Consider the following 57,671-nt stretch of genomic DNA (forward strand, 5'->3'; position numbering starts at 1 on the left):
GCTGATTGCTGATTGCTGATTGCTGATTGCTGATTGCTGATTGCTGATTGCTGATTGCTGATTGCTGATTGCTGATTGCTGATTAGGATAAATGCATAATGTCAAAGCTAACAAGTTTAGATAGAAACGGGAAGCACAGAGCTGGATACTAACGAACAGGCGAATAGCTTGCTACTAACAAGAAGTTAACTACGAGAGGCTTATATCACGCTTATATTTAGTATTTTATTTTCAAAAGTCGTAAACGAAAAAAGAGCCGTGGTAAACCACGGCTCTTCAAAATTCTGTGTGATTAGCTAGTGCTAATCAAGCTGGTAACTTAAACTACAGTTACGTTCTCAGCTTGTGGGCCTTTTTGACCTTGAGTAACAGTAAACTGAACTTTTTGACCTTCGTCAAGAGTTTTGAAACCGTCAGAGTTGATAGCGCGGAAGTGTACGAATACGTCTGGACCAGACTCTTGCTCGATAAATCCGAAACCTTTATCAGAGTTGAACCACTTAACAACGCCAGTAACTTGAGACATAATATTGAATCCTGTAAATATAAATTAAAGCCTTAACGGCAGTAGAGCTGGAAAATGCCGGTTTACTTAATGTTAACAGGACGAACATGTCGTATTGAACACATAAAAATAAGCCTAACCTTCAAGCTGCAACCACTATAAACCATTCTCATCATATGTCAACACTCATTCGCATCGTTATTTAAGGTGTTTTTACTTATATTTCTATAGCTTGCTAAATGTATCAAAAAATCACATCCAACAAATTAGAATCCCACCCCCAATAACCGTTTAAAAAACAGGCAACAAGCTACACCCTTTGATTTACAAGGCTCTAAAGACTTCAACCTTAAAGTCTAGCTCACAACTTAAGCCTGATTTAGCTAACGCTAATTTTTGCTCTTCTGTTAACTTCCAGTTATAAGGTGTCATTTTTAAAAAGTGACCAATATCGGCAGCATCCTCGAGCGTTAGTACTTGCTCTATTCTCTCTTGATGGATTAACTCGAAGCCTTCTATCTGAGAAGATTCCTCGGTGTGCTCTTTCGGATTATCGTATATAAGCTCTTTAAGTGCGAAATGGTGTCTAGGCCCAGCACAAACAGTAATTAAGATACCTCCAGATTTAATCACTCGTTTAAGCTCTACATCCAATGATGGAGCGTAAATACGTAGCATAAAGTCAAAGCTATCATCAGGAAATGGCATATCAAATGCACTTGCCACACTAAATGAAATATTGGGGTAACGCTTAGCGGCATACTTAAGCGCTGATTTACTGATATCGACACCATAAAGGCTGAAATCACTCGGCAAGCTTTCTACCAAACGATTGGAGTAGTAGCCTTCGCCGCAACCTATATCTAAACCGAAACGTGCATCTTCTAAGTATTCATTAGCGAGCAGGTTCACTTTATCGCTCAGAACTTGATAATACCCCTTGTTCAGAAATTCACGTCTGGCAAACATCATCTCTTTATTGTCACCAGGGTCATTGGACTTTTTCTTTTGCACTGGTAGCAGATTTACATAACCTTCTTTGGCGCAGTCAAACCTATGGTTTGCGGCGCAATACCAAGTTTTATCATCTTTAGATAAAGCCTGTTCACATAACGGGCAGCGGTAAATCATTTATCAATCTCCAAAAAAGGGGGGCCTCAATGCTGAGGCCAGCGAAATCTATAAGGTTTTGTCTGAACAAGTTGTTAATAAAGATGCAAGATAAAGCGTCATCACTAAGTAGAGCCCAATTCAATGGCTAATGGCCAAAACAAGTTAGTATAAAGTACCGAAGATCACCCGGCGTCAAGAAGCAGTCTCTATCTAGCCCCCCCTAAAGCACGCACAAAATGAGTGTTAAGCAGAGCGACTTGGCATGGCCCCGATTGTAGTTGCCCACTATCAGCCCACGAATGAGAGCCAAAGCATGTCCTTAGTATCTCAGGAATGCATCGAAGCAATCCGACGTGTTCAAGTAAACCGATCGAAAATGAGTAGTTTGTACTAATACTCACATTAGGATCCACATTAAAACTTTCATTAGGGCTCAATGGGTATGACAGAGTCAAAAGAGCTTTAAACTTGCCCCCCTAAAAACGGAGCGCTATTCTACTGCGCTTATCTTTTTCGATCCAGTCAGCAAATAGGCTTAAACTCAAGCTAATAAGGTACATTAGACTCCGCAAACGAAGACATTTAAAGTGTGGCAGTGCTATGATAACCACAATTATTGTTTGTGATAGCCACTAAATTTATGTCTGCAAATAACCAACCTACCCTCTTCTGGCACGATTACGAGACTTTTGGTGCTAACCCAGCGAAAGACCGGCCTTCTCAGTTTGCTGGCGTGCGCACAGATATGGATCTTAATATTATCGGTGAGCCTGAAACCTTTTATTGTAAGGTCGCTAACGATTATCTACCGTCACCAGAAGCAATACTCATCACGGGTATTACTCCTCAGCTAGCAAACCTTAAAGGTATGCCTGAAGCTGAGTTTATGGACAAAATTAACGGCTTATTTAGTCAGCCTAAGACCTGTGTTGTGGGTTATAACTCATTACGGTTTGATGATGAAGTATCGCGCTACGGTTTTTATCGTAATTTTATCGACCCTTATGCTCGCGAATGGCAAAACGGCAATAGTCGTTGGGATATTATCGATCTTGTTCGTGCCTGCTACGCTTTTAGACCTGAAGGCATAAATTGGCCGGAAAAAGAAGATGGCTCACCAAGTTTTAAACTTGAGCAGCTTACCGTCGCCAATGGTTTAAGCCATGAAAAAGCCCATGATGCGATGTCAGATGTTTATGCGACTATCGATATGGCTAAATTGATTAAATCTGTGCAACCTAAGCTATTTGACTATTACTTTAGCCTGAGACAAAAACAAGCAGTATCAAAGTTAATTGACGTGCTTGAAATGAAGCCACTTGTGCATGTTAGCTCTAAAATCAGTGCACTGAATGGTTGTACCACCATCATTGCACCTGTGGCCTATCACTCTACTAATAAAAATGCGGTAATTTGCGTTAATTTGGCGATGGATATCTCGCCGTTACTTGAATTAAGCGTCGATGAAATTCGTGAGCGCATGTATACCCGTCGCAGTGACTTAGCACCCGATGAGTTACCGATTGGGTTAAAGCAAATCCATATCAACAAGAGTCCCTTTATTGCTGCTGCCAATACGTTAACTGACGAGAATGCTGCCAGACTCGATTTTGATAAAGCATTTGCTCGTCAGCAATACAAAAAATTGAAGCTACACCCTGAGCTGAGAGAAAAGCTGGTTGCAGTATTTGATGTTGAGCACGAAGACAGAGCCGTAGACACCGACCAAGCTTTATATAGCGGTGGTTTTTTCAGCTCTGCTGACAAAGCCAAGATTGAAATCATCCGCAACACACAAGCAAGCAACCTTGCGGCGATAGAGCTTGATTTTGACGACGAACGCCTAGGCGAAATGTTGTTTAGATACCGAGCACGTAACTACCCTGAAACCTTAAGTGACTCAGAGCAGTACCGCTGGCGCGAATTCTGCCAAACTAGACTCAATGATCCTGATTACATCATTCGTCTAGAAAACTTACTCGAAGAAACCGAGCAAGATGAATCCAAACAAAAATTATTAGCAGCTTTGTGTCATTATCTTAGAAGCTTATAAATTTTATAGCCAATAAATGCGACCTTCATCTCATTCTGTATGTAACAAGCTTACTAGAATGATATTTCATTAGCGTTAACAAAAAGGAAATAGCGTATGCAAGACCGCTTCTTAAAAAGCATAGCTAAGTTACCTGAGTCATTAGCAACGGCAATTGTGCCGTTACTCGATAAAGATTTTGCTGGCCATATCGATGCACAGCAACTAAGCGAGCTCCAAGCTAAAAGCAACATGGAGCTTAACGAATTACTATTAGCGTTGCTGCCTATTGCTGCGGCTTTAGCTAGACCACCGATTAGTGAGTTTTACGTTGGTGCTATCGCCAAAGGCAAAAGCGGCGATATCTATATGGGCGCGAATATTGAGCTCCCCAGTGAAGCGCTTTTTCACTCTGTTCATGCCGAACAAAGCGCGATTAGTCATGCTTGGTTAAGCGGTGAGACCATTATTGAAGACATCATAGTCAACGCATCACCTTGTGGACATTGTCGTCAATTTATCAATGAGTTGGTTGAAGGTAGCAAGGTAAAGATCCATCTACCCGCTCAGAAAGTTGAGCCGTTAACGCACTACTTACCTTATGCGTTCGGGCCAAGTGACTTAAACGTTACCGAGCCCTTGCTAACTAAGCAGCAGCATACCCTGACGTTAGATTCCACTGATCCTATGATTATTGAAGGTCTCGATCATGCTGGCCTAAGTTATGCGCCGTACACCCAAAATTATGCCGCGGTGGTATTAGAAACTAAAGATGGTGCGACCTATTGTGGCCGTTATGCTGAGAACGCTGCATTTAATCCGTCAATGCAGCCAATGCAGATGGCCTTGTCAACTATGGCACGTCATAACCGCGATTTCAGCGAGATCAATCGCGCCGTATTGATTGAGTCTTCTAAAGGTACAATTTCATTGGTAGGTGCAGCAATGGACGCCCTACATAATGTTGCCGCTGTTGAACTTGAACATATCGTTGTAGAACCAGAGTAACTTCATTAGCCTCTGCGACTAAAAAGGACCATTCTCATGGTCCTTTTTTATGGGTAACTTTTAATTGCTATTTGCTACGTTAAAGCCATTAGCCGCGGTTCTTCTCTAGCTTGGCCATTAAGCTCGATGTATCCCAACGCTTGCCACCGATCCCCTGCAGTTCAGAATAAAACTGATCAACTAAAGCGGTGAGTGGCAGATGAGAGCCATTTCGGCGCGCCTCTTCTAGCGCTATGCCTAAGTCTTTTCGCATCCAATCCACTGCAAAGCCGAAATCATAATCCCCCTTCCACATAGTCTGGTAGCGGTTTTCCATCTGCCAAGACTGCGCCGCCCCATGGCTTATCACCTCGACCACTTTCTCGCCATCCAGGCCTGCGCTACGGGCAAAATGTAATCCTTCAGCAAGGCCTTGCACAACACCGGCAATACAGATCTGATTGACCATTTTAGTTAATTGACCCGCTCCCACATCTCCAAGCAGCTCAGCACAACGAGCGTAGGCGTCAATAACTGGCTTAGCCGTATCAAATGTGACTTGTTCGCCTCCAGCCATTACAGTCAACACACCATTCTCAGCCCCCGCTTGTCCACCTGACACTGGAGCATCCATAAAACCAATATTGTGTGCTTTGGCTGCGACAGCAATTTCACGTGCGACATCGGCTGAAGCTGTAGTGTGATCCACCAAGATACTGCCAGCGATCATCCCGGCTAATGCCCCGTTGTCACCTAAGGTGACTTGGCGTAGGTCATCATCATTACCCACACAAACAAAAACAATCTCTTGTCCTTGCGCTGCAGCTCTTGGGCTAGTTTGATACTCGCCAGCAAACTCTTTTGCCCATGCCTGCGCTTTAGCCTCTGTACGGTTGTAAACTGTAACTTGGTGACCGTGTTTTGCTAAGTGCCCCGCCATGGGGTAACCCATAACACCTAAACCAATGAATCCGACTTTAGCCATTTTACGTCCTATTGTAGAGGGAGGTTTATAATATTTTTACCCATTCTAATAGCTAATAATAAAATAAAACAGCGTTAAACAGACAATAAAAAAGCCAGCCCTTAGGCTAGCTTTAGTCAACTAAATAAGCAGATAGTGCGTGGCTCACTGCAGTGAAGGTTGCAGATCCACATGCGCTTGCATTTCAGCTCCAATCTTCTTACGCATATCCATGAGTCGAATGGCTGATTCTCGAAGCTCAATATCAGCAGCAAGTACTGGCTGCCAATCAGGGACTGCGGTTGGTTGTCCGTCATCATCAACTGCAACCATAACTAACACACAATGGGTTGTTAAGTGGCGCTCGGGAAACTTAGGATCGCCAGCTTTAACATCAACCCCTAAGTGCATGGAGGTTCTGCCAGTGTAAATCACCTTCGCGGTTACTTCGACGATATTACCCACGTGAATCGGTTTAACAAATCGAATACCACCTGCATAAGCCGTAATGCAGTATTTACCACTCCAGCCTGCCGCACAAGCATAGCCAGCAAGGTCAATCCACTTCATTACCGCGCCGCCGTGAACTTTACCGCCAAAGTTAACATCAGCAGGCTCCGCTAGGAACCTTAATGTTAACTGTCTTTCTAAACCCGCCATATAGGACCTCAATACATTTACTGACTATTGAGTATCTTACGCCAAATTCAGCCTAGCAGCACTGTTTACCCAAACTGACCGACGAAAAAGCAACCCGCTAACACTGTAGGTAAAGCCAAGCGATAAACCCATAACTGTGTTTTCTCACTAAAATACTTACCACCATTGGACAGGGTATAAATACCAATACCAGCTAAAAATAGCCCCATCACTTCAATGCCTGCAAGTACACTGTTTGCGTTACTTACATCAATAGCCGTTACCAGCAAGGCAAACCACACCACGGTGAAAGCCGCAACCGCTAGGTTAAATGTCTTTACACCCAACTGCAATTTAGGGAAGCGGGCTACTGATTCACCACGAATAAGCTCATTAATATTGGCGGTAATAATGCCTAGCAGTGGCATGATAGGAATAACTATTGGATTAAGCACTTTCGTGTCCCTTAGATAAATTATGCAAGGCTCATAGTCTGAGCAGCTATTTGCAGTATCTTCCTAATGGCACTGAAATTCTAGCGTCTTCCCTGCACATTAACCAAGGTTAATCTGGCCAACATGATGGTTTAATATTTACCTTTAATAATGTGAAACAACGCAAATTTTTGAACCCCTAAAGCTAAAATGAAAGAAAAAATAAGAGTATTTTGGCTGTTAATACCAATCAGTATAAAGATTTGGTCGCTCAGCGAGAGTATAGCGGCACTGAGACAAGGTCATTAAATGCTCCTCGATAACTGCTCCTGCGTTACTCTACCTCCTATATCCATATAGTCGTGCATTAATGACATTCACCACATCTGACCTCCAGGGATGGAGGAAATGTCTTATGTATGTCGGGAACATATAAGACCATGTGGTTTGCAACGAGTGAAGCGCATAGTCATTCTAAGTTTAAGCTCCCTCTTGTTCCATAAGAGTCACAGTATCAGAGCCGCTAAAACTCACCATTCTGGAGCGTTTTGGCTACCTACTTCTGCCTTGAACAACTTCATAAGGGAGCAACCATTCTTTCAGTTATTCGCCTTGAATTAGTTTGCCAAAAAACGTTCTGAGTAGATCAACTTCTTATACAGATTGGTATAACTCTGCATTAATTATTAAATCATTACCGGATCCCATTAATAACTCCACATATAAAAAAAGCGCCATAAGGCGCTTTTTTTATATTAAATCAGCCGACTATACTTTTTTGAAAAGTAATGAACCGTTTGTGCCACCAAAACCAAATGAGTTACATAGTCCATATTCAAACTTATAATCTCTCGCGGTATGAGCAACGAAATCTAAATCACAACCTTCATCAGGGTTATCAAGGTTGAGTGTTGGAGGAACAACCTGATCTTTCAACGCCAATATGGTGATAATGGCTTCAACAGAACCCGCAGCGCCAAGCAGATGGCCAGTCATGGATTTGGTCGAGCTCACCAACAGATCATAAGCGTGAGCACCAAATACCGACTTAACCGCTGCGGCTTCTGCTTTATCGCCAGCAGGTGTTGAGGTGCCGTGTGCGTTAATGTAACCAATCGACTCATTTGCAATTTTGGCATCGTTAATTGCATTAACCATTGCCGCAGCTGCGCCTGCACCATCACTTGGTGGCGATGTCATATGGAAAGCATCGCCACTCATACCAAAACCTACAAGTTCGGCATAAATCGTTGCTCCACGGGCTTTAGCGTGCTCGTACTCTTCAACAACCATGACTCCAGCACCATCACCAATAACAAAACCATCGCGGTCTTTATCCCAAGGGCGGCTTGCCGCTTCAGGATTGTCATTACGGGTAGAAAGTGCCTTAGCTGAGCCAAAACCTGCAACCGCTAATGGACAAGTTACGTCTTCAGCGCCGCCAGCAACCATTACATCAGCATCGCCATAAGCAATAGTACGCGCAGCAAAACCGATGTTGTGCACACCTGTAGTACAAGCCGTAGTCACAGCAAAGTTCGGGCCCGTCATGCCGTATTTAATCGAAAGATGGCCAGCAATCATGTTGATGATCGTGCTTGGAACGAAGAAAGGTGAAACTTTTCGTGGGCCGCCCTTTAGCAGCGCTGCATGGTTTTGCTCAATAAGCGGCATGCCGCCCATACCCGCACCAATAGCCGTACCGACTCGTGATGGATCAAGTTTATCCATCTCAAGACCTGAGTCTTCGACAGCTTGAATGCCTGCAGCCATACCATACTGAATAAACAAGTCCATCTTACGCGCGTCTTTACGAGACATGTACTGTTCGACATCAAAGTCTTTTACAGAACCGCTAATTCGAGTCGTGAACTCACTAGCATCAAATTTAGTTATCGGCGCGATACCACTCTTTCCAGAAACCAATGCTTTCCAAGAAGAATCTACTGTATTTCCCACTGGGCTGACTAAGCCTAAGCCCGTTATGACTACTCGACGTTTAGACACGCGGTCACCTTTTTACTTTAAAAATGAATAATGATGATAGCTGCAAAGAGATTGAACTACCAATGCCTATACCCTTGTCTTGAAAACACGGTTTCAACGGGTATGTGCCAGTTCTGGTTGGGATAATACTTATTTTAGGTCAACAAGTATTGAGAAAGCGAAGATTAAAACGTTATGTCAACCAGCGGCTTTTACAAACAAAAACAGGCGGCAAAAATGCCGCCTGTTTTCAAGAATTCTAGATTACTGATTCTTAGAAACGTAATCGATCGCTGCTTGAACAGTAGTGATCTTTTCAGCTTCTTCATCTGGGATCTCGGTGTCAAACTCTTCTTCCAGAGCCATAACCAACTCAACAGTGTCTAGAGAATCCGCACCCAAATCGTCAACGAAAGATGCTGCTGATTTAACGTCTTCTTCTTTTACACCTAGTTGCTCGATGATGATTTTCTTTACACGTTCTTCGATGTTGCTCATTAGTTTTCTTTCCTATTCAAATTACGCACTTGCGCAAGATTGCGAGTAGTTTATTGAATTTGGCAGACATTGCAAGCTTAACTTTCGTGGTCTAACCACAATCAGGCCCACAGTTGATGCAGATCACCCCATGAGGCGATAGCTGTCTGCCGTTCCCTTTAAACCATGTACATACCGCCATTCACATGGAGAGTTTCCCCTGTGATGTAAGCAGCAGAGTCTGACGCTAAAAAGAGGACTGCGTTAGCAATTTCCTGCGCCTGACCAAGTCTTTCCATTGGCACCTGAGACATAATAGCTTGTTGCTGGTCTTCCGTCAGCTCATCTGTCATATCTGTCTGGATAAATCCAGGTGCAATAGCATTAACTGTAATTTGACGAGATGCAACCTCTCTTGCAAGAGATTTTGTAAATCCAATCAAACCAGCTTTAGCAGCAGAGTAGTTAGTCTGCCCTGCATTGCCCATGGTACCTACCACAGAGCCAATATTGATGATGCGTCCGTGACGCTTTTTCATCATAGGTCTCATGACCGCTTTTGAAGTGCGGAAGATTGATGTGAGGTTAGTATCAATGATATCTTGCCATTCGTCATCTTTCATTCGCATTAACAAATTGTCACGCGTGATACCGGCATTGTTAACAAGAATGTCAACATCGCCTGCTTTTTCTTTAATCGTTTCAAACAAACTTTTTACAGAGTCAGCATCTGTTACGTTTAAAACAAGACCATGGCCTTTATCGCCTAAATAAGCTTGAATCGCTTCTGCGCCACGCTCGCTGGTTGCGGTACCGATAACCACCGCACCTGCTGAAACTAATGTTTCTGCTACTGCACGGCCAATTCCTCGGCTAGCGCCAGTGACTAGGGCAACTTTACCCGTCAGGTCAAAACTTATACTCATCAGATTTCCTTATTCGGTCAACGCCGTTAGTGATGCAACATCGTTTACAGCTTGTGCTGAAAGCGAACGATTAATACGTTTTGTTAGGCCTGTTAGTACTTTACCAGGTCCCATTTCAAACAAATTAGTCACACCCTTTGATGCCATTAGCTCTACAGTTTCAGACCAACGAACGGGACAATAAAGTTGACGAACTAAGGCATCTTTAATCTCTGCCGCTGACGTTGGACTGGCAACATCAACATTGTTGATCACTTTCACTGAAGGTTCGCTGAACTCAATCGATTCTAATGCAGCGGCTAATTGTTCTGCTGCTGGTTTCATTAATTGGCAATGCGAAGGCACGCTTACAGGGAGTGCAACAGCCATTTTTGCGCCGTTAGCTTTGCATAGTGCAGCAGCGCGCTCAACAGCGGCTTTCTCACCTGCAATGACCACTTGACCTGGACTGTTGTAATTAACAGGACTCACGATATCGCCTTGTGCTGCTTCTTCACACGCTTTAGCAATAGCGTCATTATCTAAACCAATAATGGCGAACATTGCACCGGTACCAGCTGGTACCGCTTGCTGCATTAGCTGACCACGAAGTTCTACTAGCTTAATTGCCGCTTCAAAATCAATCACTCCAGCACATACTAATGCTGAGTACTCGCCTAAACTGTGGCCAGCCATCACTGAAGGCATAGCCTTCCCTGATGCTAAATAAGCACGGTAAATAGCGACACTGGCAGCTAATAAAGCAGGCTGTGTTTTGTCCGTTTCATTTAATGTTTCAGCGGGACCTTGTTGTACAAGCGCCCATAAATCATAGCCAAGCGTGCTGCTTGCTTGAGCAAAGGTTTCTGTAATGATGGCATTGTCTTGTGCTAGCTCAGCTAACATACCCAATGCTTGAGAACCTTGCCCAGGGAATACAAAAGCAGTATTTTCCATATTTATCACCTTTTTAAATCAACATCTGCACATTCTAAGACGATTATTAAAAACGAACTAAAGCACTTCCCCAGGCAAATCCTGCGCCGAAGGCTTCTAGTAGTAACATTTGACCACGTTGAATACGTCCGTCTCTCACCGCTTCATCTAGCGCGATAGGCACCGAAGCTGCTGACGTATTACCGTGTTTAGCCAGTGTTAAAACGACTTTATCTAAACTCATATCAAGTTTTTTTGCCGTCGCTTTAATAATCCTAAAGTTCGCTTGATGCGGAACTAACCAATCAATTTCTGATTTATCAATATTGTTATGACGCAATGTTTCAGTCACAACATGAGATAGCTGAGTCACAGCAACTTTGAATACATCGTTGCCCTTCATGGTCATATAACCCACCGCTTCAGACGTTTCACCTTTGCGTGGCGGGATTGAGCATTTCAGTAAATCACCATGACGACCGTCGGCGAAAATATGAGTAGAGATAATTCCCGGCTCTGTTGACGCCCCAACCACTGCAGCGCCGGCACCATCACCAAATAAAATAATGGTCGAACGGTCTTCAGGCTCGCAAAGACGTGAAAGCACATCAGCGCCAATCACTAAGACATTTTTCGCGGCGCCCGATTTCACATACTGATCGGCAATAGATAAAGCGTAAACAAACCCTGAACAGGCCGCCGCTATATCAAATGCAGGAATAGTATGAATCCCTAACATCGCTTGTATTTCACATGCTGCTGCTGGGAATGCATTACTAGCACTCGTTGTACCGCACACAATCATGTCAATTTCACTTGCATCAATACCCGCCATTTCAATGGCTTTTAATGCAGCTCTATATCCCATGGTGGCAACGGTTTCGTCCGCTGCGGCGATTCTACGTTCTGAAATACCAGTGCGCTCTACGATCCATTGATCTGTCGTCTCAACCATCTTTTCAAGATCGAGATTACTACGCACCTGCACCGGTAGATAACTACCAGTACCAAGAATTTTTGTATACATAAGGAATTTATCAGCTATTAATGTCTAAAAGAATCGACTCCAGACGATCTTCAATCATCTGCGGGAGTCGACGTTGCGCTTCGGTTACTGCCAAAGTAATTGCTTGTAAAAAAGCAGCTTCATCTGCGCACCCATGACTTTTTACTACAATTCCGCGCAATCCTATCAGACTTGCGCCATTATAGTGGTCGGGGTTCATCTGATTTAACAAAGAACGTATACGTGGAGCGATGATTTTAGCCAAAAGTCGGACAAAAAAACCTTGTCCTAGCGCTTTTTTAAGCTGATGGACCAGTAAACGAGCAATACCCTCTGAGGTTTTCAAAGTGATATTACCTACAAAACCATCACAAACGATCACGTCTACATTACCAGAGTAAATCTCATCGCCCTCAATAAAACCGGTATAGTTTATTTGAGGAATTTGTTGCAGCAACTGACCAGCCTGTTGGACTTGATCATTACCTTTAATTTCTTCGATACCCACATTGAGTAACGCGACTTTAGGTGAGACGGTTTTATCAACTGTTTCACTAAGCACCGAGCCCATCACCGCAAATTGAAATAAGGTTTCAGAATCGCACGATACATTTGCACCTAAGTCTAGTAAATAAACGGGAGTATTATTTACCGCAGGTAGACAGCTAACAAGTGCTGGGCGGTCGATACCAGGCAAAGTCTTAAGCAAGACTTTTGACATCGCCATTAACGCTCCTGTATTGCCAGCGCTCAGGCACGCTTGTGCCTTACCGTCACGTACTAACTCGATTGCTAAACGCATTGAGCTTTGTTTGCGGTTTCTTAGGGCATGAACAGGACGATCTGACATAGCAACGACTTCAGTTGTATGTTTAATTTCGATGCGATTTTTTATTGCCGGTTCGGCAGACACTAAATGTTCGTCTATTTGCGACTTGTCGCCAACGAGTACGATTTTTAGGAGGGGGTTTAAGCGAAGTGCCTGCAAAGTTGCAGGCACTGTGATGCGGGGACCAAAGTCGCCCCCCATCGCATCTAACGCAAGCGTCAGATTTGTCATCAGGGTCTCAACAAATTACTTGTTGATAACCTTTTGACCACGGTAGAAACCGTCCGCAGTCACGTTGTGACGACGGTGAAGTTCACCACTCGTTGCATCCACTGATAATTGAGCTGTGCCCAAAGAATCGTGTGAACGACGCATTCCGCGCTTAGAACGAGATTTTTTATTCTGTTGTACAGCCATTGGCCCTGTCTCCTAGATTACTTGCTCTTCAGTTTTTCTAACACTGCAAACGGATTTGGACGCTCCTCTTGAGCGGGTTCGATCTCGCCTACTACTATATCTTGTTTACCAAGATGACAATCTTCATTCTCATGCATGGCAATCAAGGGCATAGCAACTATCAATTCATCTTCGATCAATTGATGCAGACGAATTTCGCCAATTTCATTGCACTCAATAGGCTCATACGCATCCGGGAGCTCATCGATTTCGGCTTCAGTCTTACAAAGACCAAAACTAAACTCGACCGTAACCTCAGTGGTAAATAGTGTCATACAACGTTGACAATCCAGAGTGAGCTCCGTCACAGCCTTCCCGTTAAGGTAGACTATCCCCTGTATATCGACGCCACATTCAAGCGACACTGCCACATCAGAACAGTCGCCGGCACATAATTCATTTAATCGCTTTAACTGCTTACCAGGCACCAAGCCTTCATAGGAAAGTTGGCTACTGGCAGCGCGAACGGGATCAATTGAAACCGGTATCTTTACTGTTTGCATAAGGCGCGCATTTTAGGTGAATTTTTACAGAAGTCAACACCCTTATACATTCTAGGTGATGAACAGCCGTTTGATTCAGCTAAGTGAGTTGTTAGGTAACCGCATTGTACAAGAAACACAGCAAGCATGACATTATATTTCATCTATAAATGCGTTTAAGTGTTCGTAATTCCATCGCGTTAATCTTTTTTTGTGTCGCTCTTAATAAAGATGACCATAAACTGCAACCGATTCCCTCTATTCTCTCTCATTACGGGGCAATAAACCGCATTGATAAACATAAAATTCAAGTCTCTGAATAACGTAATATTATTAATAATCTAGCCATCAAAACCAATAATCATGCTCACTGGGCTGATAATACTACAGCGTTAGCGCGAGTAAGATGCCACCTTTAACGCTCGTAACTTCAAATTTTAGTGTAAGTATACTACCCCTTCTCAATTTTCTTATGCTCAAGGGTTTACGGGAGGGTGCTTTGGTACATGATAGCGATGACTACTTTCGCCTATGCCGCCAACTGTTTGTGGGTACATCAACTTATAAAGCGTAACGAAACCATTAAGCGCAAAGAACAAGAATGTGTTTCCCCCCTTACCACCTACACCTAATATTCATCACCCTATGATCGTGATTTTCAGTGTCACTTTACGTATTTATTCAAGTAAAATAATTCGTATAATCATCCATTCAAACGCGCCTATCATAATATCGCGATAAACACTTCAAGGCTTAAGTCTATGTCAGCTTCAATTGTTCTTGCTTCAACCTCACCTTTTCGCCAACAACTTCTGCAAAAACTTGCATTGGAATTTAGCTGTTGCTCTCCTGAAGTTGACGAAACGGCGTTAGATAATGAGTCACCAACCGATTTAGTTTTGCGCTTAGCAAAACTCAAAGCCGCTGCAGGTGTACAGCGCAATCCCAATAGTATAGTGATAGGTTCAGATCAAGTCGCCGTGATCGATGGACAAATTATTGGTAAACCATTAACTCGTGAAAAAGCGATTGAACAACTAACAGCTGCTAGCGGGCAAGCAATTACCTTCTATACAGGCCTTGCTGTACATAATGGTAAGAATTCGCATGTGGAAGCGATCGTTGAGCCCTTTATTGTCCACTTTCGGACTCTGAATCATCAGCAGATCTGTCGTTATGTCGATATGGAACAACCTTTCTACTGTGCAGGCAGCTTTAAAAGTGAAGGGCTTGGGATCTCATTATTTGAGAGATTAGAAGGAAAGGACCCAAACACACTTATTGGATTACCATTAATTTCACTAATAGACTTGCTTCATTTACAGGGTGTGGACGTACTTTAATTCCCCGCACGATACTAACAACAGCTCCATTGGGGGCTGAAAATATAAAGCAGATTAATAATACCTCTACTAAAATTTAGCTACTAATTGGAATAGATGTCGTCATTTAATCTACGTAGAACAATAGAAATCTACAACAAACAGGCAGTTAATTAAGGCTTTATAGAGTACAGACGGCATAACTTTTGAGCAAGGATTATGACCAACATTGAAGAAGCGCTAGCTTTACTTGCAGCACCTTGTACCGATGAGCGCTTCTTTACTCGTGCATTAGGCGCCTTAACGCTTGTGACACATTGTCGTTGGGCGGGCTTTGCTCGTCCATCAAAGCGGGCAGGCTTCGGTGAGGTCATAGCATTTTGTGACCAACAAAAAAGTTTACCTCGGTTTGAATTTGAACTAAAAGGTTCCCCCTGTGAACGGGTATATATAGAAAAAGAAAAACTCCATTTTACCTTTAGTCGTGATCTACAAAAACGGTTTCCAGATTTTCATATCATCAAAACCTTGGGGGCAAATAGTTACCAAGCAGAAAAAATAATAAGTGAAGCGGGTGAAGTACTCGGTCACATTTTCGTGTTAGATCCCCATCCCCAAACTGAAAACAGCAAATCCATGGCCTTTTTTAGGCTACTGGCACAACGAATTGGTGTTGAATACCATCGATATCTTGTCACCAAAAAACTAGAGCAGTGTCAACAGATGATAGCTTCGTCTGAACAATATATGTCATTTGTCGATACTGATTACATTTACCGCGTCGTTTCCAAAGGTTATGAGACATTATTTAACCTCCCCCAAGATCAGATCATTGGCAAATCCGTTATAGAACTTCACGGCCTGGAAACGTTTGAACATCAGATAAAACCATTACTGGACCGATGCTATAAAGGTGAGCAAATCAAAACTCAAATTTGGGTTCACCCGCCCAATATTGAAAGCCCATTATTTCTCGACGTGCATCATAACCCCTACTTTAATTCGGCAGGAAAAATTAGAGGCTCCATAGTGTCAGCTCACAATATTACCGAGCTTGAGCACGCAAAAAACAAAGTCGAATATCTGGCCAATCACGACTACCTTACCGGCTTAGCTAACAGGCGCGCATTATTCCAACTTTTTGAAAAACTCATAGAGGTAGGCCGACGCAATGGGAGGAAACTGGCGATTGCATACTTAGATATTGATGAATTCAAGTCAATTAATGATAAGTATGGCCACCAAATAGGTGATCAGGTGTTAAAAGCGGTCGCGAATATTTTGACTGAAACTAGCATACAAGGTGATGCTGTGGCCCGTATTGGTGGTGATGAGTTTCTTCTAATCACCACCTTAGAATGTAAACAACATCCTTTTGGCTACCAAAGCTTACTATATAGACTCAGAAAGCAACTTGAGCGAGCACTCTGCACCCATATTACGATCAATGGAGCGCCAATCAAGATTAGTGCCAGCATTGGGCTTCATCTAGTCGATGATACTTCGGTTGAATTATCTTCGCTTATTAGCTGTGCCGATAATGAGATGTTTAAACATAAACAAACCAGAGCGATTCGGGTTTAACGGTCAAATGCAGCAATTGCAAATTGCAAAGCACTTATTGGCATGTTTTAAACACCGTTTAGTCGTGCGTCTTAGTCAACATTATCTGAGCTAGCGTTATCTGAACCGGCTTGATCTGAATCGGCATTATCTGAGCTAGCGTTATCTTAACCAGAATCGCTTGAGTAAGACTGAAGCCCCCTCTCACTCAGATTGGAATACCATTAAGTATAAGAGAGTGACTAAATAAAATTACGCCAGTACACCGAGTAAATCTATCGGCTTATGGATAATGGCTTTAGGTTTGGCAAGCAGCAATTTTGACTCACTATGTGCACCATAACTCACGCCAATTGCATCAACCCCGGCATTATTGGCCATATTAAGATCATGCAGTGAATCGCCGACCATAATAGCACGCTCAGGCTTAACCTTAAGCTCTTCTAGTAACTCGTGGATCATATCAGGGTTGGGCTTACTCTTTGATTCATCGGCGCAGCGACTTGATTCAAAGTGGCGCGCCAACCCTGTTTCATTTAATACACGGTTTAACCCATTACGGCCTTTTCCTGTTGCGACAGCAAGGCGATAATCCCTTGCGCTCAACTCATTCAATAACAGTTCACTGCCATCAAACATCGGACTCGGCGTAGAATTAAGTGTTAAGTAGTGCTCTTTATACGAATTAATCATGGGTTCGAAATCTGCTACAGGCATCATCGGATATAGCGTTTTGAGCGCTTCATCCATAGACAGACCAATCACATCTCGTATCGCTAACTCTGACGGGCTAACCATAGATAACGACATGGCCATCTGCTGCATGCAGGTAACAATTTTACTGATGGAGTCCATTAAGGTTCCATCCCAATCAAAGATGACTAATTCGTAGGGCTTCATACTTTCTTTAACTTCTTTAAGGTTGATTCGAGTATTAGATCTAGTGGGGCTTTAACTTGCATCACTTCTTCAGTTTCTGGATGAGTAAACTTAAGTTGAGCCGCATGTAAGAACAACCTGTTTAAGCCTTGTGCCCGCATTGAGTCATCAAACTTTTGTTCACTGTACTTTTCATCGCATGCAATCGGGTGTCCTGCGAACTGGCAATGAACACGGATCTGGTGGGTTCGCCCAGTAACAGGACTGGCTTGCACTAACGTTGAATCGCTATAACGCTGCAAAACCTTAAAGCGAGTTTCAGACTCTTTACCCTCTTTATTCACGCGAACAATTCGTTCACCTGATTTAAGCGTTAACTTAAGTAATGGTGCTTTAATGACTTTGTCGTGGCTCTGCCACTCGCCTCTCACAAGCGCTACATAGTCTTTTTGCATCTTCTTATATCTCAGTTGATCATGAAGATGTCTTAAAGCACTTCGTTTCTTAGCGATCAGTAACACACCAGAAGTTTCTTTATCTAGGCGGTGAACCAACTCTAGAAACTTTTGCTGAGTACGTAAAGAGCGCATCGCTTCAATCACACCAAACTCAACGCCACTACCACCGTGAACAGCAATACCTGATGGCTTGTTGAGGACAATGAGATACTTATCTTCAAAAAGGATCCGTTCTTCAAGCTGAGACACTTTAGTCAGCTTAGCCGAAGGGCCTGGTTTGCTATCACTTTCAGACACTCTGACAGGAGGAATACGGACAATGTCACCATCGGCTAATTTATACTCAGGCTTAATACGCTTTTTATTAACTCGCACTTCACCTTTACGCACGATCCTGTAGATCATACTTTTAGGTACACCCTTGAGTTTTGTCAGAAGAAAATTATCGATACGTTGTCCAACGTGGTCTTCATCAATAGTAACCAATTGAACTTGTGCTTTTTGAGATGGAGTATTCATGCTGCGCCGTTATGTATTTCGTTACGGCACATTGTACAACAACTCAAAAGAATTGTGCCTTTCCATTTGCTGATTTTATCTATTATTGCTATATTTCCCCCGCTAACGGTGATAACCCGTGGATAAAGTATCCACCAATCAGCCTAGTGTTACGTTACAGAATGAGACTAAAAATGTTTACGGTTTGATAGTAAATCATTGATTTACGGGTCGTTGTATCAATCAAAAGGCCAGTACATGCGCCTTCACGACTAAATTAAAACGAAAACCCAACTTACGACTGGTTTCTCAACTGGAAACGCTCCAATTTCGAAGAATAATTTTAACTCGTCGTCAGACGCTACCATTTCGAATTGGCATTACTGGAAAGTATTTTAAGAATTTATGGGGTTGGTTGACATTTAACAACGAATTCCTTGTTTTTTATAAACATAAAAAAATAAGCCATAAATAGGATGCGACACGCAGAGAATGCGTCTAACAGCAATGCGCACCTTGCCTAGAGACTGACCGTGAGGTTTTGTTTTATAATCCTAGGCCCGTAATGCAGTGAAATAAGTATCGTTTGATGACCTTTATTAAAGAAGAATTACGTCATCATGAAACGGATGTTAATCAATGCGACTCAATCTGAAGAGTTGCGCGTTGCCCTTGTTGATGGGCAACAACTGTATGATTTGGATATTGAAAGCCCAGGTCATGAACAAAAGAAAGCCAATATTTACAAAGGCACAATCACACGAGTAGAACCGTCTCTTGAAGCGGCTTTCGTTGATTATGGTGCTGACCGTCATGGCTTCTTACCCCTTAAAGAAATTGCTCGTGAATACTTTCCTAAAGGTTATTCTTTCCAAGGCCGTCCTAACATTAAGGAAGTGGTTAAAGAAGGTCAGGAAGTCATCATTCAAATTGATAAAGAAGAGCGCGGCAATAAAGGCGCCGCACTGACTACCTTTATCAGTCTTGCAGGTTCTTACCTTGTATTAATGCCAAACAACCCTCGTGCTGGCGGTATTTCACGTCGTATCGAAGGTGATGAGCGTACCGAGCTTAAAGCTGCACTAGCAGAGCTTGAAGTACCACAAGGCATGGGTCTAATTGTACGCACCGCTGGTGTAGGCAAAGATCCAGCTGAACTAAAGTGGGACTTAAAAGTACTTCAGCACCACTGGGCGGCAATCAAAGAAGCTGCAGAGAGTGCGCCAGCACCGTTCTTAATCCATCAAGAAAGTAACGTTATCGTTCGCGCGATCCGTGACTACTTACGCCGTGATGTTGGCGAAATCTTGATCGACCACCCGCGTATTTATGAGCAGGCAAAAGAGCACGTATCTCTTGTTCGCCCTGACTTTGTAGAGCGTATTAAGCGTTACGATGCTGAAGTTCCACTGTTTACGCATTACCAGATTGAAACTCAAATCGAGTCTGCATTCCAACGTGAAGTACGTCTACCATCTGGTGGTTCGATTGTTATCGACCCAACAGAGGCTCTAACCTCTATCGATATTAACTCTGCTCGCGCAACTAAAGGCGGCGACATCGAAGAGACAGCACTTAATACTAACTTAGAAGCGGCTGATGAAATTGCACGTCAATTACGTCTACGTGACTTAGGTGGTTTAGTTGTTATCGACTTCATCGATATGACACCAGTACGTCATCAACGTGAAGTTGAAAAGCGTATGCAAGATGCGGTACATCACGATAGAGCACGTGTACAGTTAGGCCGAATTTCACGTTTTGGTTTAATGGAAATGTCACGTCAACGTCTGCGTCCTTCATTAGAAGAGTCTGCAGCGCACCTATGTCCACGCTGTCATGGACAAGGTACTATCCGTGGTACAGAATCTTTAGCGCTATCAATTCTTCGTCTAATGGAAGAAGAAGCAATTAAAGAGAACACATCGCAAATTGAAGCGGTTGTTCCAGTTGATGTTGCAGCGTTCCTATTGAACGAAAAGCGTAAAGCGATCCGTATTACCGAAAAGCGCCATAACGTTGAAGTGTATGTCATTCCAGATCCAAACATGACAACCCCTGATTACCGCGTAGTTCGCCATCGTAAAGATGACGAGATCAGCGAATCTAGCTACAAGCTACTTGAAAAAGAAGAAGCTAAGCTATACGAGCCTCGTAAACTTGAACGAGCTGCGGCGCCTCAACCAGCATTAAAAGGTTTCTCTACACCAAAGAAAATTGAAGTAGAAGAAACTAAGCCTGTGGCAGCACCTAAGAAAGAAGAAGCACCTGGTTTCTTCGCTAAGATTGCCGCTGCTATTAGCTCACTATTTGGCGCTAAAGAAGAGCCAAAGACTGAGCCTAAGAAGCAAGATAAAGACAGCCGTAATCAAGGTCGTAATAATAATCGCCGTAATAGCAATCGTCGTAACGATCCTCGCCGTAACCGTAACGACAATCGCAGCGACAATCGTAATGATGCTGAGCCATCTAAAGATAAGAGAACGAAAAACAGTCGTAATGAAAATTCTGACACGCGTTCAACATCTGAAGAGACAACCAAACGTCAACCTCGTAACGACAAGCCGCGCAAAGAGACGAAAGTTGAAGCTCCAGCTATCGAGCAGCCTAAGCAAGAAGCTGCACGTGAACGTCGCCAGCGTCGTAACATGCGTCGTAAAGTACGTGTAAACAACGAGCAACAAGAAGAAACTAAAGTAGAGGTCGCGTTAACTGAAGCGCCAGTGCAAGCTAAAACATCAAATGATGATAAGCCTGCGCGTCCAAAGCGTCAGCCACGTAAGCCAAAAGCAAAAGTTGAAACTGTTGACACTGCTGAACAAACAGATGCGATAACAAACGTTGAAGCCCCTGTAGCGGTAGAGACTCAGGTTGAAACATCAACAGCTGTCGAAGTTAAAACTGACACACAAGTAGAAGCTGTCGAATCAAAAGTTGAAATGACTGATGAGACTCACTCTGCAGAAGAAAATGGTCGTGAGCCTCGTGAAGGTCAGCGTAGAAGTCGTCGTAGCCCACGTCACTTACGTGCAGCGGGACAGCGTCGTCGTCGTGACGAAGATTCTCAGCATAATGAAGATGGTTCATCTGTTCCTGTTTTCGTTCCTAACGATGTTGAAAACGCAGCAGCAACGACTCAAGCACCGGTTATAGTGGTTGAAGAGACAACAATAGAGCCAATACAAGTTGAAGCTCCTGTGGTTACAGCACCAGTTGCAGCACCTACTGAAGTTAAAGCCCAAGCGCCAGTGGTCACAGCACCAGTTGAAGCGCCTACTGAAGTTAAAGCTCAAGCACCTGTGGTCACGGCACCAGTTGAAGCGCCGGTTGAAGCTCCTGTTGAAGTTAAAACTGAAGCGCCAGTAGTTACTGCGCCGGTTGAAGCTCCTGTTGAAGTTAAAACTGAAGCGCCAGTGGTTGAAGCTGCTCCTGAAGTTAAAACTGAAGCGCCAGTGGTTGAAGCTGCTCCTGAAGTTAAAGCCCAAGCGCCAGTGGTCACAACAGCTGTTGAACCGAAAGCTGAAGCTAAACTAGGCGCGTCAGCCCCTATGGCTAAGCCTGCTGCAATTAAGCCTACCCAGCAAACAGTGGTAGATACGCCAATTGCTGAAAAAGCGCCTGCTGTAGAGGCTACTGTTGAAGTTAAGCCTGTAGCCAAAGCTGCTAGCCGTTTTGGTTCTATGGTAATGTCAGACACAACTAAGCCAACAGTTGAAAGCAGAGAAAATATTGCGACCCCTACAGGACGCCAATATGAAACTATTGACTCTGGTGACACTGCAAAACCAAGAACTGCAAACAGTGCTAATTCAGAAACTGTTCGCACGTAACCTGAGTTAATCAGTTTGCCAAAAAGCCATGCAGCAATGCATGGCTTTTTTATATTCAAGCTGCGGTAATTTTGTTAGTATTCGCGGCCAATACCCCTAACTATTTCAACAACTTTCCAACAGAGGTTAAATGTTCGATCTTATTCGTCACAAAACTGCCAGTCATAGAGCAGATTTATTATCAGGACTCACCGTAGCCTTAGCTTTGGTTCCTGAAGCTGTTGCATTTGCATTCGTCGCTGGTGTTGAGCCAATGGTTGGTTTGTATGCAGCATTTATTATGGGACTTATCACTGCATTGATTGGTGGCCGCCCAGGTATGATCTCTGGCGCCACTGGCGCCATGGCGGTCGTGATGGTTGCGCTTGTTGCTGAACATGGAGTTCAATACTTATTTGCCGCAGTAGTACTTGCAGGCCTTATTCAAGTTTCAGCCGGTATCTTCAAACTCGGTAAATTTATCCGTATCGTTCCCTACCCTGTAATGATAGGTTTTGTGAACGGTTTAGCGATTGTTATCTTCCTTGCTCAGTTAGGTCAATTTCAAACACCCGACGCAAATGGTGTGATGACTTGGTTACCGCAAAACCAACTATTACTCATGTTAGGCCTAGTCGCACTAACCATGGCGATTATCCAGTTCTTACCTAAAATCACGACAGCGATCCCCTCTTCGCTAGCTGCGATTTTGACGGTAACATTGCTCGTTACCTTCTTGAATTTAGATACTCGAACCGTTCTCGACTTCCTTAAATCAATGAGCGGTAATGACAACGCAACGATTGCAGGTAGCTTACCGACCTTCTCTATTCCAGCTGTCGAGTTTACGCTAGAAACCTTATACATCATTTTACCTTACTCACTTATTCTTGCTGCTGTAGGTCTAATCGAATCATTACTAACGCTTACCGTTATTGATGAGATGACAGGCACTCGTGGCCGTGGAAACAAAGAGTGTATTGGTCAAGGTGTCGGTAACATCACGAGTGGCTTCTTTGGTGCCATGGGTGGTTGTGCCATGATTGGCCAATCGATGATCAATATTAACTCTGGCGGCCGTGGGCGCTTATCCGGCATTACTGCAGCAGTGGCTCTACTTGCTTTCATTTTGTTCGGCTCAGCACTTATCGAAATGATCCCGCTAGCAGCCCTCGTCGGTGTGATGTTTATGGTGGTCTTAGGTACATTTGAATGGGCTAGCTTTAAAGTGATGCGCAAAGTACCAAAACATGACGCATTTGTTATTATTCTAGTGACAATTGTCACCGTATTTACCGATTTAGCTTTCGCTGTATTTGTGGGTGTTATCGTGTCTGCACTGGTGTTCGCTTGGGAACATGCTAAACACATTAATGTTGAAGTGAGCGAAGATCAAAATGGCTGGAAAGTCTATAAGCTTAACGGTCCACTCTTCTTTGGCTCAGTGGCAGAATTTTTGGAGTTATTCCACGCTAAAACGGATCCTCAAGATGTGATTGTCGATTTCCAAAACTCGCGCGTGTGCGATCACTCAGCCCTAGATGCTATCGATACGTTAGCAGAGCGATATGTGAGCGCAGGTAAACGTTTACATTTACGTCATTTAAGCAATGACTGTAAAGAATTACTCGCGAAGGCCGGTGATCTCGTTGAAGTCAATCTAATTGAAGATCCACATTATAAAGTTGCTGACGATAAGCTTGACTCATAAGCGCTAGCTATCGACGACGATTAACGAAAAAGACAGGCAATGCCTGTCTTTTTTATTTTCTAACCCGGTATAAGTCACTTAAGCTTGTCTGCAAACAGTGCTTTGACTTTATCCACCTTAGGTTTTATGACCATCTGGCAATATGGCTGCTCACCATGTAATTCAAAGTAATCGTTGTGATAATTTTCAGCAGCGAAAAAGCCTGTGTAAGCGACCACTTGAGTCACAATTGGATTTGGCCATGCAGCAACTCTGGTTAAGTCTTCAATCATATTATTAGCCAGCTCGGCTTGCAGTTCATTATGAATAAAGATCACCGAACGATACTGAGGACCAACATCGTTGCCTTGTTGATTTAAGCTTGTGGGATCATGACTGACCCAAAACACCTCAAGCAAACTTTCAAAACTCACCTCGTTTGGATCAAACTCTATTTGTACAACTTCAGCATGAGCAGTGTTACCGCTACAAACCGCTTTATAGTTAGCATCATGCCCATCGCCTCCAGCGTAACCAGAAGTGACCGTTTTAACGCCTTTAATGGCTGAAAATACCGCCTCAATACACCAGAAACAACCTCCTCCCAACGTAGCAAGTTGTAACTCAGGCTTAGTTATGGGCGAGTTATCGATTGATTTGAACGTCATTGAAACTGAATTAACACAATGCCTGATATTCTTTGGCGTGAGTAACTCCCCCTCAAACACATGCCCTAAATGAGCATCACACTCAGCACAAACGATTTCGACTCGCATTCCATCCGCATCGATATTACGTTTAACCGCCCCATCTATTTCGTCATCAAAAGCAGGCCAACCACAGTGGGCGTTAAACTTACTCTCAGAGCGATATAAAGGTGCATCACATCTTTTACAGCAATAGGTCCCTTGAGCTGTGTGTTGATTATATTCACCACTAAATGGCCTTTCAGTGCCTTTATCTTCAATTACATGCTTTTCGAACTCTGCTAGTTTTCTCATTTTACACTCTCTAATCCGCTCAACTATCGACTTTCGCTCAATGCATCACTGAGGTTTATGTCCAACTGGCTTTAAACGTTACCCCTCATGCCCGTTATTAGACCCTATACGCGCACAAAGGCTTTCAAGATGACTTTAATTCTAACGTTTATTGAGAGGCTTGACCCCTAGTCGAGCTATTTTTCTATCCTTAAAGTTTCCATACAGCGTAAATTGTTACTTGCCGCCAGTGCAGTGCTTATACAGGAAAAGTATTCAACATTTTTTAATTATTATGAACAAAGAGTGTTAAGCCATAACTAACTCAATATTAATCAATTATCCCAGTATAATTCGACACTATTCGTTAGCCTAAACAATCATCAGTGTGATCGACATCACTTAGGTTTGCGTCGACCGTTTACCCTAGTTAAACTCGGATTGGGTTTAATAATAAAAAGAATCAAGATGACATTAAAAACAATCGATTACCGCGCAAACGACGCGGCAGAACAATTTGTATCTTCACTACGAGAAACCGGGTTTGGGGTATTAACCAACCACCCTATTGATAAAGAATTAGTGGAGAATATTTACCAAGAGTGGCACGCATTTTTTAATACAGAAGAGAAAAAAGCATATCTGTTTAAGCCTGAAACACAAGATGGATTCTTTCCGGCTGAGATCTCCGAAACCGCCAAAGGTCACAGCGTAAAAGATATCAAAGAATATTTTCATATCTACCCTTGGGGGCGGATCCCAGACTCTCTAAAAGAAAATATTCTTAAGTATTACGATAACGCTAATGCGCTAGCCTCTGAGCTATTAGAATGGATAGAACGACATTCTCCTGCCGAAGTGAAACAGAAGTTTTCAATCGCACTACCAAAGATGATTGAAAATAGCCAAAAAACACTGCTGCGAGTACTGCATTACCCACCTATGTCAGGTAATGAGGAACCTGGCGCGATTCGAGCCGCAGCTCATGAAGATATTAATCTAATCACAGTACTACCTGCAGCGAATGAACCCGGCTTACAAGTACAGCTCAAAGATGGTGAATGGGTCGATGTGCCAAGCAACTTTGGCAATTTGATCATTAACATTGGCGACATGCTGCAAGAAGCATCGGGTGGCTACTTTCCATCAACCAGCCATCGAGTGATTAACCCACAGGGCATGGATAAAACAAAATCGCGAATTTCTTTACCGCTATTTTTACATCCCAACCCAGAGGTAAAGCTGTCAGATAAATATACCGCCGACAGTTATTTGATGGAACGTTTACGTGAATTAGGTGTTATTTAGCCGCTTTCGCATTCAATAAGAGCCCAATAAGCGCCTTAGGGCGCTTTTTGTTTGTTAAACTTAAGCGTTACAAGGTAAAATCCTCTTAATTATGTAATTTGATAGTAGAGCGCACACATGGCAATTCAGTGGTATCCAGGACACATGCACAAAGCACGTAAAGAGATCGAAGAGGTTATGCCTCAAGTCGATTTGGTGATAGAAGTGCTTGATGCGAGGATCCCTTACAGTAGTGAAAACCCAATGGTGCAAACGCTGCGTGGTGATAAGCCATGTATCAAACTACTGAATAAATCCGACTTAGCCGATCCAGAGACAACTCAGGCTTGGATTGAATACCTTGAGCAAGAGCAAGGGGTAAGAGCAATGGCAATTACCACATTGCAGGCTGGACAAGTAAAAAAAATCCCCGATTTATGTCGTAAATTTGTACCCGGTCGCGACAAAATCGAAAAAGATATTCGCACCATGATCATGGGGATCCCGAACGTCGGTAAATCTACCATCATCAACACACTTGCTGGCAGAATGATTGCCAAAACAGGTAACGAGCCTGCGGTAACCAAAACCCAGCAACGTATTAACTTACGTAATGGTATTGTACTGTCTGACACACCGGGTATTTTGTGGCCTAAAGTCGATAACGAAAAAAGTAGCTATCGTTTGGCCGTAACCGGCGCGATTAAAGATACCGCGATGGAATATGAAGATGTAGCCATGTTTGCTGCAGAGTATTTTCTTACCGCTTATCCTGAAGCGATTGCAGAACGCTATAAGATCAAGCAGATGCCAGATACTGACATTGAGCTATTAGAGGCAATTGGCCGCAACCGCGGTGCACTGCGTCCAGGTGGAAGAATCGATCTTCACAAAGCCTCAGAAGTGCTACTTCATGATTTCCGTGCAGGCAGAATAGGCCAACTATCACTTGAAACACCTGCAATGGCTGAAATCGAGAAAGCTGAAGTTGCTAAAATGCTCGCAGAGAAAGAAGCGAAAGAAGAAGCAAAACGAGAATTAGAGCGTTTAAAGCGTTCAGGCAAGCGTTTAAGCTAAATCTTAAAACTAAGAAAACTAAGTTTTTTGCTTATCTCACAACCTAGAAAAAGCGCTGTTTAGCGCTTTTTCTGTTTTTACCATCACACCTGCAAATATATCGCGAAAAAAACTTTAACCCATATTCATCTAATCTGAGCTAAACATAAATTAAGAGCTCAATAAATTTCCTTCTTGAATACGCTTCACCAGTTGCTCGCAGCTATTATCAAGCAGTTCAAGGACCAATTCGAAGCCATCACCCGCCCCATAATAGGGATCTGGTACCTCAGTATAAATCACCTCATGAGTAGCAAAATCGCAGAAATCTAAAATGAGGGCAAGCTTAAACTGATGTTGCTGCGGGCATATACGCTTTAAGTCTTGAAGGTTTTGCTCATCTGCCGCTAAGATCAAATCAAAGTCTTCAAAATCATTAACTTCAACCTGTCTTGCTCGCATTCCATCAAAATTCAAACCACGTTTAATTCCCGCAGTAATTGAACGCTCATCCGGATAGTGCCCTTGGTGATAAGCAATCGTGCCCGCAGAATCAACTTTTATATGTAGTCCTGCGGTTGTGGCTTTGTCTCTAAACATCGCCTCTGCCGAAGGAGAACGACAGATGTTGCCCATACATACAAATAGAACAGAGGAAATTAGTTTCATATCAGTACCCAAAATAGTCAGTCGTTAGCAGTCTACGCGCTATAGAGTCATCATAGCCAGCCATAGTTAACCGCGACGAGCATCTAATGGCTTAGCACTAAGATCCCATAAGCAATATGGCTGCATATTGCCAATAAACTCTCGCAATCACCAAACTTTCACTGCCAACAAACTTTCATTGCAACAAATAATCCTTACCAACAAACAATTATTACCAATAAAATATTGATAATAATTCAACGAATCAGCACTACTTCATTGGTTAAGATGGCGGTAGGATAGCGCTAACGTAAATTATTGATTGACCTTGCCACATTAGGATATGAATATGACTCATCCCATTATTACCGATCTTGAAAGTCGTTACACCACAAAACGTTATGATGCATCTAAGCGTATTCCCCAAGTAGATCTTGATGTGATCTATAAAGCAATGAATCTTTCGGCCTCTTCTATCAATTCACAGCCTTGGAAATTTATTGTGATTGAAAGTGATGAAGCCAAGCAACGCATGCATGATTCATTTGCCAACAAGTTTCAATTTAATCAGCCACATATCAAGTCGGCTTCACATATCGTTCTGTTTGCTTACAACCCTCACTATACTCGCGAAGATTATGCAAAGGTTGTCGACAAGGGTATTGCCGATGGCCGTATGGGAGCTGAGGATAGAGAGCAGGCGTTTGGCGCTTATGCTTTCGTAGAACTCAATACGGATGAAGCGGGTAACAATGCTGCTTGGACAAAATCTCAAACTTACTTAGCCCTAGGAAATACATTGCACACCCTTGCTCGCTTAAGAATCGACTCAACCACTATGGAAGGTGTTGATAGTGAATTGATTGGTGAGATCTTTAAAGAGGAGCTTGGCGGCTTTCAGTGTGATGTCGCACTAGCTATGGGCTACCATCATTCAGAAGAAGACTATAATGCAGCGCTGCCAAAATCTCGTTTGGCAATGAAAGATGTTCTGCAAGTTTTATAATACCAATCGATTTTGAGTCATTTAGGCAAGTGAGCTTATGCACTTGTTTGTCTATCTGTACTGTGAAACCAATCTTTGGAGGTTCGGAGCATCTGCCCGAACCTTTCTAAATATTAGTAAAAGCTATTTGCCCTCATAGATGCATGTTTAAAAATAAAGACGCAAACATTAAAGGCTTTAGCCGTAAAAATTAACGTGAAAACATTAACGTAAAAGAGGTGTTCATCCTGACTCACCGGAGTCTTATTCGCTATTATTGAGATTGCCTTTCCCGCAAGAAACTGGCAAATCTTGGCGTGCCTTTTTGGGTTAGCCCAAAATATTTATAAGTCACTTGGCTACCAATCTGAGGTGGATTTCTCCTTTGCTCCAACGTAAAACCAGAACCTAAGTTAAACACTTTTCCCTGAACGTTTTTAACCACTAAAGCCCCAAGCATACCGCTAAATTTCCCTTTACCTGGAGTATGCGCAACGACGAGTGCTTCGGCATCATAAAATGGTTTCAGCTTAACAATGTCTTTACTGCGACCGACTTTATACAAGGCTGTTTTCTTATGTAACATCAAACCTTCACCGTTACCATCAATAATGCTTTGTAACTCACTGTCTAATGTTTGATGAGTGCTTAATGTATATTGCCTTATGACCCCTAAAAATGGACTGATACCTTGTAGTACTTTGCTAGCCCTGTCATATCGTAATTCAAATACATTGGGATCATCCGGTAGATCAAAGACCCAAAAACGTACCTTTGCCCATTCGGCGTCTGCGGCCTTGATTTTTCTAACGGTTGCAGATACCTGCTCGAACGCGCCCCTTTCAATCCATAACTCTCCGTCTAAGGGAAAATCTGGAAAGCCCTCAACAAACCAAGTCGGCAGATTAATCAATCTTCCTGAACGACTGTACATTGCTTTTCCATCCCAATACCCCCTTACACCGTCCAGTTTCTCACTGACCAGGTAATCGGAAATATTGGCTATTTGTTGGGTGCTTTTAGAAGCTAATTGGATTGACGGTTTATCTGTCATATTTAGTGCAACTTCGGCCGAAGCTGCAACAGGATGGGTTACTATAAATAGGAACGCCGTTATTAGGCTAGCGATAAAAAAGAAAAGTCGTATTACGAACATGGTCACTGCTCCTTGCTGCTATTTTTCAACATTCGATTGCACATCCTGTGCACCATGAGTTAAGCCTAGCTCTCTTTTTGGCTCTATGCCATTGGCACCTGCTGGAACAGTTATTTCTATCTTATCAATGCTTGCCCTACCTCTAAGATCACAGCTAAATTAGCTTTTTAACTCAATCAAAAATGGAACATGTTATAATCCTTCAAAATTTGAACTATCAGCCTTAATATATTGCTATCAAGCAACTATCGCGCATGATAAAGCACTATTTTTATCACGATAATGTATGAACGCGATAATGAATACTGTTATGGATACTATTTTGGAATGCTATGAAACCTGCTAATAATCACGGAATAAAACGCGTTATCAGAGCGACTGGATTTTCAATACAAGGCCTACAGCTTGCTTGGAAACACGAGGCGGCATTTAGACAAGAGTTGCTCTTAGCAGCGATAATGCTACCCATAGCATTATTAGTAGACGTGACAACGGTAGAGCGCGTTTTACTCATCCTAGGTTTATTTTTGGTGTTAATCGTTGAACTTCTGAATTCAGCAATCGAAGCCGTAGTAGACAGAATTAGCGATGAACTCCATCCATTAAGCGGTCGAGCAAAAGATATCGCCTCTGCAGCCGTATTTATGAGCTTAGCTTTCTGCGGCCTAACTTGGGCGTTAATCTTGCTGCCTAAACTCTTTTAAACAACTCATGTCATGAGCGCTTAAACTAACGCCTTCTCATTGTGCCGTTTTAATTGAAGGCGTTAGTTAAAGCTAATCCTGTTATTTTTAGCATCACTCCCCGCGCCCCCTTAAATGACATATTTTAGCTGTCAAAATAAGCGTATAACTGGGCAAAGCTAGACTGTTTACTAAAATCTGCAAGTCTTAAATGTTATCAATATTAATCAAAAATGTGTCATTAAGAGTATTGCCTTTCCCTCATCTAAAATCGCTGTAGTACGCAATGTCTAGCCTGTCATGCATGTAAGTAATGACGGTTAACTTGCATTAGATCAAACAAACCATACATTTTCCGAAACAATTTATTCACATCACTATAGATCCTGCTATGCTAGTAGCCGAATAATTAAACATTCGAAAATTAAAACTAATATAAAACTAATAAGAATAAGAACGACGGAGTCACTTTTAATGCTTAAAAGTTTCATCATTCGCAGTGCTACAACATTGGCCTTGGTCGCGAGCCCAATGACCTATGCAGATAACAATACTGTTATCCGTATCGGTGGCTTTTATGCCAATACGGACTCAACCATAGATGTGAACGATCCTCTCCTTGGTAATGCTTTTAAGCTCGATTTTGAATCTGATTTAAAATTAGAAGAATCTCAATTTCTTCCCTTCTTCGAGTTCTCTCACCACTTTAACGACCGTCATACGCTTTATGCAGATTGGAAACAGCTTCATCGTAATGCATTAGTGCAGTCAGTCGAAAAACCATTTCAGTTTACGTGGGATGACACCACTTACGATATCAAGTCTGGCATTTCGCTAGATAGCACCCTTAATATCGATATCATGCGTATTGGTTATGGTTATGATATCTGGCAAGGTCATAACTATGATGTTGGTGTATCTGTAGGCCTACATGCCATGTTTATCAAAACAGCATTTAAAGGCAACATAGGGATCTGCGATGTTGCCACAGAAACACGCTGCCCAGACACTATCGATATTCCCAAAGTGGTTGACGAAAAACTGACAGCTCCACTGCCTGATATTGGTGTTTTCGGCTCTTACGAGTTCTATCCTGGCTTTAAATTCAGTGGTCATGCGCAATACTTTTATATCAAGCTAGATGATCTTAAGGGCGGTTTAGTTGATGTAAGAATGGGGGTTGAAGCCGCAATCAGTGAAAATTGGCATATGACAGCAGCCTTTAACTACTACGAAGTCAACGTTGAATACACCTCAACCTTTACTGATGCGGGTATTAAGATTGCCGATTACAACATCGAGTATAGCTTTATTGGCCCTATGCTTTCGGTAAGTTACCAGTTTTAAGCCAGGTCATTTTTCACTACAAAAAGCACCTTATTACTACAAAAAAGGCACCTCATCGGGCCCTTTTTGCTTATCACTTGGCATTAAACATACAATCGGCACTGATAGCAGACTGCCATTAATGACCTGTATTCACCCCTTTAATGCTTAGTCACTAATGGGGATAAGTTGACTGCTGATTTTTGTTCGCTGTTTTTATGTACGAGTTAAACGTTTTTCAAGTTTTGTATCAGATCAAAACGTAATAGAATGGCCAAATAAAATGCACAATAGCGTTACTTTACATTGGCATATAATTAACCGCGCCAATAATCTATTGTTAATAAGGGACCATAATGGCTAGTCCACTGCTAAAGGAATCGGCATCTAAGCTAAAAAAAGCCATTCCTTTAATGCTTAAATATCAAATTCCAACGACACCGATAAACTATGCGCTATGGTATGCTTATGTTGGTGAAAAAAATGTCAAACTAAATAAGCATTTAGATCAAGTCGTCAGCCACTACAACACCTGTCCGCCAAGTCAAAGTGAACGCCTTTACCAAGAGTTTCTCTCGGATGCCGTCGAACTTGATGTCGTCGATATGCGCCTTAATCTCGATGCTATGGTCACTGAGCTCTCCCAATCGCTTAAAGACACCAACATTGATGCAAACCATTTCAATAGCAAAATTGATAATAATTACAACAAGCTTAATAAAATCGAAAATGATGGCTTTACCATTGAAGAAGTACTATCGGTCGTTAAACATCTTGTTAAAGATTCAAACGAGATCCGCGAAAGTGCCCAGCATTTCACAGCCCAACTAGCCAAAGCACAATCTGAAATAGATGCCTTGAAACTAAAATTAAAGCAATCTGAACATGAGATGCATTTTGACGCCTTAACCAATGTATTAAACCGACGCGCATTTAATCAAGACCTCAAAGGGATTATCGAACAACACCCCCAAGGATTATGCTTAATCATTGCCGATATTGACCATTTTAAAGTGTTTAACGACACCTATGGCCACCAGCTTGGCGACCAAGTGTTAAAAGCCGTGACAAAACGCCTAAGTGAAGCTTGCCAAGATGGCACTAAACTGTATCGATTTGGCGGTGAAGAGTTTGCTTTAATCGTGCCAAAGAGCCAATTAGGCCGAACACGACAACTGGCCGAATCTATGCGTCGAAGCCTAGAAAAGTTGATTTTGAAAGACAAACGAAAAGGCGACACTATCAATAACATCACCGCCTCTTTTGGTGTCGCTCAATGTCAGTTAAACGATACTGATAGCCTGCTAATAGAGCGCGCAGACAAACAGCTTTATGAAGCTAAGCGCTTAGGCCGAAACCGTGTCATGCCAATCTCAGCCTAAGCTGACCTTAGATGCAATAACATTAGGTTCGATTAACTCACACAGGAATAAGTGCCACGAAGAAAAGTAGCGCAAGCTTTTGTGGTGATAGGTTAAGTGGACTAAATAAAATGGACTAAGTGAAGTGGCGCTAAGGTTACAACAACTCCTAGCGCCAGCCTTACTCACGTACTTTTTATCGTTAACAAGGCTCACTCTAATTAACAGGCTCCGCCTTAACAACAAACCGCAGTGGCCCACCAGCAAACTCAACGCCAAATGGATAACAGGTCACCAAGGTTAATATGCTCTGACCATTATCTTCAATCACACTTAGATCAGATTCGTGAGTCACTTGCGCTGTAGCCACACGATAGATACGGCTCTTACCTGATGCGTTTTGTAACTGGATCAACTGGCCGACTTGAATACCATTAAGTCTTGCAAAGTGCGTATCTCTATGACCAGCAATAACGGTGTTACCCTGACTATTAACGCTCGCCGACGATAACATTTGTGCAGGACCAAAAGCCAAGTTTCGGCCCGATGCCCCCGCTAGTACGTATAGACTGTCATGGTTATTAATATTGTTGTTTTTGCCCGACTCAACAAAATCCTTGCTTAAGTGAGTCGTAACCGGAAAAAAGTCGAGTTTGGCAACTGGATGCGTATCGGCCCATGACCAAGGTTTATGCGGCTTTTGGTCTGCAAGTGTTTTCTGCCAAGCCTGCTGAATAAGAAATTGGGCAAAATGTGCTTTAGCTTGCATATATCCACCTTGTATTACTAAAACGGCTCCCGCGACCAATAACAACCACGGCGCATACCGATGAAATCGTCTAATAAGGCGTTTATCACACCTTGCATCAGCATTAAAATTATTGCCTTGCTCAGTAATACTACTCATAGTCAGATCCACTGGTGTCCGTACGCCTAAACGATAAACGATATAGAGCCGCTAGCAGCAACAGAGTCGAGCCAAAAATCATCAACACAACACTATTTGTTCCGGTTTGCGGAAGCGTATGTGATAGCTTTTGCCATCCGCTTGGCAGATGCTGCATCACCCTCGCCTCCTTTGCTTCAATACTGGCAGGTTTTATTGGCGAGACATCCACTGCGACTAAGCTAGTGTAAGCGCTCATAATATGAAAATTCATCGCTATGGCCTCGATCTGCTTTTCAATCCTCTCTTTATTCGCAGCTTGCTTAGTCAGCTCTAGTGCAGCGATCTGTTTTCTTGCCCATATTAAATCTAAACCTTTGGCTTGCTCCAAGTTATTAACTTGACTGCCAGTATTAAACTCTAAGCGTCGCTGCCAAAATTGCCCCGCTAATTGCCCTTGGATCAGTAAGTCATTACTGACAAAGCTTGGAATTCTTACAGCGACCAAGATAGGCTCGTGAGCATAAAGATCAGGAATACGTACAGGCCAATAGTCAGGGACACTGCCATCGCTAAAACGAAGATCAACATCGGTGACTTGAGGCTGCTCTATTTTCTCCAATAGCGACACCACTTTTTGGTTAACCTCATCAAGTTTACCAATGTAGGTATAAGTCCCCCTACCGACTTCAGCAGCTCTTTGCATAAAATGGGCATTAGGCGCTGAGCCAATTCCGATAGTAAATAAACGACTTTCAGCTAATTGATCTTTTATCTGCTCAAATAGCACAGACTCATTAGCAACTGCGCCGTCGGTAATAAATAACACCTGACGTAATGACGCCGCGGCGTTTTGCTCATCTCTTTCATGGACACTATTATTACCAAGACGAGTTAATGCAGCATCGAGCGCTAATGACATTTCAGTGCCGCCATCGGCGTGTAGTGCATTGATATAACCTTGTGCTCGAGCAAGATTGATAGCCGTTGCTGGCATTGCATACTTAGACCACTGCTCAACAGTTGAGTTGAACTGCAAAATATTGAAGCTATCTTGGGGCTTTAATCCCGCTAACGCATGCTTAAGCGCCGATTTAGCCTGAATGATGGCATCTCCTGACATCGAACCTGATGTATCGATAACCAAGATCAGTTCACGTGAAATCGACGATGACTCAGTTACGCTACCTTGAGGTGGCATTAACATCACCAAAGCATATTTTTCTAACGCCTTTTTTGAGTCAGTTCGTTGGTTGTGACTATGCTGCTCTAGCTCTAACTGTGGCAGTGGCTGTAGTTGTGACTGTGACTGAGGTTGATACTTTGGCTTACTTCTAGAGACTCCCTGATTAAACTGACTATCGCCTTGCACAACTTGTGAGGCTAACGCAGCGTGGGTTTTACCTTGTTGAGAAAAAACTACCGCGGTAGGCTCACGGCCTTGTACGGGCTGCCATGTCAGCACAAAATCACGATTAGCAACTGCATTGTTATCTAAGCTCACTTGCGCTGCAGCATCTTCGACCATATCGACATTAATAGAATGGTAGGGGCTGTCGATGTTTTCTATTGCCATTGCGGCGTCAAACTTTACAGTTATCGAAACTAAGTTTTGAGTGATGGTTTGTTCCGTGTTTGTTTGCTCTCGGCCCGCTTGTTCTTTAGCATTAGTCCACTTGAATGCAGCGACTTGTTGATGTAACTCATCACGTTGCTTGTCGCTATGCCCACTTTGTTTCGGCGTATATCTTGGCGCTATCGCCATCGGAAAACGTAGACTAAACAAACCATCTTTATAGTCTAAGGTTTCTTGATAAGTGAGCTCCACAATCAACACTTCATTTGGCGCTAAATTTGCCACCTGAGCACTAAAGATATTGGCACGTTTTTGCTCAAGTAAACTGGTTTTTTTACCTTCAGCCTTTGCTTGTTCATAAATGGCTTTAGCCTTAGCTTTAGGCTGGATCTGTCCTTCTATCTCCCTATCGCCAATATGTAGCTTAAGCTGGTCAACCGCCGCTTCATTAGGTAAAGGAAATAGATACTGACCATTAACCCACTCTGTCGACGTGTTTTTAAATTCATGGCGTACAGAAACTCGGTTCACCCAGCCTGATATATGCATACTGATGTCGGTTTTCATTGGTAGCGCAATCGCGACCTGCCCTTGTGCGCTTTCAAATATCAAACTACCTTGCGTAATGCTATCTAAAGAAACTGGTTCCGTTGACGCTAATGCCATCGCACTTTGCGGCACGAATACACTAAGTAATAATAACCCCTGCAATAATACCCCTTGCAGTAATCGAGCTTGCAGCGATCCTATCGATGCCCCAATTGCGACTCTCTTTGCCATAAGCGCCTCAAAAATAGAGCCTCCTTGGCGATGACTCTGCTTAGCGATAGGCTCTAAAACATTCGCAAATCCACGCTTTAATATATACGCAGTCATCTGTTACTCCTTTTGACTGTTTACCCCAAAGATGCGATGAGGCAGACTCTGTGGCACCGAAAACCTGTCTAAAACATTCAACTAAACAGGTCACTTTCGGTTAAATTGGCAGTTAAATTTACGGTTACATGACTGGGGGTTAATTAGCCGCTAAAGCGCTGTCTTGATTTTGCAACTTCAATGTCACGCGACGGTCAAAAAAGTCATTCTCAAAGCTTTGCTCTGCCATCAAAGGAGAAGAGTCACCATAGGCTTGGTTATGCAAACGCGCCTCGGTAACGCCTTGCTCTATAAGATAGCTTTTGACTTCTGCTACACGTTGTTCTGACAAGGCTTGGTTATAATCACCATCACCACGGCGGTCAGCGTACCCCGTCAAGTCCAATGTCAATTCAGGTGAGAGTGACATCGCAAAAGCAATATCATTTAGCTGATTTTGAAAGTGAGGCTCAATCGTTGATGAACCCGTTTTAAACTGTACATTCAGTCCCAGTGCCAATTCAGTTAACTTCTGCTCTTGCGCCATTTTTAAACTGGTAAGCTGTTGCTGCGCTTGCTCATACTGATCTGAAAGTTCAACCAATGATTGGTTTTGCTGGTTTAGTACAATAAGCTCCAGCTCTTTTTCATCAAGCATGGCTTGCTGTGTTTGCAACGCATCATCATCGCCCACTGATTTACCCACCAAGGTGCCAGTAAAGGCGCCGATAATGGCTCCGACGGGCCCACCCACCACAGCCCCAAGCACAATGCCTGAAGTTAACCCGATGAGTTCTTCGTTATTGCTACGCTGAGTGTCTACAACCTGCTGTGCTGATGCTTGAGTTGAAAATACTAACGCGCTAATGACGAGTGTTGAGATAAGTTGTTTTTTCATATTATTCCCCTTGGGATAGTAATTTTTAAACTAAATTCAAATTAGCTAATAAAGCTTGCCGTTTTAAAGTTGTTAACTGCGCTTTATTCGATAGGGCTATTAAACCCTACCTAAATGGCTTTTAAGGGGAGTAAAAGTGGCGTTTTGAGGTTCAATTGTGGCAACAAAATGGCAATCACGGTTCACGTCTTCAAACAGAGATATTTTCCTGTATAGTCACAATCAATTAGACAGTTAAGGCCCTCATTAAGACGTTATGAAACGAATTGCCATAGTAGAAGATGAAGCTGCAATTAGAGAAAACTACAAAGAGGTTTTGCAGCAACAAGGTTATTGTGTACAAGCTTATGCCAACCGCCCACAAGCTATGTTGGCATTTAACACGCGCCTACCCGATCTTGCCATTATCGATATTGGCCTTGAAAATGAAATCGATGGCGGTTTTACTCTATGCCAATCATTAAGAGCCATGTCGAGTACCTTGCCGATTATTTTCTTGACCGCACGTGACAGTGATTTCGATACCGTATGCGGTCTGCGACTGGGGGCCGACGATTATTTAAGTAAAGATGTCAGTTTCCCACATCTAATAGCCAGATTAGCTGCGCTGTTTAGACGCTCAGATCTAAAAAATGCGAGTAACGATGAAAGTCATATCGTTGAACATGGTTTGCTGACAATCGATGTGAATCGCATGCAGGTATTTTGGAACTCAATACAGATTGAGCTTACCGTAACCGAATTTTGGATGGTGCATGCGCTCGCAAAGCGCCCAGGACATGTACGCCAGCGCCAAGAGTTGATGCAAGAGGCCAAAATATTCGTCGATGATTCGACGATTACTTCCCATGTAAAACGGATTAGAAAGAAGTTTATTGCCCAGGACCCTAACTTTGATTGTATCGATACCGTGTATGGCATGGGTTATCGCTGGGATTCCCACAATTAACCTTGAGCATTAGCATTGAGCATCGAAACTTGATGCTAAGCGAACCCTCGCTTGTGGAATGTCGTCCGCTGATAAATTAGTTCATCAATCGAGTCATTTTTGGTCATGGTCAAGTAGTTTTAGGTCATTGCCTGATCATTTAGGTCATAGTCAGGTCATTGTTGATGGCCATCATTTAGGTAGTTGTTACGCCATGTTTAATTTGCCAATAGGGCTGCGAAGTAAAGTCGCAGTATTGTCTTTATTCTTACTCTGCCTGCCGTGGCTAGGTTATCAGTACGTGTGGGAGATGGAGAAATATCTGCGTCACGGCCAAGAAAAAACCTTAGAAGGCACTACTCAGGCACTGGCAACCGCACTGCACGAAAGACCTAAGCTATTTGATAGCCAAGCGAGCTTTTTAACACAGGTTGAAAAAGGGCGCGATCTATACGCTTATCCACTTTCAGGGCCTATTCAACTAGACGGTAAATTGTCAGATTGGAGTAGCTACCGCCATCGTGCACTTAATTACGCGGCTGATTATCAGGTTTATAAACGTGACGAAGGCCAGCCGTTAAACCTCAGCTTTACCCATATGGTGGGTAAATATGCCGGCTACCTGTACGCCTTTTTCGAAGTTCGCGATCCACACGTGATCTACCGTGGAAAAAATAGCCTTAGCATAGACAATAACGATCATATCGCCATCGCCACACTCGCACCGGATGGCAAATTTCGACGCTATATTGTCGCCACCACACAAGATGGTTGGATAAGTGCCTTCGAACTGCCAGAAAATCCCAACCTGTCTACCCCTGTAACGCCTGAAGTTAAAATTCAAGGAAAGTGGACCAAGAGTAAGCAAGGTTACAATGTCGAGCTTAGGATCCCGCTTAATATGGTTGGCAGTAAACTGGGCTTTGCTGTTTATGACGTAAACGATAAAAAAAGCCGCGTATTAGATGCCATAGTTGGCACCTCTGCAATTGATGATGTAAGCAAGTTGGGGACCGTACTTGTCCCCTCACCTGAAATCGAAAGTATTATTAAAGGCATGAGCCATAATAGTTCGCGGATCTGGGTGGTCGACAAACACGGCCGCGTATTAGCAAAATCGGGCGATATTCGTTCAGATAACAGCGTCTGGTCACGGACTAATATCGATAACGATGACAACTCCGGCTGGACGCAGTTTAAACATAAATACTTGCACCCGCTTTACTACAAAATTTTAACCACGCCAGCCAAAGACTTTATTGATTCACTGCAAGACTCAACAGTGTTGCAAGGCAGTCATATCTCTAAAGCCTTAAGCGGCGAGCAAGGTTCCACCTGGCGCTTAACTCCCGACAGCAAAGCGGTTGTGCTCGCTGCTGCTAGTCCTATTTGGATTGATGATAAAGTCATGGGGGTAGTGATTGCCGAAGAAACCACTCATGGTATTCGAACCCTGCGCAACAAAGCCTTAGAGAAGCTGTTTAATGTGATTTTAACCATCATGAGTATGGGCACCTTAGCGCTATTTTTCTTTGCTTCAAACATCTCAAGCCGTATTCGAAAACTGCGCGATGAAGCTGAGCAAGCGATCGACAGCCAAGGGCGAATAAAAAATGAGATTCAGGGTTCTAAAGTTCGCGACGAGATCGGCGATCTATCACGAAGTTTTGCCAGTATCGTTAGCCGATTGAGCCAATACACTCATTATTTAGAGAATATGTCTTCGCGTTTATCTCACGAACTGCGCACCCCTGTCGCCGTGGTGCGCTCGTCGCTTGAGCATCTTGGTTTACAACAGCTTAGCCCTGATAGCCGCAAATATGTTGACCGGGCACAAGAAGGCGTTAACCGTCTCAATATGATCTTAAACAACATGAGCGAAGCCACTCGTTTAGAAGAGAGCTTATCTCATGCCGAAACGACTATTTTTCCGCTCGAAAAAGTCATCAATGGCTGTATGCAAGGCTATCAAATGACCTATCCCCAACAAGCATTTGAGCTCAATATTACCCAGGACAGTATTGCGATGTTAGGAGTGCCGGAGTATATCGCTCAGCTGATGGATAAACTTATCGCTAACGCCTTAGAGTTTAGTCATCCTGATAGCCCAATTAATGTTGCGCTGACACTCAAGCATAAATATGCCGAGCTGAGCGTCAGTAACCAAGGCCCCGCACTACCGGATAATATGGCCGAGCAGATTTTTGAGTCTATGGTGTCTGTGAGAGCACAAAAAGCGCAAGATAAGCCGCATCTAGGTTTAGGCCTTTATATTGCGAGACTTATTTGCCAATTCCATGACGGTAAAATTAACGCCAGTAATACCCAAGATAAGGCCGGGAATATCAGCGGCGTTAAGATCACGATTAAGCTACCAATAAGCAAAGAAAGTCTTTAAAGCAGTTGTAACTATCCCAGTTATGACGACAGAGAAAATAGTGACTGAAAGTTTATACTGAAAGTTTATACTGAAAATAATGACACTTTATTTTAGCCGTTTAGATGTTAAGATGGCTAAAATGATATCGATATTTAAACTGATGGAATTCGCCCGATGAAAAAAGAAACGCAGATAATCAGTCTAGGCCGAGATAAAAAATGGACCCAAGGGGTGATAAACCCGCCTGTTTACCGCGCATCGACTATGGTGTTCGATACTATGGAAGATATGCGTTTTGCTGCAAAAAATAAGGCTAATGGCGCAATGTTCTATGGCCGTCGTGGTGGCCCTACTCACTTTGCGTTTCAAGCGGCGATTGCAGAACTTGAAGGCGGAGTGGGCACAGCACTATATCCATCAGGAAGCGCCGCCATCAGCAATAGCCTGCTGTCATTTTTAAAAGCGGGCGATCACCTGCTTATGGTCGATAGCGCCTATGAGCCCACTCGTGATCTATGTAATAAGCTGCTTGCCGGTTACGGCATCGAAACCACTTATTACGACCCTATGATTGGTGATGGCATAGAAGCCTTAATACAGCCTAATACTAAGGTGCTGTTCTTAGAATCTCCCGGTTCAATCACCATGGAAATACAAGATGTCCCCACTCTGAGCCGTATCGCCCACCAGCACGATATCGTGGTGATGCTCGATAATACCTGGGCATCACCAATAAACTCGCGACCATTTGAGATGGGGGTCGATATTTCGATTCAAGCGGCGACAAAGTATATCGTCGGCCATTCTGATGTGATGATGGGTACTGCTACCGCGAACGACAAACACTGGGAACAGCTACGAGAAAATAGTTACCTTCTGGGCCAATGTACCTCACCAGATGACGTATACCTTGCTAGCCGAGGCCTAAGAACCTTAGGTATTCGCTTAGCCCAGCATGAACAAAATGCATTAAAAGTGGCTAACTGGCTTGCAACCCGCCCAGAAGTGGATCACCTGCGTCACCCCGCTTTTGAGTCATGTCCGGGCCATGAGTTTTTTAAACGCGACTTTAGCGCCTCAAACGGACTGTTTTCGTTTGTATTAAAACAAGGTGATGTTAGGTCTGTTACCGCATTTGTTGAAAATATGCAGCACTTTAAAATGGGCTTTTCTTGGGGCGGTTTTGAAAGCTTAATTTTAGGCGTATTTGGCATCGATAAACTGCGCACTGCAACAAAGTGGGATAGCAGTAAACCACTCATTAGATTGCATATCGGCTTAGAGAACGTCGATGATCTCATTGCCGATCTTGAGGCCGCGCTTGAACGCTATAATCGAGTATTAAACACCTAAGCGAACTCTATTTAGCTTTTAGCAAAATAAGCCGGCCATGTTGTCGGCTTGTTTGCATTTGTCACAGAAAAAGATTCTTTGTTTTAGCTATTAGGTTAAATGCTTTATTATTAACAGCGTAAATGACCAAACCTAGAGAATCTTTTTAATGCAGCGCGCCACCGCCTTAAAAGGCTTTACCCTCATCGAACTTGTTATCGTGATTATTGTGCTTGGCATATTAGCAGTTATCGCTGCGGCTAAATATGTAGACTTTAAGCGTGATGCTGAAATAGCTCGGGTCAAGGCCGTTGCCGCTGCATTGCAGCAATCAGTTACCTTCTCCCACACTAAATGGCAGCTTATCGCAGGAGTTGGTGCGTTGAACGATCTACCTGACTTTGCCGGAGGGGAGCTTGATATGAACAGCTTTGGTTATCCCCTTGGTATTGGTAAAGGTAACCCGATGGGACAACCAAAAAATATCGGCCAAGGTGAGCAAGGCTGTGTTGATTTATGGAATATCCTACAACAAGATCCAGCCAGTGTTTCGTTATCTAGCATAGACAATAGCAGTGACTTTCAAGCCTATCGTCATCAAGCAGCTAGCAATCCCGATGGTCAAACACAGTGCACTTATGTACTGCGCACCCTTGGCGATACCAAGAGCCGCCAACAAGCCGATATAAAAATCCTCTATGACTCAGTCGCTGGTAGTGTTATTGCGCTTATTAACGATTAAGCCCAGCTTTACAAGCTAGCAGCCAATTTATTGCTTCGCTCAAAGCATAAAGGCGGATATGATCCGCCTTTATAGTGCTTATATGATGCACTTAGATTGTGTACTTAAATTGTGTAGATGGATTGTGTGCTTGTACTGTTTTCGTGTGCTAAGGCTGATTGACTTAACTCACTTATCAAGCACTCTTATCTAGCCCATTTCGCCTCATTGTTCAATAGTGAGTAGTGAAGAGCAAAACTGAGCCGCAAGCAGATCAGTTGTTAATCACTGCTCCACCAGGGACCCACGCTTGTGTGCCATAAAGTGGCACGGTTGAGAGCGCATGCTTGTGGCTACCATTGGTCTCTTTGGTTGAGTAAGACAAATACAGTAATGTTTGGTTCTTTGCATCATAAATACGGCGTACTTTTAGCGATTTAAATAAGATGCTTAATGATTCTTTAAACACCACTTCACCGTTTTTACTCTTATCGATACTGGCAATTTCAGCAGCGGTGATCGGCCCTGTTTGACGACAAGAAATACTCATATCCGATGGGTCCGCCAGGCTTAAATCGGCCTCAATACGGCTAACATGACACGTCACACCAGGGATTTTAGGGTCGTGCCTAGCATCAATAATCACATCTTTGGTGGTAAATAAACCTAAACTCACCTTACCCACATCATCGCCACAACCACTTAGAGCAAGTGTTACGGTCAGTGACAGTCCCAAGCTAATTAACAGCCCTTTAGTTAAGCCCTTCATATCCATTTCCTTTAGCGATTGAGTCAATCAATGAGTCATTGTGACTGATGTAATACTATTTGTGTCAATCTAAACGCCAATAGTCAGCGCTAACAGTAAACGAAATAGCGCTGAGTCGCGCTATTTTTCATTGCCCGTTAAGCAAATACCCTCTGTGCCCAGCGAGTCAGTCCTGCAGTCACACTACCAAAGTGATCCCCTACCACAATTGGGATCTCAGGGAATAAGCCCGAAATGCGTTGGTAAATAGCCGGGCTTCTCGCGGTGCCGCCAGTCACATAAATACGGTCTGGCATCACCCCTGATTGCTCAAGTGCTTCCCGCATCAAGGCTTCGACCTTTGATAACGGTATCGTTATCGCAGTTTCAAAATCAGCTTCACTCACCCTAGCATGTAATCCGTTAGCAATATATTCAAGTGGCGTATCGACGCTATCGCTGCTTGATAACGCTATCTTACTTTGTTCGGCGCTGCGTACTAATTTATAACCTAATTGGTCTTTTTGAACTTTTAGCAGACGCTGAATAAGCTGTGGGTTTTGGGCCTCTTTAATCAAGTCTTCGATTAGCTTTTTAGAGGCCAAAGCACTAAAGTCTCGCTGCGCACTGATATCATTTACTGCCACTGCATTCCAAAAAGGTTTACTTGGCACTGGCAGCTTATTTACCATTAAGCTTCCAAGCCCTAAATGCGGCATAAATGACGCCATAGAAAGCGCAATATCTAAATCATTACCACCAATACGCTGGCCACTATGACCTAAAAAATCTGCGCTACGGTCACGGTTATCAATATGATTAGGTCCCATTTTCACCATAGAGCAATCAGTCGTACCGCCACCAACGTCAACCACCAGCACGGTTAAGTTTTCATCAAGTGACGCTTCATAATCCATCCCTGCCGCTAGTGGCTCAAACAGAAAATCAACGTCGATAAATCCTGCGCGTTTTGCCGCTAACGATAATATCGCTTCAGCCTGTTGATTACTCTGCTCGCCACCTATCCCCTGAAAGTTTACAGGACGACCAATCACAGCATGAGTAATGACTTTCGTACCTAAATTCTTTTCCGCTTGAGTTTTAATATGCATCATCATCAAGGTGACGATATCTTCAAACAGCGCAATTTGGCTCTCTCTTAGTCCTGTTGCGCCAAGAAATGATTTAGGCGAACGCACATAAAAGCCTTCATCAGGCATATCTAAATAAGCGTCGATCGCTTGCTCACCGACAAACACCGCTTGTTCGTTAGGCAACAGATCCAACTCTCGACGGGCAGCAGCGGCGCGGCTTAATTGCGCCGAACGTAAACGAGTATACTCAGCCTGTTCTGCTTGAGGTAATTGCTTTAACACTGCCTCAGCAATGAGTTCCCTATCCATCGCGTAAAGCGTTGAGCTCAAATACTTAGAGTCACCAGATAAGGGTACCAAACGCACATCACCGTCTTCAATAACACCAATCGCACAGTTAGCACTACCGTAGTCAAAACCTACAAACATTCCCTTATCCTTTAAAGCGTAAAAAAGCCGTGCAAAATAGCACACTCAGGCTCAGGGAAAAAGTGTCTTTGATAAATAAAAAAAGCAGCCAAAGGCTGCCTGTTAATATGTCTGTAAATTTAGCTCATCTTTAAGCTAGCAGGCTTGATTTTAAACCCTATGCGCTCTTTTCATTTTGTGCTTTTTTAAGCCGCTCTTTGTGAGTTCGACGACGTTCAATCACCTGACTGACATCACTACCAATATGTGCTTCACCGCGCTGCTTAGATAGCTGCACTTGGCGCTCTCGCTCCATAAATCGCTGACGCTGCTTATCACTGACCTTATCGATACAATGCAAGCAGCTTACTCCTTGAACAAAACTATCCAAAGCCATCTCTTCAGAAGTGATAGGCATACGACAAGCATTACATTGATCGTATTGTCCTTTTTCAAGGCTATGGTTTACCGCTACGCGGTTATCAAATACAAAACACTCACCTTGCCATAAGCTTTCTTCTTGCTTGACCTCTTCAAGGTATTTTAAGATCCCGCCTTCAAGATGATAGACCTCATCAAAGCCCTGCTCTTTTAAGTACGCGGTCGATTTTTCGCAGCGAATGCCTCCAGTACAAAACATAGCCACCTTCTTGTGCTTTACTGGATCGAGGTTTTGCTTCACGTACTCAGGGAATTCACGAAAAGTTTCTGTTTTGGGATCGACGGCATTTTTAAAGGTGCCAATCTGAACTTCGTAATCATTGCGGGTATCGACAAGCAAGACGTCAGGATCTGAAATCAACTGGTTCCAGTCTTTTGGTTTAACATAGGTGCCGACTACTTTATTAGGATCAACGCCTTCTACGCCCATGGTAACGATCTCTTTCTTAAGTTTTACTTTAGTGCGGTAAAATGGCATCACTGGGTCAAAAGAGAGTTTATAAACAATATTGTCTAAACCTGGCTGGCTCGCTAACCAAGCCAATAAATTATCGATAGCGGTTTGTGATCCCGCAACCGTGCCATTAATCCCTTCTTGTGCTAACAGTAATGTGCCTTTAATTTCCGACTCTTCCATCACCTTCAATAACGGGCTTTGTAACTTCTCAAACTCAGCCAAGGTCACAAACTTATACAGGGCACAAACAACTACTTTTGACATATTCATCCTTTTACTGCTAGCTGAAGCTTAACCTTCAGTGCATCTATTATCGGCAGCAAAACATGAGCCACCACGCAAAATTATCCGCGAATTCTACACGGATCACACCAGCACAAACAGGGATAAAAAGTAGGGTTACTTAGCTTGAGTGAAAAATGGAATGAAGGGTTGAATGAAGGTAAGTCATGCTTAACTTACCGGAAAACAAACAAATAAAGCCCTATTCATTAGCATTATAATTAATATTAATGATTGTTATTTAACAAATAAGCGTTGAAAATAGCGGCATAGCACAATTATTTAAGACCAAAATATGCCTCTGCCCACACTCTACTCCTTCAGACGCTGCCCTTACGCCATGCGCGCCAGACTCGGCATTTTCTTATCAGGCCAACATGTTAGTCTCAGAGAAATAGTGCTAAAACATAAACCAGAGCCTATGTTAGCAGCCTCCCCCAAAGGCACTGTGCCAGTGCTGATCCTACAAGACGGTGCTGTGATTGATGAGAGCCTAGAGATCATGTGCTGGGCACTGATGAAGAATGATCCGCACAATTTATTGCAGTGCAATGATCCGCAAAAACAAGAAATCGCTAAAGCGCTGATCCATAGTAATGACCACAGTTTTAAACCTTGGCTAGATAAATACAAGTATGCCGATAGGCACCCAGAGCACAGCAAGCAATATTATCGACAGCAAGGCGAGCAGTATATCGCGCAGCTTGAAAGTATCTTGTCAAAGCATCCGCAACTTATGGGTAATCAAGTGTCAATTGCCGATTACGCTATTTTCCCGTTTATTCGCCAATTCGCTAGCGTAGATAAAAGCTGGTTTGATAATAGCGATTACCTGAATGTGCAGCGCTGGCTAAAGGCCCAGATAGAAAGTGATGAATTTAGTGCGGTTATGGGTAAATACCCAACTTGGCTTGACAGTGGTGAGAGCTTTGCGTTCGGCTAGAACATATTACTAGTAAGTAGATATGTAGCTAACTAACAAATATAAGTAACAAATATAAGTTTAAGTAAATACAGCTCGTTTTAGAACACAAGCGGCTCGTCGCAAGAAACACCTAACCCACAAAGAAAGGCAATAGCCTTACCATTGGTAATCTTGATCTTTACCTAGGTGATCTTCTTCAAAGCGGCGCGTTTCGTGGTGTGATTAGCATTTTTGATACAAAGCAAGGGGCAATTTGATTTTGAACAGAGGTGGCTAAAACGTTAAGGATGGCTCCAAGTTTAACTCTTCGTCAACCGATCATTTATAGACTAAATGATCGGTATGACTAACGAAGAGCTGCTTTATTCAATTAAGCAACTAATTAGTTAGCAGTTACTTAATATAAAGTTCACTGTCTACAGCCTGCTCTGCAGTTGGCTGTGGGACGATTTCGAACTTCTCATCAAAATCAACTTGAGCGGATTTTAGCTTGGTGAGTACTGATTGGTCACCAATAAATTCAGCTTTACCTGATTTTAGTAAATCATTAATGCTTACTGCGCCCATCAGTATTTTTGCCACATCTTGGCGAGTAATACGTAATGTTGCATCCGCCTTTGGCTTCTCCACATTTGATAATTCACTGGCATATTTTGACCATTCAAAATTATTAAAATTACCATTTGCCATTTCAGTAACGTAGAACTCTTTTGTATCTGTCACATCAATATTAAACGTAAACGGCGTATGTTGCGCCACTGTGGAATCTACTTTTACAGCAATAAAATCGAGTAGGTTATCAATCCCCATATTGGACAACACATCATTACTGGCCGCTTTTATTGAACCTGGCTGAATGCCAACTCTGGTTTCTTGTGCACCCGTTAGGTAAACATTTCGCCAGCCAGCACTTTCAGCTTGATAGCCTAACTGCTCATATGTGTCGGCGAGTAAACTACGTGCAGAACGATTGTCAGGACAGACATTCACAACTTTGTCCATGGCAGTCGCAACAAAACGATATTCTCCTTTAACAAAGTCCGCTTTTGCTTTTTCTGTTACGACATCACACCCACCCATATATTCAACAAATTTAAGTGCCTCAGCATCTACGGGTAAAGGGTTTAAATTGGATGGATTCATATCAAAATAGCCAAGGTACATATTATATACTGCACGGGCATTGTGACTGTAACTACCATGGTAACCGTTGGTATGCCAAGACTGCTGAATAGATTCAGGCATAACTTGGTAAATAGCATCACCAAGATCTTGCATAACCATACCATTATTAGCTAAACGTAATGTTTGGTTATGTGTGAAACCATAAGCATCACGTTGCATTTTTAAATATTCATTTATATTATCTTTGTCCCAAATCGGTGCAGAGTGAGAGCCAAACAAATGCTCTGCCTCATGGCCCCACAATTGTATCATCTCATTGATTTTCTTAGACCATTTAAGTGAATCACGAACCTTGGCACCACGTAATGTATAAATATTATGCATACCTTGATAAGTTAATTCGCCTGTCCAAATAGACTTCAAAGAAGGGATAAATGTCACCATTTCAGATGCGGCCTCAGTACCAGAAGCATCTAAAAAGTGCATTTCAACACCATCAATTGAATGCACCTCATACTCACTGTCCCAGTTCATTTCTTTATCGGGAAGTACATAAGACAACTCACCGTTAGCGACCCCTTTTGCAAGTGCAGCATCGACAATACCATGAGCATTGCGTCCTAGTGAGTTACCGTATTGATAGGTGACTCGTCTTGACATGGCGTTGCCTGCTAATACGTTCTCATCAACGATTTCTTTAGTAATATTTCGAGAACCATAAACTTTAACATCAGGGTTGTGCTCCAATACTGCGCGTGAACCACCAAAGTGATCACCGTGAGAATGTGAGTAAAGCATGGCAACGACCTTTAAATCTCCCCCCTCAGGGACTTCGGATAAGAAAAAGTTAAGTGCCGCAGCCATTGACTCTTTAGTCGTTAAGACGTCATAAACAATCCAGCCCGTTTTACCGCGAATAAATGTAGCAGATGCTAAATCAACACCTCGCACCTGATAAACTTGCCCCGGAACCACTTCGTACAAACCATTTGCAGCCTGATTAGCAACAGCTTGACGCCAAAGTGATGGGTTAACACTGTCAGGATATGCTTTGGCCGCTTTAGGGGTAACATCAATAAAAGTGCTGAACTTGTTGCGTATCACTTCACCGGTCGCAGTATCAAGTACCGCAATCAAGCCACGATTATTATCTTCAAATACCTTGGTATCTGCATAATTTAATGTTTTTGCCACCTGCTTATTAGCTTCTATGGTAGCAAGTGTGGCAGGCTTACCATCCATGTCTCTTAACTGTGCTGGGGTAAAATGCTCTAATTCACATTGGTGTCCATCTTCATGTTGGTGAGAATGACTCGTTGCATTCGCAGTTAATACATTAGACAAACTAGCAATGACTGCTACTGCGATGATTGATTTGTTCATAAATGACCTTTTTATTAGTTAATAATAAACGCTAGGGTGCTTAAGAAGTAGTTCAATGAAGCAACACAATTAACGGGACTAATTGCGTCATAAAGGCGAACTTCATTACCCAATTAATGGATCCATGATAATCAGGAAGAATAGTTAAAAACATGAGTTCACAATTGTATTACTCATAAGCCATACTTATATCTAAAAAATGACTCACCAGCATGCCACAATACACAATAAGTGTTAATAGCAGGTTAACTAAATATTAAATAAATACTAAGTGGACAGTAATTCATGGATTTAAACTTACTAGGCACCTTTACTAAGGTTTACAAACACCTTTCTTACACCAAAGCAGCTAACGAGTTAAATATAAGCCAAGCAGCGGTATCTCAGCGCATAAAGCATTTAGAACAAAACTTAAATACAGTTTTGTTTATTCGCAAAGGACGCTCAATTGAAGCCACTGCACACGCTAACTACATGATGACAAAGCTAGAACCAGCGGAACACTTAGTTCGTGAAGCCCTATATGAAATAGGCCATAAAATCTATGTACAAGAGCAGTTTGCTTTTGATTTAGTTGGTTCGAATATTAATATTCTTGCCTCCCCAGATAGCCAATCACAACTGCTTGATGATTTACGAAGGCGTAAAGTCGATTTAGTGGTGGATCTGGTGACAACCAATGATGCTAGTATTATCAGCGAGTTTTTGTATGAAGAACCCATGTTAATTGCCGTAGCCAAGGGCCACCCGCGAATCAAAGCTGACATGACAGTGGATGAATACTATGCTGAGCAACATGTCGCAATTAAAGCTCGCCGCCAAGATATTGATACCTTTACCTTGCTTGCCGATAACCCTAAACCTAGAAATATCGTATTTACAGCCAGTACAATGATGACCCAACTCACTTATGTTGCAAATAGCCAAGCGCTAGGCCTGACTACCACAAGAATCGCCAAATACGCTGCGCCTTTAGGGTTAGACTTTTTTCCTTGCCCAGTAAAGTTATCCAAAGCAAAATTTGAATTGCTTTACCACCGAGTAAACATCAATAACAAAGCTCACCAAGAGTTACGCCGACAAGTAAAAAAAGTCATCATGGATAAGAATTAAACACTATAGCCAGTCATAATGGAGCAATAACATAGCGAGCTTTATCGACGAAATCGATGTTCAGAGTGGCTGCTCATCAGGCTTTTTCGGAGGAGATATTGATTCTGACTGCTGACGTTGCTGCACCTGTTGAAAGAAGAAATGAATGCCATTGAGCTGCAATTTAAGTGACAAGTTAGAGTCGTTTTTCCAGGTTCAGGCGGCGAAAATAATCTTCAATTTGAGCATTCGCTCTCGCTAAATCGAGAACTTAGATAAACGAAAATAGAATCGAGTAATCATGTAAATCGAAGTTAGTTTAAAAGTGCTATTGTTCTTGCGCATACTGATTTAAAAACTACAGGGCTACATTAAGAGCGACATAGGTGCTATATACCAACGATACAAAACTCTATACCCATGTGGTCGGCATTCGCTTTAGCCACACTTCGAGCCTAATGGATAGATAGAAGCTTAACTTGCCCCTGTGCACAGAAAAAATCGATAGTTGATTGTTGGTGAGGCGAGTGCCTTGGGACATCATACTTTCGGAAAAATACTTTGAGGAAAGTACTTTCGAAAAAAGTGATTCCAGCACTACATCTGCTGATCGACCCGAACATAGCCTTGCAAGTAAACGACTCTCACATCATCGTTCACACTGAATATCATTCCTGGATCTAAGTCTTGGATCACCATGACCTGCTCGCCAGACTCTAAAGTAATCATCATCTCTACTAAGCGTAATTCTTCATAGTAAGAGCTATCTCCGTAGCGATTACCAACTCCAGCACCCAGTAATGCGCCCAGAACCGTGGCAACATCTTGGCCAGAGCCGCCACCAAACTGATGACCTATCACCCCACCTATCAACGCGCCGCCAAATGTCTTCCAACCGGTGTTTCTATCTTCAACCAGCTGCTTTTGCGTAATATTACGCACAGAAACCACTTGTCCAAACTCCACCTTTTCAACTGGAACCGCTTGATTGCGATCATATGGTGCGGCAATTGCGGTCTGCATACCAAAAATTAAACAGATAACCGTGAAAACAATAAGATGAGGTTTCAACATAGGACTTTTTCCGCTAACTTTAAGGGTAAGTATATTTATTAATCTTACTCAATTGTGAACTCACTGTCCTATTTAAATCATGATCAACAAGGTTTTCCGCCGCCCGAGCAAGCATTAAGCGATCCTAATGGCTTATTAGCGGTTGGTGGTGACTTACACCCAGAACGTTTACTAACCGCTTATTATAACGGGATTTTTCCTTGGTTTAATCTAGATGATCCTATTCTATGGTGGTCGCCAGATCCCCGTGCGGTATTTGTACCTGGCAATATGAAAATTAGCCGTAGCCTAGTCAAGTACCTTAAAAAACAACAGTGGACCTATACCATAAACCATCACTTTGAGGCGGTTATCGCTGGTTGTGCTGAGCCCAGAGCAGGACAAGATGGCACCTGGATCTCAACTGAAATCCAACAAGCCTATCTGTCTTTACATCAACAAGGTCATGCCCATTCTCTGGAAGTTTGGCAAGATAAACAGCTTATTGGTGGGCTTTATGGCTTGGCTATTGGGCAAGTATTTTGCGGCGAGTCGATGTTTCATCGTGCAACGAATGCCTCTAAAGCTGCTATGATCGTATTACAGCAGCATTTACAGCGCTGCGGTTTTAAACTAATCGATGCACAGGTGGTAAACCCTCATCTAGATAGCCTTGGTGCGAAGTCGATTAGGCGCGATGATTTTCTTAGGCTATTAACCCACTTAAGAGATGGCGAAGTGAGCATTGATAGCTGGAGTAAGGCCGAGGTATCTATTGAACTCTAAATCTAGACCCGTCACGGTGGGCAGAACAAAGCCCTTTGCTTGTAGCTACTTAGACAATCAGCAAGAGCAATTAATGGTATTGCAAGAAGATGTTATTGACGCTAACTTATTCGAGCAACTGTTGGCGCTTGGTTTTCGTCGTAGCGGCAGCATGATCTATAAACCCCAATGCCCTCAATGTAGTGCCTGTTTACCCATTAGATTGCCCATTAATGAGTTTACAATTTCTAAAAGACAAAAGAGAACATTAAAAAATAACCAAGATTTAAGCTGGAAGATTGTTAACCATAAAACTAAGCAGCAATATCAATTGTACGAACGCTACGTTAATACTCGCCATCACGACGGCCCAATGTTTCCAGCGACCCCAGAGCAATACGATAGTTTTGCCACCGCGACTTGGATGCAACCGTTATTTATCGAGCTAAGGCAAGGCGATGAATTAATCGGCGTAGCCGTGACCGACGTGCTGCCACACAGTTTATCTGCCATATATAGCTACTTTGCTCCCGAGCACCATAAACGTTCATTAGGAAGTCTACTTATTTTGCTGCAAACTGAAATTGCAAAAATGATGAAAAAGCAGTTTCTATATCTAGGCTATCAAATTGATGAATCGAGAAAAATGAACTACAAACGCGATTACAGACCACACCAGATCTTAACTCATTCTGGATGGGTTACCGAGATAACAATCAAAAACCAGTGAATTAAACCATAACGAAGCTACAGATAGCGTATATACTCAACCATTGCTTTACAGTTGGATTAATTTGCGGCATGATATGCCCGTTTTATTATTTGAAGGCTAACAGGATAACTGATTAATGGCGAAAGAAGACAACATTGAAATGCAAGGCACAATCCTTGAAACCTTGCCAAATACAATGTTTCGTGTAGAACTTGAAAATGGTCATGTCGTAACGGCACACATTTCAGGAAAAATGCGTAAAAACTACATCCGTATTCTTACGGGTGACAAGGTAACGGTTCAGTTAACACCTTACGATTTGAGCAAAGGACGCATCGTCTTCCGTGCACGCTAAGTTATTAGCCTATGTAACGTAAATTATAAAAAAGCCGGCTCGCGCCGGCTTTTTGTTGTCTTCTATTTCTGTGTTCGATTTTTTGTGTCGTTTTTAGTATCAATAGTTGGATCTGAACTACAGCTATAATCCCCCCCTATCATCATAATGACTCGATACACTGCATTGATTGATGGTGCAATGAACCTGTTCATTATGCTCGTGCATGGAGCCAGTAAACGGGTTACTGACTCATACAAGGTACATTCAATACCCTAGCTTATACTGATTGGTATAAACCAAGGTTAGTGCGTCACTTTCTCTAACGATTCAGTGGTGATAACTATCTCATCTCCCTTAGTGTCAACCCGAGCAATACCGCCCTTCTCAAGTTCACCAAATAAGATTTCATCGGCTAATGGTCGCTTAATCAGTTCAGTCACGACTCTGGCCATTGGACGCGCGCCCATGGACTTGTCATAGCCTTTCTCAGCCAGTAATGTTCGAGCTTCATCACTCACTTCGAGTGTCACTGACTTATCATCGAGCTGCGCTTGCAATTCAACTAAGAACTTATCAACCACTTTCGCAATCACCGTCATATCTAAGTGGTTAAACCAGATAATTGAATCTAAACGGTTACGGAATTCAGGTGAAAACACCTTATTGATTTCCGATAACGCATCCTGAGTATGATCCTGCTGCTTAAAACCTATAGACTTACGGATGGTTTCTTGTACACCCGCATTGGTGGTCATCACTAGGGTGACGTGTCTAAAATCAGCCTTGCGACCATTATTGTCAGTCAAGGTACCGTGATCCATTACCTGCAATAGTAAGTTGTAAACATCTGGGTGAGCTTTTTCAATCTCATCGAGAAGCACTACGCAGTGCGGGTTTTTAATCACAGCATCAGTGAGTAATCCACCTTGGTCATAACCAACATAACCTGGCGGCGCACCAATTAGACGCGATACCGTATGACTTTCCATGTATTCAGACATATCGAAACGAACGAGATTAAGGCTTAAGCACTTGGCTAACTGGCTGGTCACCTCGGTCTTACCCACACCAGTAGGGCCTGCAAACAAAAAGCTACCCACTGGTTTGTTTTCGCCACTGAGTCCACTTCGAGACAAGCGAATCGCAGAGCTAAGCCCTTCAATCGCCATATCTTGACCAAACACGACCATCTTAAGGTTACGCTCAAGGTTTTTAAGCATATCCTTGTCAGAGCTCGATACGGACTTCTCAGGGATCCGCGCCATCTTCGCGATAATCGATTCAATTTCTGACTGACCAATGGTCTTTTTACGTTTGCTCGCTGGCTGCATCGCCATACGCGCCCCCGCTTCATCAATCACGTCAATGGCCTTATCAGGTAGATGTCTATCATTGATGTGCTTGTCGGACAATTTCGCCGCCACACTCAGCGCAGCCATGGTGTAACGCACATTATGGTGCTCTTCGTACTTTGACTTAAGACCTTGTAAAATCTTGGTGGTCTCAGCAACCGAGGGCTCGTTAATATCCACTTTTTGGAATCGACGGGCTAAGGCACGATCTTTTTCAAAAATACTTTGATACTCTTGGAACGTTGTTGAGCCCATGCAACGTAACTTGCCGCCAGATAACAACGGCTTTAGCAAATTAGAGGCATCCATGACGCCGCCTGACGCGGAGCCTGCACCAATAATGGTGTGGATCTCATCGATAAACAATATCGCATGTTCGTCATTTGCCAGCTCTTTTAGCAAACCTTTAAAGCGTTTTTCAAAGTCGCCGCGGTATTTTGTACCCGCGAGCAGCGCACCTAAGTCGAGCGAATAGACAGTGGCCTGACTCATCACTTCAGGTACTTCTTGCTTGACGATACGATAAGCTAAGCCTTCGGCTATTGCCGTTTTACCCACCCCCGCTTCACCGACAAGCAATGGGTTATTCTTACGGCGACGGCAAAGAATTTGAATCGAACGCTCAATCTCTTCTGTGCGGCCAATAAGTGGGTCTATACTGCCGCTCTTGGCTAATTCATTTAGGTTAGCGGTAAACTGTGACAAGATACTGCGCTCTTCTTCTGCCTCAGTTTGCTCCTCGCTCCTATTAGGTTCAGAGTCGGTATCGATATCGTTTTTTGAAAAACCATGAGAAATAAAATTAACAACATCTAAACGTGTCACATCGCCTGTGCGCAGCAGGTAAACAGCTTGAGATTCTTGCTCACTAAAAATGGCAACTAAGACGTTGGCACCATTGACTTCATTGTGCCCTGAAGACTGCACATGAAACACCGCTCTTTGTAAAACACGTTGAAAACCAAGCGTTGGTTGAGTTTCTTTTTCGTCTTCTGGATCGGAAATAATCGGAGTCGTTTGTTGAATGAAGCTAGCCACTTCATCCCTGAGTTTTTCTAAATTTGCTCCGCAAGCAACTAACGCCTCTTGTGCGGCAGGATTATCGATTAACGCCAACAATAGATGCTCTACCGTCATGTATTCATGACGTGCATCTCTGGCTTGTTGAAAAGCCAGGTTTAAGGTGACTTCAAGATCTTTATTTAACATAAGCACCCCCTAAAAAAATTAACAACAGAGCGAACCCAATTAGGCTTCCTCTAATGAACACAGTAACGGATGTTGGTTTTGTCTTGCAAATTGATTTACTTGCGCAACCTTAGTTTCTGCAATTCCAAAGGGGTAAATTCCACAGATCCCTTTGCCTTTATGATGAATTGCCAGCATGATTTCCGTTGCTTGCTGCTCATCTTTCTTAAAAAACAGTTGTAAAATCTCAATGACAAAGTCCATCGGTGTGTAATCATCATTGTTTAAAACAACTTTATACATAGAAGGCTGTTTAAATTCGGCTTCAACACTCTCTTCTACATGTTCAATGTTTTCTGTTCTACTCATATCCCAATATTAGCCTCTAGTCTTGGCTTGTACCAATCGATTATGTAACTCAGTCTGTTTGTTGAACAAATTCAATCAAATTATACTCAGGTACGACTTGTTAAAAAATGTTATCTTTTTGTTAACTTTATCTTGACAACCACTTATCCAGCTTTCATTCTGTTCATTAAGCGAGGAGTTTCCCCGCTGATAAGTTTTACTATCTTACTGGGAAGTGAACAACAGAAGGAAGTGGAAGTATGGCAAGCGGAACTGTTAAATGGTTCAACAACGCCAAAGGATTCGGGTTTATATGCCCTGATGCTGGCGGTGAAGATGTTTTTGCACACTATTCTACCATTGAAATGGAAGGCTATCGAACTCTAAAAGCAGGCCAACCAGTCAGTTTTGAAGTAGAAGCAGGTCCAAAAGGTATGCACGCGTCAGCAATATCGCCAACGAACTAATACCTATCTAGGTAAGCATCTAGATAAGCAAGTATTCAGATACTTATTTAGCTTGGTATTAAGTTGGAGAGAAACAAAAAAGCAGAGTAGTTAGCTACTCTGCTTTTTTATTGCCTAAACTTTCTCAATAGCCGTTAGTCAATAACCGTCTCTCAATAAACAGTTCTCAAATAAAAAGGCCTGCATGAATGCAGGCCTTTGTGTTTAAGCATTGATCAAGCGCTTTAGCCAACAATGCTATTGAGCGTTGCGCTAGGTCGCATTGCTGTTTCAGCTTTAGCCGCGTCTAAACGGTAGTAACCGCCTAAATCAACTGCCGGACCTTGAACACTGTTGAGTTCGCTAACAATCTTTGCTTCATTGTTAGTTAACGACTCTGCCAAAGCACTAAATTCAGCTTGTAACTGAGGATCTGCAGTTTGTGCAGCAAGAGCCTGCGCCCAGTACATTGCTAAGTAGAAATGGC

Annotated in this window: 51 protein-coding genes (1 of these 51 running past the window's edge); 22 read left to right on the plus strand and 29 right to left on the minus strand. The window is 42.9% G+C overall.

Features of this window, described 5'->3' with window-relative positions; genetic code table 11:
• Positions 1 to 319: 319 nt before the first annotated feature.
• Together ACVBIK_RS09220 and rlmA are read right to left on the minus strand one after the other, a co-directional pair.
• Entirely contained in the window at positions 320 to 526 is a 207-nt protein-coding gene (locus ACVBIK_RS09220) for a cold-shock protein (protein ID WP_012155714.1), read from the minus strand.
• Positions 527 to 829: 303 nt separating this feature from the next.
• Positions 830 to 1,636 (minus strand): 23S rRNA (guanine(745)-N(1))-methyltransferase, encoded by an 807-nt coding sequence (gene rlmA, locus ACVBIK_RS09225; protein WP_447159944.1) that lies wholly within the window; start codon positions 1,634 to 1,636, stop codon positions 830 to 832.
• 622 nt (positions 1,637 to 2,258) lie between these two features.
• Between rlmA and sbcB the strand changes: the two genes are divergently transcribed.
• Both sbcB and cdd read left to right on the plus strand, forming a co-directional pair.
• A complete protein-coding gene (gene sbcB / locus ACVBIK_RS09230; protein ID WP_447164237.1) occupies positions 2,259 to 3,671 on the plus strand; it encodes an exodeoxyribonuclease I in 1,413 nt (470 codons plus the stop codon).
• A gap of 96 nt (positions 3,672 to 3,767) precedes the next feature.
• Entirely contained in the window at positions 3,768 to 4,658 is an 891-nt protein-coding gene (gene cdd / locus ACVBIK_RS09235; RefSeq protein WP_447169526.1) for a cytidine deaminase, read from the plus strand.
• Positions 4,659 to 4,746: 88 nt separating this feature from the next.
• Here cdd and ACVBIK_RS09240 read toward each other — a convergent pair whose 3' ends face one another.
• The 11 genes from ACVBIK_RS09240 to yceD all read right to left on the minus strand — a co-directional run bounded on the left by ACVBIK_RS09240 (position 4,747) and on the right by yceD (position 13,772).
• Positions 4,747 to 5,622 carry an NAD(P)-dependent oxidoreductase gene (locus tag ACVBIK_RS09240; RefSeq protein ID WP_447169527.1) on the minus strand — a complete coding sequence of 292 codons (876 nt, stop codon included), beginning with the start codon at positions 5,620 to 5,622 and terminating at the stop codon, positions 4,747 to 4,749.
• A gap of 144 nt (positions 5,623 to 5,766) precedes the next feature.
• The gene (locus ACVBIK_RS09245) at positions 5,767 to 6,261 is read right to left on the minus strand and encodes an acyl-CoA thioesterase (RefSeq protein ID WP_447159948.1); all 495 of its coding nucleotides are present in this window, start codon (positions 6,259 to 6,261) and stop codon (positions 5,767 to 5,769) included.
• Between the two features lie 65 nt (positions 6,262 to 6,326).
• Positions 6,327 to 6,695 carry a hypothetical protein gene (locus ACVBIK_RS09250; protein WP_447159949.1) on the minus strand — a complete coding sequence of 123 codons (369 nt, stop codon included), beginning with the start codon at positions 6,693 to 6,695 and terminating at the stop codon, positions 6,327 to 6,329.
• A gap of 747 nt (positions 6,696 to 7,442) precedes the next feature.
• On the minus strand, positions 7,443 to 8,681 hold the full coding sequence (gene fabF / locus ACVBIK_RS09255; protein ID WP_447159950.1) for a beta-ketoacyl-ACP synthase II: 1,239 nt from the start codon (positions 8,679 to 8,681) through the stop codon (positions 7,443 to 7,445).
• A gap of 243 nt (positions 8,682 to 8,924) precedes the next feature.
• Positions 8,925 to 9,158, minus strand: a complete 234-nt coding sequence (gene acpP / locus ACVBIK_RS09260) for an acyl carrier protein (protein WP_011496723.1) — start codon at positions 9,156 to 9,158, stop codon at positions 8,925 to 8,927.
• A gap of 158 nt (positions 9,159 to 9,316) precedes the next feature.
• Positions 9,317 to 10,063 carry a 3-oxoacyl-ACP reductase FabG gene (fabG, locus tag ACVBIK_RS09265; RefSeq protein ID WP_447159951.1) on the minus strand — a complete coding sequence of 249 codons (747 nt, stop codon included), beginning with the start codon at positions 10,061 to 10,063 and terminating at the stop codon, positions 9,317 to 9,319.
• A 9-nt stretch (positions 10,064 to 10,072) separates the two neighbouring features.
• Positions 10,073 to 10,999: an ACP S-malonyltransferase gene (fabD, locus tag ACVBIK_RS09270; protein ID WP_447159952.1), complete on the minus strand. Its 927-nt coding sequence runs from the start codon at positions 10,997 to 10,999 to the stop codon at positions 10,073 to 10,075.
• Positions 11,000 to 11,045: 46 nt separating this feature from the next.
• Positions 11,046 to 12,005, minus strand: coding sequence for a beta-ketoacyl-ACP synthase III (locus tag ACVBIK_RS09275; RefSeq protein ID WP_447159953.1), 960 nt, complete (start codon positions 12,003 to 12,005; stop codon positions 11,046 to 11,048).
• A gap of 10 nt (positions 12,006 to 12,015) precedes the next feature.
• Entirely contained in the window at positions 12,016 to 13,044 is a 1,029-nt protein-coding gene (gene plsX / locus ACVBIK_RS09280; protein ID WP_447159954.1) for a phosphate acyltransferase PlsX, read from the minus strand.
• Between the two features lie 15 nt (positions 13,045 to 13,059).
• Positions 13,060 to 13,230: a 50S ribosomal protein L32 gene (gene rpmF / locus ACVBIK_RS09285; RefSeq protein WP_012276873.1), complete on the minus strand. Its 171-nt coding sequence runs from the start codon at positions 13,228 to 13,230 to the stop codon at positions 13,060 to 13,062.
• Between the two features lie 17 nt (positions 13,231 to 13,247).
• On the minus strand, positions 13,248 to 13,772 hold the full coding sequence (gene yceD / locus ACVBIK_RS09290; RefSeq protein WP_447159955.1) for a 23S rRNA accumulation protein YceD: 525 nt from the start codon (positions 13,770 to 13,772) through the stop codon (positions 13,248 to 13,250).
• A 740-nt stretch (positions 13,773 to 14,512) separates the two neighbouring features.
• On the opposite strand from yceD, the gene ACVBIK_RS09295 reads away from it, so the two are divergent.
• Positions 14,513 to 15,094, plus strand: a complete 582-nt coding sequence (locus ACVBIK_RS09295; RefSeq protein ID WP_447159956.1) for a Maf family protein — start codon at positions 14,513 to 14,515, stop codon at positions 15,092 to 15,094.
• A gap of 198 nt (positions 15,095 to 15,292) precedes the next feature.
• Positions 15,293 to 16,657: a diguanylate cyclase gene (locus ACVBIK_RS09300; protein ID WP_447169528.1), complete on the plus strand. Its 1,365-nt coding sequence runs from the start codon at positions 15,293 to 15,295 to the stop codon at positions 16,655 to 16,657.
• 231 nt (positions 16,658 to 16,888) lie between these two features.
• Here the strand turns inward: ACVBIK_RS09300 and ACVBIK_RS09305 are convergent, their stop codons facing one another.
• On the minus strand, positions 16,889 to 17,536 hold the full coding sequence (locus ACVBIK_RS09305; RefSeq protein WP_447159958.1) for an HAD-IA family hydrolase: 648 nt from the start codon (positions 17,534 to 17,536) through the stop codon (positions 16,889 to 16,891).
• Entirely contained in the window at positions 17,533 to 18,492 is a 960-nt protein-coding gene (gene rluC, locus ACVBIK_RS09310) for a 23S rRNA pseudouridine(955/2504/2580) synthase RluC (RefSeq protein WP_447159959.1), read from the minus strand. The genes ACVBIK_RS09305 and rluC overlap by 4 nt, the downstream gene beginning before the upstream one ends.
• A gap of 599 nt (positions 18,493 to 19,091) precedes the next feature.
• Here rluC and rne point away from each other — a divergent pair.
• Together rne and ACVBIK_RS09320 are read left to right on the plus strand one after the other, a co-directional pair.
• Positions 19,092 to 22,301, plus strand: coding sequence for a ribonuclease E (gene rne, locus ACVBIK_RS09315; protein ID WP_447169529.1), 3,210 nt, complete (start codon positions 19,092 to 19,094; stop codon positions 22,299 to 22,301).
• 130 nt (positions 22,302 to 22,431) lie between these two features.
• On the plus strand, positions 22,432 to 23,991 hold the full coding sequence (locus ACVBIK_RS09320) for a SulP family inorganic anion transporter (RefSeq protein WP_447164232.1): 1,560 nt from the start codon (positions 22,432 to 22,434) through the stop codon (positions 23,989 to 23,991).
• Positions 23,992 to 24,065: 74 nt separating this feature from the next.
• Here ACVBIK_RS09320 and ACVBIK_RS09325 read toward each other — a convergent pair whose 3' ends face one another.
• Positions 24,066 to 24,971 carry a bifunctional methionine sulfoxide reductase B/A protein gene (locus ACVBIK_RS09325; RefSeq protein ID WP_447169530.1) on the minus strand — a complete coding sequence of 302 codons (906 nt, stop codon included), beginning with the start codon at positions 24,969 to 24,971 and terminating at the stop codon, positions 24,066 to 24,068.
• Positions 24,972 to 25,418: 447 nt separating this feature from the next.
• Between ACVBIK_RS09325 and ACVBIK_RS09330 the strand changes: the two genes are divergently transcribed.
• A complete protein-coding gene (locus ACVBIK_RS09330; RefSeq protein ID WP_447164230.1) occupies positions 25,419 to 26,258 on the plus strand; it encodes an isopenicillin N synthase family dioxygenase in 840 nt (279 codons plus the stop codon).
• A gap of 117 nt (positions 26,259 to 26,375) precedes the next feature.
• A complete protein-coding gene (gene ylqF, locus ACVBIK_RS09335; protein ID WP_447159964.1) occupies positions 26,376 to 27,314 on the plus strand; it encodes a ribosome biogenesis GTPase YlqF in 939 nt (312 codons plus the stop codon).
• 150 nt (positions 27,315 to 27,464) lie between these two features.
• Here ylqF and ACVBIK_RS09340 read toward each other — a convergent pair whose 3' ends face one another.
• Positions 27,465 to 27,962 (minus strand): low molecular weight protein-tyrosine-phosphatase, encoded by a 498-nt coding sequence (locus ACVBIK_RS09340; protein ID WP_447169531.1) that lies wholly within the window; start codon positions 27,960 to 27,962, stop codon positions 27,465 to 27,467.
• Positions 27,963 to 28,290: 328 nt separating this feature from the next.
• On the opposite strand from ACVBIK_RS09340, the gene ACVBIK_RS09345 reads away from it, so the two are divergent.
• A complete protein-coding gene (locus tag ACVBIK_RS09345) occupies positions 28,291 to 28,947 on the plus strand; it encodes a nitroreductase family protein (protein ID WP_447159966.1) in 657 nt (218 codons plus the stop codon).
• A 253-nt stretch (positions 28,948 to 29,200) separates the two neighbouring features.
• Here the strand turns inward: ACVBIK_RS09345 and ACVBIK_RS09350 are convergent, their stop codons facing one another.
• Positions 29,201 to 30,082 (minus strand): DNA ligase, encoded by an 882-nt coding sequence (locus ACVBIK_RS09350; protein ID WP_447169532.1) that lies wholly within the window; start codon positions 30,080 to 30,082, stop codon positions 29,201 to 29,203.
• Positions 30,083 to 30,414: 332 nt separating this feature from the next.
• Between ACVBIK_RS09350 and ACVBIK_RS09355 the strand changes: the two genes are divergently transcribed.
• The 3 genes from ACVBIK_RS09355 to ACVBIK_RS09365 all read left to right on the plus strand — a co-directional run bounded on the left by ACVBIK_RS09355 (position 30,415) and on the right by ACVBIK_RS09365 (position 33,473).
• Positions 30,415 to 30,786, plus strand: coding sequence for a diacylglycerol kinase (locus ACVBIK_RS09355; protein ID WP_447159968.1), 372 nt, complete (start codon positions 30,415 to 30,417; stop codon positions 30,784 to 30,786).
• A gap of 453 nt (positions 30,787 to 31,239) precedes the next feature.
• The gene (locus tag ACVBIK_RS09360; RefSeq protein ID WP_447159969.1) at positions 31,240 to 32,112 is read left to right on the plus strand and encodes a hypothetical protein; all 873 of its coding nucleotides are present in this window, start codon (positions 31,240 to 31,242) and stop codon (positions 32,110 to 32,112) included.
• Between the two features lie 335 nt (positions 32,113 to 32,447).
• Positions 32,448 to 33,473 (plus strand): GGDEF domain-containing protein, encoded by a 1,026-nt coding sequence (locus tag ACVBIK_RS09365; protein ID WP_447159970.1) that lies wholly within the window; start codon positions 32,448 to 32,450, stop codon positions 33,471 to 33,473.
• Between the two features lie 196 nt (positions 33,474 to 33,669).
• On the opposite strand, the gene ACVBIK_RS09370 is transcribed toward ACVBIK_RS09365, so the two are convergent.
• The 3 genes from ACVBIK_RS09370 to pdsO all read right to left on the minus strand — a co-directional run bounded on the left by ACVBIK_RS09370 (position 33,670) and on the right by pdsO (position 37,667).
• The gene (locus ACVBIK_RS09370) at positions 33,670 to 34,359 is read right to left on the minus strand and encodes a class GN sortase (protein ID WP_447159971.1); all 690 of its coding nucleotides are present in this window, start codon (positions 34,357 to 34,359) and stop codon (positions 33,670 to 33,672) included.
• Positions 34,352 to 36,790: a marine proteobacterial sortase target protein gene (locus ACVBIK_RS09375; protein ID WP_447169533.1), complete on the minus strand. Its 2,439-nt coding sequence runs from the start codon at positions 36,788 to 36,790 to the stop codon at positions 34,352 to 34,354. Before ACVBIK_RS09375 ends, ACVBIK_RS09370 begins: the two co-directional genes overlap by 8 nt.
• A 139-nt stretch (positions 36,791 to 36,929) precedes the next feature.
• Entirely contained in the window at positions 36,930 to 37,667 is a 738-nt protein-coding gene (gene pdsO / locus ACVBIK_RS09380) for a sortase-associated OmpA-like protein PdsO (protein ID WP_447169534.1), read from the minus strand.
• 256 nt (positions 37,668 to 37,923) lie between these two features.
• Between pdsO and pdsR the strand changes: the two genes are divergently transcribed.
• The 4 genes from pdsR (at position 37,924) to ACVBIK_RS09400 (ending at position 43,049) form a co-directional block, all read left to right on the plus strand.
• On the plus strand, positions 37,924 to 38,616 hold the full coding sequence (gene pdsR / locus ACVBIK_RS09385; protein WP_447159974.1) for a proteobacterial dedicated sortase system response regulator: 693 nt from the start codon (positions 37,924 to 37,926) through the stop codon (positions 38,614 to 38,616).
• Positions 38,617 to 38,809: 193 nt separating this feature from the next.
• Positions 38,810 to 40,993, plus strand: a complete 2,184-nt coding sequence (gene pdsS, locus ACVBIK_RS09390; RefSeq protein WP_447169551.1) for a proteobacterial dedicated sortase system histidine kinase — start codon at positions 38,810 to 38,812, stop codon at positions 40,991 to 40,993.
• Between the two features lie 156 nt (positions 40,994 to 41,149).
• A complete protein-coding gene (locus tag ACVBIK_RS09395; RefSeq protein WP_447169535.1) occupies positions 41,150 to 42,328 on the plus strand; it encodes a cystathionine beta-lyase in 1,179 nt (392 codons plus the stop codon).
• A 148-nt stretch (positions 42,329 to 42,476) separates the two neighbouring features.
• A complete protein-coding gene (locus ACVBIK_RS09400) occupies positions 42,477 to 43,049 on the plus strand; it encodes a type IV pilin protein (RefSeq protein ID WP_447169536.1) in 573 nt (190 codons plus the stop codon).
• Positions 43,050 to 43,302: 253 nt separating this feature from the next.
• Here the strand turns inward: ACVBIK_RS09400 and ACVBIK_RS09405 are convergent, their stop codons facing one another.
• The 3 genes from ACVBIK_RS09405 to trhO all read right to left on the minus strand — a co-directional run bounded on the left by ACVBIK_RS09405 (position 43,303) and on the right by trhO (position 46,440).
• Complete coding sequence (locus ACVBIK_RS09405; RefSeq protein ID WP_447169537.1) at positions 43,303 to 43,797, minus strand: CreA family protein; 495 nt, start codon at positions 43,795 to 43,797, stop codon at positions 43,303 to 43,305.
• Between the two features lie 137 nt (positions 43,798 to 43,934).
• Complete coding sequence (gene yegD / locus ACVBIK_RS09410) at positions 43,935 to 45,299, minus strand: molecular chaperone (protein WP_447159978.1); 1,365 nt, start codon at positions 45,297 to 45,299, stop codon at positions 43,935 to 43,937.
• A gap of 157 nt (positions 45,300 to 45,456) precedes the next feature.
• Positions 45,457 to 46,440: an oxygen-dependent tRNA uridine(34) hydroxylase TrhO gene (gene trhO, locus ACVBIK_RS09415; RefSeq protein ID WP_447159979.1), complete on the minus strand. Its 984-nt coding sequence runs from the start codon at positions 46,438 to 46,440 to the stop codon at positions 45,457 to 45,459.
• Positions 46,441 to 46,753: 313 nt separating this feature from the next.
• On the opposite strand from trhO, the gene ACVBIK_RS09420 reads away from it, so the two are divergent.
• Positions 46,754 to 47,401, plus strand: coding sequence for a glutathione S-transferase (locus tag ACVBIK_RS09420; RefSeq protein ID WP_447169538.1), 648 nt, complete (start codon positions 46,754 to 46,756; stop codon positions 47,399 to 47,401).
• 375 nt (positions 47,402 to 47,776) lie between these two features.
• Here the strand turns inward: ACVBIK_RS09420 and ACVBIK_RS09425 are convergent, their stop codons facing one another.
• On the minus strand, positions 47,777 to 49,891 hold the full coding sequence (locus tag ACVBIK_RS09425) for an alkyl/aryl-sulfatase (protein WP_447169539.1): 2,115 nt from the start codon (positions 49,889 to 49,891) through the stop codon (positions 47,777 to 47,779).
• A 285-nt stretch (positions 49,892 to 50,176) separates the two neighbouring features.
• Here ACVBIK_RS09425 and ACVBIK_RS09430 point away from each other — a divergent pair, with 285 nt between their 5' ends.
• Positions 50,177 to 51,004 (plus strand): LysR family transcriptional regulator, encoded by an 828-nt coding sequence (locus ACVBIK_RS09430; RefSeq protein ID WP_447159982.1) that lies wholly within the window; start codon positions 50,177 to 50,179, stop codon positions 51,002 to 51,004.
• Between the two features lie 576 nt (positions 51,005 to 51,580).
• Here the strand turns inward: ACVBIK_RS09430 and ACVBIK_RS09435 are convergent.
• Positions 51,581 to 52,057, minus strand: a complete 477-nt coding sequence (locus ACVBIK_RS09435; RefSeq protein ID WP_447159983.1) for a glycine zipper 2TM domain-containing protein — start codon at positions 52,055 to 52,057, stop codon at positions 51,581 to 51,583.
• Positions 52,058 to 52,111: 54 nt separating this feature from the next.
• Between ACVBIK_RS09435 and aat the strand changes: the two genes are divergently transcribed.
• The 3 genes from aat (at position 52,112) to infA (ending at position 53,868) form a co-directional block, all read left to right on the plus strand.
• Positions 52,112 to 52,822 carry a leucyl/phenylalanyl-tRNA--protein transferase gene (gene aat, locus ACVBIK_RS09440; RefSeq protein ID WP_447169540.1) on the plus strand — a complete coding sequence of 237 codons (711 nt, stop codon included), beginning with the start codon at positions 52,112 to 52,114 and terminating at the stop codon, positions 52,820 to 52,822.
• The gene (locus ACVBIK_RS09445) at positions 52,812 to 53,531 is read left to right on the plus strand and encodes an arginyltransferase (protein ID WP_447159985.1); all 720 of its coding nucleotides are present in this window, start codon (positions 52,812 to 52,814) and stop codon (positions 53,529 to 53,531) included. The genes aat and ACVBIK_RS09445 overlap by 11 nt, the downstream gene beginning before the upstream one ends.
• 118 nt (positions 53,532 to 53,649) lie before the next feature.
• Positions 53,650 to 53,868, plus strand: coding sequence for a translation initiation factor IF-1 (gene infA, locus ACVBIK_RS09450; RefSeq protein ID WP_026959988.1), 219 nt, complete (start codon positions 53,650 to 53,652; stop codon positions 53,866 to 53,868).
• A gap of 284 nt (positions 53,869 to 54,152) precedes the next feature.
• Here the strand turns inward: infA and clpA are convergent, their stop codons facing one another.
• On the minus strand, positions 54,153 to 56,411 hold the full coding sequence (gene clpA, locus ACVBIK_RS09455; protein ID WP_447159986.1) for an ATP-dependent Clp protease ATP-binding subunit ClpA: 2,259 nt from the start codon (positions 56,409 to 56,411) through the stop codon (positions 54,153 to 54,155).
• A gap of 39 nt (positions 56,412 to 56,450) precedes the next feature.
• The gene (clpS, locus tag ACVBIK_RS09460; RefSeq protein WP_447159987.1) at positions 56,451 to 56,759 is read right to left on the minus strand and encodes an ATP-dependent Clp protease adapter ClpS; all 309 of its coding nucleotides are present in this window, start codon (positions 56,757 to 56,759) and stop codon (positions 56,451 to 56,453) included.
• A gap of 239 nt (positions 56,760 to 56,998) precedes the next feature.
• On the opposite strand from clpS, the gene cspD reads away from it, so the two are divergent.
• Positions 56,999 to 57,205, plus strand: coding sequence for a cold shock domain-containing protein CspD (cspD, locus tag ACVBIK_RS09465; protein ID WP_012155761.1), 207 nt, complete (start codon positions 56,999 to 57,001; stop codon positions 57,203 to 57,205).
• Between the two features lie 224 nt (positions 57,206 to 57,429).
• On the opposite strand, the gene ACVBIK_RS09470 is transcribed toward cspD, so the two are convergent.
• Positions 57,430 to 57,671, minus strand: partial view of an NADP-dependent isocitrate dehydrogenase gene (locus tag ACVBIK_RS09470; RefSeq protein ID WP_447169541.1) — the 3' end only. Its footprint extends 1,981 nt past the window's final position; 242 of the gene's 2,223 nt are visible here — the last part of the coding sequence; its start codon lies off the right edge, out of view — the gene reads right to left on this strand; its stop codon occupies positions 57,430 to 57,432.

Source organism: Shewanella sp. 125m-1 (genome assembly GCF_052977065.1).

What these genes read in the sequence shown, in the direction of transcription:
- ACVBIK_RS09220 (WP_012155714.1), bottom strand. Translation starts at nt 526, where the DNA reads ATGTCTCAAGTTACTGGCGTTGTTAAGTGGTTCAACTCTGATAAAGGT.
- rlmA (WP_447159944.1), bottom strand. Translation starts at nt 1,636, where the DNA reads ATGATTTACCGCTGCCCGTTATGTGAACAGGCTTTATCTAAAGATGAT.
- sbcB (WP_447164237.1), top strand. Translation starts at nt 2,259, where the DNA reads ATGTCTGCAAATAACCAACCTACCCTCTTCTGGCACGATTACGAGACT.
- cdd (WP_447169526.1), top strand. Translation starts at nt 3,768, where the DNA reads ATGCAAGACCGCTTCTTAAAAAGCATAGCTAAGTTACCTGAGTCATTA.
- ACVBIK_RS09240 (WP_447169527.1), bottom strand. Translation starts at nt 5,622, where the DNA reads ATGGCTAAAGTCGGATTCATTGGTTTAGGTGTTATGGGTTACCCCATG.
- ACVBIK_RS09245 (WP_447159948.1), bottom strand. Translation starts at nt 6,261, where the DNA reads ATGGCGGGTTTAGAAAGACAGTTAACATTAAGGTTCCTAGCGGAGCCT.
- acpP (WP_011496723.1), bottom strand. Translation starts at nt 9,158, where the DNA reads ATGAGCAACATCGAAGAACGTGTAAAGAAAATCATCATCGAGCAACTA.
- fabG (WP_447159951.1), bottom strand. Translation starts at nt 10,063, where the DNA reads ATGAGTATAAGTTTTGACCTGACGGGTAAAGTTGCCCTAGTCACTGGC.
- fabD (WP_447159952.1), bottom strand. Translation starts at nt 10,999, where the DNA reads ATGGAAAATACTGCTTTTGTATTCCCTGGGCAAGGTTCTCAAGCATTG.
- ACVBIK_RS09275 (WP_447159953.1), bottom strand. Translation starts at nt 12,005, where the DNA reads ATGTATACAAAAATTCTTGGTACTGGTAGTTATCTACCGGTGCAGGTG.
- plsX (WP_447159954.1), bottom strand. Translation starts at nt 13,044, where the DNA reads ATGACAAATCTGACGCTTGCGTTAGATGCGATGGGGGGCGACTTTGGT.
- rpmF (WP_012276873.1), bottom strand. Translation starts at nt 13,230, where the DNA reads ATGGCTGTACAACAGAATAAAAAATCTCGTTCTAAGCGCGGAATGCGT.
- yceD (WP_447159955.1), bottom strand. Translation starts at nt 13,772, where the DNA reads ATGCAAACAGTAAAGATACCGGTTTCAATTGATCCCGTTCGCGCTGCC.
- ACVBIK_RS09295 (WP_447159956.1), top strand. Translation starts at nt 14,513, where the DNA reads ATGTCAGCTTCAATTGTTCTTGCTTCAACCTCACCTTTTCGCCAACAA.
- ACVBIK_RS09300 (WP_447169528.1), top strand. Translation starts at nt 15,293, where the DNA reads ATGACCAACATTGAAGAAGCGCTAGCTTTACTTGCAGCACCTTGTACC.
- ACVBIK_RS09305 (WP_447159958.1), bottom strand. Translation starts at nt 17,536, where the DNA reads ATGAAGCCCTACGAATTAGTCATCTTTGATTGGGATGGAACCTTAATG.
- rluC (WP_447159959.1), bottom strand. Translation starts at nt 18,492, where the DNA reads ATGAATACTCCATCTCAAAAAGCACAAGTTCAATTGGTTACTATTGAT.
- rne (WP_447169529.1), top strand. Translation starts at nt 19,092, where the DNA reads ATGAAACGGATGTTAATCAATGCGACTCAATCTGAAGAGTTGCGCGTT.
- ACVBIK_RS09320 (WP_447164232.1), top strand. Translation starts at nt 22,432, where the DNA reads ATGTTCGATCTTATTCGTCACAAAACTGCCAGTCATAGAGCAGATTTA.
- ACVBIK_RS09325 (WP_447169530.1), bottom strand. Translation starts at nt 24,971, where the DNA reads ATGAGAAAACTAGCAGAGTTCGAAAAGCATGTAATTGAAGATAAAGGC.
- ACVBIK_RS09330 (WP_447164230.1), top strand. Translation starts at nt 25,419, where the DNA reads ATGACATTAAAAACAATCGATTACCGCGCAAACGACGCGGCAGAACAA.
- ylqF (WP_447159964.1), top strand. Translation starts at nt 26,376, where the DNA reads ATGGCAATTCAGTGGTATCCAGGACACATGCACAAAGCACGTAAAGAG.
- ACVBIK_RS09340 (WP_447169531.1), bottom strand. Translation starts at nt 27,962, where the DNA reads ATGAAACTAATTTCCTCTGTTCTATTTGTATGTATGGGCAACATCTGT.
- ACVBIK_RS09345 (WP_447159966.1), top strand. Translation starts at nt 28,291, where the DNA reads ATGACTCATCCCATTATTACCGATCTTGAAAGTCGTTACACCACAAAA.
- ACVBIK_RS09350 (WP_447169532.1), bottom strand. Translation starts at nt 30,082, where the DNA reads ATGTTCGTAATACGACTTTTCTTTTTTATCGCTAGCCTAATAACGGCG.
- ACVBIK_RS09355 (WP_447159968.1), top strand. Translation starts at nt 30,415, where the DNA reads ATGAAACCTGCTAATAATCACGGAATAAAACGCGTTATCAGAGCGACT.
- ACVBIK_RS09360 (WP_447159969.1), top strand. Translation starts at nt 31,240, where the DNA reads ATGCTTAAAAGTTTCATCATTCGCAGTGCTACAACATTGGCCTTGGTC.
- ACVBIK_RS09365 (WP_447159970.1), top strand. Translation starts at nt 32,448, where the DNA reads ATGGCTAGTCCACTGCTAAAGGAATCGGCATCTAAGCTAAAAAAAGCC.
- ACVBIK_RS09370 (WP_447159971.1), bottom strand. Translation starts at nt 34,359, where the DNA reads ATGAGTAGTATTACTGAGCAAGGCAATAATTTTAATGCTGATGCAAGG.
- ACVBIK_RS09375 (WP_447169533.1), bottom strand. Translation starts at nt 36,790, where the DNA reads ATGACTGCGTATATATTAAAGCGTGGATTTGCGAATGTTTTAGAGCCT.
- pdsO (WP_447169534.1), bottom strand. Translation starts at nt 37,667, where the DNA reads ATGAAAAAACAACTTATCTCAACACTCGTCATTAGCGCGTTAGTATTT.
- pdsR (WP_447159974.1), top strand. Translation starts at nt 37,924, where the DNA reads ATGAAACGAATTGCCATAGTAGAAGATGAAGCTGCAATTAGAGAAAAC.
- pdsS (WP_447169551.1), top strand. Translation starts at nt 38,810, where the DNA reads ATGTTTAATTTGCCAATAGGGCTGCGAAGTAAAGTCGCAGTATTGTCT.
- ACVBIK_RS09395 (WP_447169535.1), top strand. Translation starts at nt 41,150, where the DNA reads ATGAAAAAAGAAACGCAGATAATCAGTCTAGGCCGAGATAAAAAATGG.
- ACVBIK_RS09400 (WP_447169536.1), top strand. Translation starts at nt 42,477, where the DNA reads ATGCAGCGCGCCACCGCCTTAAAAGGCTTTACCCTCATCGAACTTGTT.
- ACVBIK_RS09405 (WP_447169537.1), bottom strand. Translation starts at nt 43,797, where the DNA reads ATGAAGGGCTTAACTAAAGGGCTGTTAATTAGCTTGGGACTGTCACTG.
- yegD (WP_447159978.1), bottom strand. Translation starts at nt 45,299, where the DNA reads ATGTTTGTAGGTTTTGACTACGGTAGTGCTAACTGTGCGATTGGTGTT.
- trhO (WP_447159979.1), bottom strand. Translation starts at nt 46,440, where the DNA reads ATGTCAAAAGTAGTTGTTTGTGCCCTGTATAAGTTTGTGACCTTGGCT.
- ACVBIK_RS09420 (WP_447169538.1), top strand. Translation starts at nt 46,754, where the DNA reads ATGCCTCTGCCCACACTCTACTCCTTCAGACGCTGCCCTTACGCCATG.
- ACVBIK_RS09425 (WP_447169539.1), bottom strand. Translation starts at nt 49,891, where the DNA reads ATGAACAAATCAATCATCGCAGTAGCAGTCATTGCTAGTTTGTCTAAT.
- ACVBIK_RS09430 (WP_447159982.1), top strand. Translation starts at nt 50,177, where the DNA reads ATGGATTTAAACTTACTAGGCACCTTTACTAAGGTTTACAAACACCTT.
- ACVBIK_RS09435 (WP_447159983.1), bottom strand. Translation starts at nt 52,057, where the DNA reads ATGTTGAAACCTCATCTTATTGTTTTCACGGTTATCTGTTTAATTTTT.
- infA (WP_026959988.1), top strand. Translation starts at nt 53,650, where the DNA reads ATGGCGAAAGAAGACAACATTGAAATGCAAGGCACAATCCTTGAAACC.
- clpA (WP_447159986.1), bottom strand. Translation starts at nt 56,411, where the DNA reads ATGTTAAATAAAGATCTTGAAGTCACCTTAAACCTGGCTTTTCAACAA.
- clpS (WP_447159987.1), bottom strand. Translation starts at nt 56,759, where the DNA reads ATGAGTAGAACAGAAAACATTGAACATGTAGAAGAGAGTGTTGAAGCC.
- cspD (WP_012155761.1), top strand. Translation starts at nt 56,999, where the DNA reads ATGGCAAGCGGAACTGTTAAATGGTTCAACAACGCCAAAGGATTCGGG.